This is a genomic window from Xanthomonas sp. NCPPB 4467 (assembly GCF_041475665.2).
GTDB lineage: Bacteria > Pseudomonadota > Gammaproteobacteria > Xanthomonadales > Xanthomonadaceae > Xanthomonas > Xanthomonas dyei.
In genome coordinates this window covers 4,471,712-4,527,707 of the sequence record NZ_CM191260.1, presented here as the reverse complement: position 1 = coordinate 4,527,707, position 55,996 = coordinate 4,471,712, and the positions used below count along the sequence as shown (strand labels likewise).

50 protein-coding genes, 2 other RNA genes and 3 pseudogenes (1 of these 55 only partly in view) are annotated in these 55,996 nt (G+C 64.6%); 29 read left to right on the top strand and 26 right to left on the bottom strand.

What is annotated here, in order from left to right:
- Positions 1–133 precede the first annotated feature (133 nt).
- Both ACCQ06_RS19715 and ACCQ06_RS19710 read right to left on the bottom strand, forming a co-directional pair.
- Positions 134–277, bottom strand: a complete 144-nt coding sequence (locus ACCQ06_RS19715; protein ID WP_372365911.1) for a hypothetical protein — start codon at positions 275–277, stop codon at positions 134–136.
- An 87-nt stretch (positions 278–364) separates the two neighbouring features.
- Complete coding sequence (locus ACCQ06_RS19710) at positions 365–766, bottom strand: Rid family hydrolase (RefSeq protein ID WP_228325557.1); 402 nt, start codon at positions 764–766, stop codon at positions 365–367.
- 124 nt (positions 767–890) lie between these two features.
- Between ACCQ06_RS19710 and ACCQ06_RS19705 the strand changes: the two genes are divergently transcribed.
- The 5 genes from ACCQ06_RS19705 (at position 891) to ACCQ06_RS19685 (ending at position 7,018) form a co-directional block, all read left to right on the top strand.
- Positions 891–1,820 carry a LysR family transcriptional regulator gene (locus ACCQ06_RS19705; RefSeq protein ID WP_316688813.1) on the top strand — a complete coding sequence of 310 codons (930 nt, stop codon included), beginning with the start codon at positions 891–893 and terminating at the stop codon, positions 1,818–1,820.
- Between the two features lie 286 nt (positions 1,821–2,106).
- Positions 2,107–2,847, top strand: a complete 741-nt coding sequence (locus tag ACCQ06_RS19700; protein ID WP_316688812.1) for an ABC transporter ATP-binding protein — start codon at positions 2,107–2,109, stop codon at positions 2,845–2,847.
- A 10-nt stretch (positions 2,848–2,857) separates the two neighbouring features.
- On the top strand, positions 2,858–4,294 hold the full coding sequence (locus tag ACCQ06_RS19695; RefSeq protein WP_316688811.1) for an ABC transporter permease: 1,437 nt from the start codon (positions 2,858–2,860) through the stop codon (positions 4,292–4,294).
- Positions 4,294–5,571, top strand: coding sequence for a DUF3526 domain-containing protein (locus ACCQ06_RS19690; RefSeq protein ID WP_316688809.1), 1,278 nt, complete (start codon positions 4,294–4,296; stop codon positions 5,569–5,571). The genes ACCQ06_RS19695 and ACCQ06_RS19690 overlap by 1 nt, the downstream gene beginning before the upstream one ends.
- Before the next feature lie 520 nt (positions 5,572–6,091).
- Positions 6,092–7,018 (top strand): trypsin-like serine peptidase, encoded by a 927-nt coding sequence (locus ACCQ06_RS19685; protein WP_316688807.1) that lies wholly within the window; start codon positions 6,092–6,094, stop codon positions 7,016–7,018.
- A 476-nt stretch (positions 7,019–7,494) separates the two neighbouring features.
- Here the strand turns inward: ACCQ06_RS19685 and ACCQ06_RS19680 are convergent, their stop codons facing one another.
- From ACCQ06_RS19680 to ACCQ06_RS19665, 4 genes are read right to left on the bottom strand one after another with little or no spacing between them, the layout of a single operon-like run.
- Entirely contained in the window at positions 7,495–8,151 is a 657-nt protein-coding gene (locus ACCQ06_RS19680; protein WP_316688806.1) for a DUF2894 domain-containing protein, read from the bottom strand.
- Positions 8,148–8,813, bottom strand: a complete 666-nt coding sequence (locus tag ACCQ06_RS19675; RefSeq protein WP_316688805.1) for an OmpA family protein — start codon at positions 8,811–8,813, stop codon at positions 8,148–8,150. Before ACCQ06_RS19675 ends, ACCQ06_RS19680 begins: the two co-directional genes overlap by 4 nt.
- Complete coding sequence (locus ACCQ06_RS19670; RefSeq protein WP_316688804.1) at positions 8,810–11,467, bottom strand: DUF802 domain-containing protein; 2,658 nt, start codon at positions 11,465–11,467, stop codon at positions 8,810–8,812. The genes ACCQ06_RS19675 and ACCQ06_RS19670 overlap by 4 nt, the downstream gene beginning before the upstream one ends.
- Before the next feature lie 10 nt (positions 11,468–11,477).
- Positions 11,478–12,215 carry a DUF3348 domain-containing protein gene (locus ACCQ06_RS19665; protein WP_316688803.1) on the bottom strand — a complete coding sequence of 246 codons (738 nt, stop codon included), beginning with the start codon at positions 12,213–12,215 and terminating at the stop codon, positions 11,478–11,480.
- A 440-nt stretch (positions 12,216–12,655) separates the two neighbouring features.
- On the opposite strand from ACCQ06_RS19665, the gene paoC reads away from it, so the two are divergent.
- Positions 12,656–14,869, top strand: a complete 2,214-nt coding sequence (gene paoC / locus ACCQ06_RS19660) for an aldehyde oxidoreductase molybdenum-binding subunit PaoC (protein WP_316688802.1) — start codon at positions 12,656–12,658, stop codon at positions 14,867–14,869.
- Between the two features lie 101 nt (positions 14,870–14,970).
- On the opposite strand, the gene ACCQ06_RS19655 is transcribed toward paoC, so the two are convergent.
- Positions 14,971–15,046, bottom strand: a non-coding RNA gene (locus tag ACCQ06_RS19655) — sX9 sRNA.
- Positions 15,047–15,240: 194 nt separating this feature from the next.
- Between ACCQ06_RS19655 and ACCQ06_RS19650 the strand changes: the two genes are divergently transcribed.
- From ACCQ06_RS19650 to ACCQ06_RS19640, 3 genes are all read left to right on the top strand, one after another.
- Positions 15,241–15,318, top strand: a non-coding RNA gene (locus tag ACCQ06_RS19650) — sX9 sRNA.
- A gap of 322 nt (positions 15,319–15,640) precedes the next feature.
- On the top strand, positions 15,641–15,853 hold the full coding sequence (locus ACCQ06_RS19645; protein WP_104617446.1) for a hypothetical protein: 213 nt from the start codon (positions 15,641–15,643) through the stop codon (positions 15,851–15,853).
- Between the two features lie 315 nt (positions 15,854–16,168).
- Positions 16,169–16,486: a hypothetical protein gene (locus tag ACCQ06_RS19640; protein ID WP_228323381.1), complete on the top strand. Its 318-nt coding sequence runs from the start codon at positions 16,169–16,171 to the stop codon at positions 16,484–16,486.
- 256 nt (positions 16,487–16,742) lie between these two features.
- Here ACCQ06_RS19640 and ACCQ06_RS19635 read toward each other — a convergent pair whose 3' ends face one another.
- Together ACCQ06_RS19635 and ACCQ06_RS19630 are read right to left on the bottom strand one after the other, a co-directional pair.
- Positions 16,743–16,958, bottom strand: a complete 216-nt coding sequence (locus ACCQ06_RS19635) for a hypothetical protein (protein ID WP_104617445.1) — start codon at positions 16,956–16,958, stop codon at positions 16,743–16,745.
- Between the two features lie 9 nt (positions 16,959–16,967).
- On the bottom strand, positions 16,968–17,219 hold the full coding sequence (locus ACCQ06_RS19630; RefSeq protein ID WP_046965021.1) for a YkgJ family cysteine cluster protein: 252 nt from the start codon (positions 17,217–17,219) through the stop codon (positions 16,968–16,970).
- Positions 17,220–17,695: 476 nt separating this feature from the next.
- Here ACCQ06_RS19630 and ACCQ06_RS19625 point away from each other — a divergent pair, with 476 nt between their 5' ends.
- Positions 17,696–17,863 carry a hypothetical protein gene (locus tag ACCQ06_RS19625; protein ID WP_316688800.1) on the top strand — a complete coding sequence of 56 codons (168 nt, stop codon included), beginning with the start codon at positions 17,696–17,698 and terminating at the stop codon, positions 17,861–17,863.
- A gap of 116 nt (positions 17,864–17,979) precedes the next feature.
- Here ACCQ06_RS19625 and ACCQ06_RS19620 read toward each other — a convergent pair whose 3' ends face one another.
- Together ACCQ06_RS19620 and ACCQ06_RS19615 are read right to left on the bottom strand one after the other, a co-directional pair.
- Positions 17,980–19,095 (bottom strand): zinc-dependent alcohol dehydrogenase, encoded by a 1,116-nt coding sequence (locus ACCQ06_RS19620; protein ID WP_316688799.1) that lies wholly within the window; start codon positions 19,093–19,095, stop codon positions 17,980–17,982.
- 18 nt (positions 19,096–19,113) lie between these two features.
- Positions 19,114–20,328: an IS4 family transposase gene (locus ACCQ06_RS19615; RefSeq protein WP_316688798.1), complete on the bottom strand. Its 1,215-nt coding sequence runs from the start codon at positions 20,326–20,328 to the stop codon at positions 19,114–19,116.
- A 430-nt stretch (positions 20,329–20,758) separates the two neighbouring features.
- Here ACCQ06_RS19615 and ACCQ06_RS19610 point away from each other — a divergent pair, with 430 nt between their 5' ends.
- A complete protein-coding gene (locus ACCQ06_RS19610; RefSeq protein ID WP_316688797.1) occupies positions 20,759–21,391 on the top strand; it encodes a DUF4142 domain-containing protein in 633 nt (210 codons plus the stop codon).
- Between the two features lie 519 nt (positions 21,392–21,910).
- Here ACCQ06_RS19610 and ACCQ06_RS19605 read toward each other — a convergent pair.
- On the bottom strand, positions 21,911–22,777 hold the full coding sequence (locus ACCQ06_RS19605; protein ID WP_316688795.1) for an SDR family oxidoreductase: 867 nt from the start codon (positions 22,775–22,777) through the stop codon (positions 21,911–21,913).
- A gap of 249 nt (positions 22,778–23,026) precedes the next feature.
- On the opposite strand from ACCQ06_RS19605, the gene ACCQ06_RS19600 reads away from it, so the two are divergent.
- Both ACCQ06_RS19600 and ACCQ06_RS19595 read left to right on the top strand, forming a co-directional pair.
- A complete protein-coding gene (locus ACCQ06_RS19600; RefSeq protein WP_316688794.1) occupies positions 23,027–23,668 on the top strand; it encodes a DUF6766 family protein in 642 nt (213 codons plus the stop codon).
- Between the two features lie 136 nt (positions 23,669–23,804).
- On the top strand, positions 23,805–23,990 hold the full coding sequence (locus ACCQ06_RS19595; protein ID WP_170068556.1) for a hypothetical protein: 186 nt from the start codon (positions 23,805–23,807) through the stop codon (positions 23,988–23,990).
- A 108-nt stretch (positions 23,991–24,098) separates the two neighbouring features.
- Here ACCQ06_RS19595 and cydB read toward each other — a convergent pair whose 3' ends face one another.
- The 4 genes from cydB to ACCQ06_RS19575 form a co-directional block, all read right to left on the bottom strand.
- Positions 24,099–25,115, bottom strand: a complete 1,017-nt coding sequence (cydB, locus tag ACCQ06_RS19590; RefSeq protein ID WP_316688792.1) for a cytochrome d ubiquinol oxidase subunit II — start codon at positions 25,113–25,115, stop codon at positions 24,099–24,101.
- On the bottom strand, positions 25,106–26,515 hold the full coding sequence (locus tag ACCQ06_RS19585) for a cytochrome ubiquinol oxidase subunit I (protein ID WP_316688790.1): 1,410 nt from the start codon (positions 26,513–26,515) through the stop codon (positions 25,106–25,108). Before ACCQ06_RS19585 ends, cydB begins: the two co-directional genes overlap by 10 nt.
- Before the next feature lie 32 nt (positions 26,516–26,547).
- Positions 26,548–26,673 (bottom strand): hypothetical protein, encoded by a 126-nt coding sequence (locus tag ACCQ06_RS19580; protein ID WP_316688789.1) that lies wholly within the window; start codon positions 26,671–26,673, stop codon positions 26,548–26,550.
- Between the two features lie 124 nt (positions 26,674–26,797).
- The gene (locus ACCQ06_RS19575) at positions 26,798–27,079 is read right to left on the bottom strand and encodes a hypothetical protein (protein WP_316688787.1); all 282 of its coding nucleotides are present in this window, start codon (positions 27,077–27,079) and stop codon (positions 26,798–26,800) included.
- Positions 27,080–27,618: 539 nt separating this feature from the next.
- On the opposite strand from ACCQ06_RS19575, the gene ACCQ06_RS19570 reads away from it, so the two are divergent.
- Both ACCQ06_RS19570 and ACCQ06_RS19565 read left to right on the top strand, forming a co-directional pair.
- Positions 27,619–28,899, top strand: a complete 1,281-nt coding sequence (locus tag ACCQ06_RS19570) for a sigma-54-dependent transcriptional regulator (protein ID WP_228323629.1) — start codon at positions 27,619–27,621, stop codon at positions 28,897–28,899.
- Positions 28,900–28,967: 68 nt separating this feature from the next.
- Positions 28,968–29,150 carry a hypothetical protein gene (locus tag ACCQ06_RS19565; RefSeq protein WP_316692698.1) on the top strand — a complete coding sequence of 61 codons (183 nt, stop codon included), beginning with the start codon at positions 28,968–28,970 and terminating at the stop codon, positions 29,148–29,150.
- On the opposite strand, the pseudogene ACCQ06_RS19560 reads toward ACCQ06_RS19565, so the two are convergent.
- Positions 29,151–29,521: pseudogene (locus ACCQ06_RS19560) on the bottom strand (response regulator).
- Positions 29,522–29,693: 172 nt separating this feature from the next.
- Complete coding sequence (locus ACCQ06_RS19555) at positions 29,694–30,200, bottom strand: YciE/YciF ferroxidase family protein (protein WP_228323628.1); 507 nt, start codon at positions 30,198–30,200, stop codon at positions 29,694–29,696.
- Between the two features lie 504 nt (positions 30,201–30,704).
- Between ACCQ06_RS19555 and ACCQ06_RS19550 the strand changes: the two are divergent.
- Positions 30,705–30,893, top strand: a pseudogene (locus ACCQ06_RS19550) (hypothetical protein); the annotation flags it as partial.
- 49 nt (positions 30,894–30,942) lie between these two features.
- Here ACCQ06_RS19550 and ACCQ06_RS19545 read toward each other — a convergent pair.
- On the bottom strand, positions 30,943–32,151 hold the full coding sequence (locus tag ACCQ06_RS19545; protein WP_316688786.1) for an NAD(P)/FAD-dependent oxidoreductase: 1,209 nt from the start codon (positions 32,149–32,151) through the stop codon (positions 30,943–30,945).
- 341 nt (positions 32,152–32,492) lie between these two features.
- Between ACCQ06_RS19545 and ACCQ06_RS19540 the strand changes: the two genes are divergently transcribed.
- The 4 genes from ACCQ06_RS19540 (at position 32,493) to ACCQ06_RS19525 (ending at position 36,769) form a co-directional block, all read left to right on the top strand.
- Positions 32,493–33,785, top strand: coding sequence for a sensor histidine kinase (locus ACCQ06_RS19540; RefSeq protein WP_228323626.1), 1,293 nt, complete (start codon positions 32,493–32,495; stop codon positions 33,783–33,785).
- Complete coding sequence (locus tag ACCQ06_RS19535) at positions 33,782–34,558, top strand: LytR/AlgR family response regulator transcription factor (RefSeq protein WP_316688785.1); 777 nt, start codon at positions 33,782–33,784, stop codon at positions 34,556–34,558. Before ACCQ06_RS19540 ends, ACCQ06_RS19535 begins: the two co-directional genes overlap by 4 nt.
- Before the next feature lie 47 nt (positions 34,559–34,605).
- The gene (locus tag ACCQ06_RS19530) at positions 34,606–34,989 is read left to right on the top strand and encodes a hypothetical protein (protein ID WP_104615011.1); all 384 of its coding nucleotides are present in this window, start codon (positions 34,606–34,608) and stop codon (positions 34,987–34,989) included.
- A 184-nt stretch (positions 34,990–35,173) separates the two neighbouring features.
- Positions 35,174–36,769, top strand: a complete 1,596-nt coding sequence (locus ACCQ06_RS19525; RefSeq protein WP_104615012.1) for an APC family permease — start codon at positions 35,174–35,176, stop codon at positions 36,767–36,769.
- A gap of 231 nt (positions 36,770–37,000) precedes the next feature.
- Here the strand turns inward: ACCQ06_RS19525 and ACCQ06_RS19520 are convergent.
- Positions 37,001–37,688: pseudogene (locus ACCQ06_RS19520) on the bottom strand (hypothetical protein).
- Positions 37,689–38,210: 522 nt separating this feature from the next.
- On the opposite strand from ACCQ06_RS19520, the gene ACCQ06_RS19515 reads away from it, so the two are divergent.
- On the top strand, positions 38,211–39,131 hold the full coding sequence (locus ACCQ06_RS19515; protein WP_316688784.1) for an oxygenase MpaB family protein: 921 nt from the start codon (positions 38,211–38,213) through the stop codon (positions 39,129–39,131).
- A gap of 313 nt (positions 39,132–39,444) precedes the next feature.
- On the opposite strand, the gene ACCQ06_RS19510 is transcribed toward ACCQ06_RS19515, so the two are convergent.
- From ACCQ06_RS19510 to ACCQ06_RS19490, 5 genes are all read right to left on the bottom strand, one after another.
- Positions 39,445–41,514, bottom strand: coding sequence for a M13 family metallopeptidase (locus ACCQ06_RS19510; RefSeq protein WP_316692696.1), 2,070 nt, complete (start codon positions 41,512–41,514; stop codon positions 39,445–39,447).
- A 149-nt stretch (positions 41,515–41,663) separates the two neighbouring features.
- Positions 41,664–42,359: a glycosyltransferase gene (locus ACCQ06_RS19505; protein ID WP_316688783.1), complete on the bottom strand. Its 696-nt coding sequence runs from the start codon at positions 42,357–42,359 to the stop codon at positions 41,664–41,666.
- A gap of 223 nt (positions 42,360–42,582) precedes the next feature.
- Positions 42,583–43,578 (bottom strand): aldo/keto reductase, encoded by a 996-nt coding sequence (locus ACCQ06_RS19500; protein ID WP_316688782.1) that lies wholly within the window; start codon positions 43,576–43,578, stop codon positions 42,583–42,585.
- A gap of 645 nt (positions 43,579–44,223) precedes the next feature.
- Positions 44,224–44,793 carry a flavodoxin family protein gene (locus tag ACCQ06_RS19495; RefSeq protein ID WP_228323619.1) on the bottom strand — a complete coding sequence of 190 codons (570 nt, stop codon included), beginning with the start codon at positions 44,791–44,793 and terminating at the stop codon, positions 44,224–44,226.
- 328 nt (positions 44,794–45,121) lie between these two features.
- Positions 45,122–46,018, bottom strand: coding sequence for a LysR family transcriptional regulator (locus ACCQ06_RS19490; protein ID WP_228323618.1), 897 nt, complete (start codon positions 46,016–46,018; stop codon positions 45,122–45,124).
- A 106-nt stretch (positions 46,019–46,124) separates the two neighbouring features.
- Here ACCQ06_RS19490 and ACCQ06_RS19485 point away from each other — a divergent pair, with 106 nt between their 5' ends.
- The 4 genes from ACCQ06_RS19485 (at position 46,125) to ACCQ06_RS19470 (ending at position 50,616) form a co-directional block, all read left to right on the top strand.
- Positions 46,125–46,535: a DoxX family protein gene (locus ACCQ06_RS19485; RefSeq protein WP_228323617.1), complete on the top strand. Its 411-nt coding sequence runs from the start codon at positions 46,125–46,127 to the stop codon at positions 46,533–46,535.
- Between the two features lie 40 nt (positions 46,536–46,575).
- A complete protein-coding gene (locus tag ACCQ06_RS19480) occupies positions 46,576–47,382 on the top strand; it encodes a DODA-type extradiol aromatic ring-opening family dioxygenase (RefSeq protein ID WP_316688781.1) in 807 nt (268 codons plus the stop codon).
- 222 nt (positions 47,383–47,604) lie between these two features.
- Positions 47,605–48,849: a putative DNA modification/repair radical SAM protein gene (locus ACCQ06_RS19475; RefSeq protein WP_228323616.1), complete on the top strand. Its 1,245-nt coding sequence runs from the start codon at positions 47,605–47,607 to the stop codon at positions 48,847–48,849.
- A 327-nt stretch (positions 48,850–49,176) separates the two neighbouring features.
- Positions 49,177–50,616 carry a UdgX family uracil-DNA binding protein gene (locus ACCQ06_RS19470; protein ID WP_316692694.1) on the top strand — a complete coding sequence of 480 codons (1,440 nt, stop codon included), beginning with the start codon at positions 49,177–49,179 and terminating at the stop codon, positions 50,614–50,616.
- Between the two features lie 300 nt (positions 50,617–50,916).
- Here ACCQ06_RS19470 and ACCQ06_RS19465 read toward each other — a convergent pair whose 3' ends face one another.
- The gene (locus ACCQ06_RS19465; protein WP_170068558.1) at positions 50,917–51,474 is read right to left on the bottom strand and encodes a fasciclin domain-containing protein; all 558 of its coding nucleotides are present in this window, start codon (positions 51,472–51,474) and stop codon (positions 50,917–50,919) included.
- A gap of 395 nt (positions 51,475–51,869) precedes the next feature.
- Here ACCQ06_RS19465 and ACCQ06_RS19460 point away from each other — a divergent pair, with 395 nt between their 5' ends.
- The 4 genes from ACCQ06_RS19460 to ACCQ06_RS19445 all read left to right on the top strand — a co-directional run.
- Positions 51,870–52,523 carry a hypothetical protein gene (locus ACCQ06_RS19460; RefSeq protein WP_228323614.1) on the top strand — a complete coding sequence of 218 codons (654 nt, stop codon included), beginning with the start codon at positions 51,870–51,872 and terminating at the stop codon, positions 52,521–52,523.
- Between the two features lie 470 nt (positions 52,524–52,993).
- Positions 52,994–54,631 (top strand): Na+/H+ antiporter, encoded by a 1,638-nt coding sequence (locus tag ACCQ06_RS19455; protein ID WP_104615024.1) that lies wholly within the window; start codon positions 52,994–52,996, stop codon positions 54,629–54,631.
- 371 nt (positions 54,632–55,002) lie between these two features.
- Entirely contained in the window at positions 55,003–55,947 is a 945-nt protein-coding gene (locus ACCQ06_RS19450; protein ID WP_104615025.1) for an ABC transporter ATP-binding protein, read from the top strand.
- Positions 55,944–55,996: the start of an ABC transporter permease gene (locus tag ACCQ06_RS19445; protein ID WP_316688780.1), read on the top strand. The gene runs 709 nt beyond the window's last position; only the first 53 of its 762 coding nucleotides appear in the window; it begins with the start codon at positions 55,944–55,946; its stop codon lies beyond the right edge, outside the window. The genes ACCQ06_RS19450 and ACCQ06_RS19445 overlap by 4 nt, the downstream gene beginning before the upstream one ends.

Here is a 55,996-nt window from a genome sequence, read left to right as displayed (position 1 = left end):
GCGCGTCGCCTGACAAAGGCGCCGCATCACCACATCGTCGCGCCGGCAGACACAAAAAACCCCCTTCCGCAGTCCGTGCGAAAGAGGGGCATTTGCGCGTGTCGTGAGACGCGCCGTTGTAGCAGTCCACGCGTTATGCGACGTTTCTTTTCAGGTGCTGTCCGCTTGCAGGCTCCAGCTGGAACAGCGACACCAACTGCGTCAACGTGCCGGACTGCGTTTCCATCGCGCGTGCTGCGGCCATGGCTTTTTCCACCAATCGATCAGCGGCACTCATCGGTTTTCGCTAGCGCCGCTGCAGCCATCAACCGAGCGCGATTGCTGCAGATCCGGCCGCAGCGTGGGGCGGCAAGTGTTGCGGCGATCACTGACCGGCGCTGGGCAACTTGACCACCACCTTGATCTCGAAGCGGAAGCCGGCCAGCCAGGTCACACCGACGGCAGTGACGGCGGGGTAGGGCGCCGGGCCCCAGTAGCTGGCCCAGCGGTCCCACGCCGCATCGAACACGACCTCGGGGTTCACCATGAACCAGGTGACATCGACCACGTCCTGCGATGTGCAGCCAGCGGCACTGAGGATGGCATCGAGATTGGTGAACGCACGCGCGATCTCTGCGTCCAGCTCCGGCTCAGGCGAGCCGTCTTCGCGGCTGCCGACCTGGCCGGCGACGAACATCAACCCATCGGCGCGCACCGCCGGCGAATACCGATGGCGCTCGTACAGCGCGTGGCGGCCCTGCGGAAAAACAACGTCACGTGTGCCCATGAGACTCTCCTTGGAAGTTCGACAGAACGGACACCCACCCTAAGCGCCCGGCCATGCGCGATAAATCCGCAGGCGCGACCAACACTATTTGTAGAATCCAAACAATCTTGGTGGAGGAGTGGCGATGGACCGGTTCGATGCGATGCAGGCGTTTGCGCGTGTGGTTGAGACCGGCAGCTTCACCAAGGCCGCCGACACGCTGGAGATGAGCCGTGCCAGCGTGACGCACCTGGTGCAGCAGCTCGAAGCGCGGTTGCGGGTGACGCTGCTCAACCGCACCACCCGCCGTGTGCACGTGACCGCCGACGGCGCCGCCTATTACGAGCGTGTGGTGCGCCTGTTGGCCGACATGGACGATGCCGAAACCAGCTTGTCCGATGCATCGACGCTACCGCGCGGACGCTTGCGTGTGGATGTGCCCAGCCCGTTTGCGCGCTTGATCCTGATGCCGGCGGTGCCGGCGTTTCATGCGCGCTATCCGGATATCCAGCTGGACATGGGCGTGAGCGACCGGCGCGTGGATCTGATCGGCGAGAACGTGGATTGCGTGGTGCGCGGCGGCACCATCGCCGATCAATCGTTGATCGCACGCCGGGTCGGCGACCTGAAGACCGGTGTGTATGCGGCGCCGAGTTACCTGCAACGGCTGGGCATGCCTGCGCATCCTTCCGAGCTGGAAAACACCCGCCACCGCTGCGTCGGTTTCATGCGTTGGGGCACCACCACCACCGTGCCCTACGCGATCCAACGTGGCGACGAAGCGGTGACCGTGCACGGCCGGCATGTCGTTGCCGCCGACGACGGCAATGCCTATCTCGCCGCCGGGCTGGCCGGCATGGGTGTGTTGTGGCTGCCGGTGTACATGGCCGCCGCACACGTGGCCAGCGGCGAGCTGGTACCGGTGTTCGAAGACTGGCAGCTGGAGCCGATGCCCTTGTCGATCGCGTTTGCGCCCAATCGCCACGTCAGCGCCAAACTGCGGGTCTTCATCGATTGGGTGATCGAGCTGATGGCTGCGCATGTGCATGTGGTGAGCCCTGCGCTGCGTCGATGACTGGGCGATGCGTTCGGGTTTCGTAGGGGCGCTAGCGCGTTGATTGTGCGGATGCTGTCTTGAGCGCGACGGCGCAGCGCGTGCGAACCGGCGTGCAGTGCGGCGCCGTGGTTGCAGCAGAGTTGACCGGCACGGTGGCGTGTCACCCGCTGCCGTGGCCGCCGGCAGCGTCAAATCAGCGTCACCCATGCGGTCGACGCCTCCCGACCATCAAGTCGAGCGAGCCGAAGGATTTAGGCAATACAAGCAATGTGATAACGTATCATTCTGTTCGCCCATCGACGCCATGCCCTCGCTCCTACAGCCAAACGCCGCGATTTCCATCCACGATCTGCACGTTGCCTATGCCGGGCGCGCGGTGGTGAAAGGGCTGAATCTGCACATTGCGCCCGGCAGCGTGTACGCGCTGCTCGGTGGCAATGGCGCCGGCAAATCCTCCACGCTGTCGGCGCTGCTGGGCTACGTCAAACCCGTCTCCGGCAGCGTGCGGGTAGACGGCATCGACCCGGTCGCCGCGCCCGGCAAGGCACGCGCGCGGCTGGCGTATCTGCCGGAAAACGTCGCGCTCTACGAGCATCTGAGCGCGCTGGAAAATGCCGACTACTTGCTTGCGCTCGCCGGGCAGCGCTGCAGCCAGGCCGCCATCGGCCAGGCGTTCGCGGCCGCAGGCTTGCAGCGCGAAGCCTGGAGCCAGCGCCTGGCTGGGTTTTCCAAGGGCATGCGCCAGAAGGTGGCCATTGCCGTGGCCACGCTGCGGCAGGTGCCGGTGCTGTTGCTGGATGAGCCCACCTCCGGTCTGGACCCGCGCGCCATTGCCGACTTCAACCATCTGGTCAGCGGCGTGCGCGAGCGCGGCGGCGCGGTGCTGATGGTCACGCACGATCTGCTGGGTGCGGTGGACGTGGCCGACCGGATTGGATTTCTCGAAGACGGGCGCATCGTCGAAGACATCGGCGCCGCCGAAAGCGGCTTCGATGTACGCACCTTGCACGCACGTTTTGCACGGCCGCCCGAGCGCGCTGCATGAGCGTGCGTGCATGAGCCCTGTGTGGTTGGTTGCGCGCGAAGAGCTGCGTTTCATGGCCCGCAATCGCTCCGCCGCCATCGGCGTGGTATTGCTGATGCTGCTGACCCTGGTGGCGGCTTTGACCGCCGCGCATCACCAGCGTGAGGTCACCGAATTCCGTGCGCGTCAGCAACAGGCCGCGCAGCAGGCCTTCGACGCGCAACCGGACCGTCACCCGCATCGGGTGGTGCATTACGGTCATTTCATCTATCGCCCGTTGCCGGCCCTGGCCGCGTTCGATTCGGGCGTGGATGCCTTCACCGGCAACAGCATGTTTTTGGAAGGCCATCGTCAGAACACCGCCAACTTTGGCGATGTGCGTCAGAGCTCGCTGCTGGTGCGCTTCGGTCAACTGACACCGGCCTTCGTGCTGCAGGTGCTGGCACCGTTGATGCTGGTGTTTCTGGGGTATGGCGCGGTGGCCCGCGAACAGGAGACCGGCACGCTGCGCGTGTTGCTGCTGCAGGGCGCCACGCGCCGACAACTGCTCGGCGGCAAATATCTCGCGCTGGCCGCCGTGGCCGGCGTCTGTCTGTTGCCGGCCTTGGTCGGCCTGATACCGATCGCGTTGCTGCCGGGCCAAGCGGTGCTGGTCGCGCTGCTGGTGCTGGCCTATGGCGTGTATTTGCTGGCGTGGTGTGGCCTGGTGTTGGCGGTGTCGATGCTGTGCCGGCGCGGCCGCGATGCGCTGCTGGTGTCGCTGGCGTTGTGGGTGTGGCTGGCCCTGCTGGTGCCGCGCGTGGCGCCGGATGTGGCCAGTGCAGCGTACCGGCTGCCCACGCGGTTGGAGACCGATGTGGCGATCCAGCGCGACCTGCGCACGCTCGGCGACAGCCACAACCCGGACGACCCGCACTTTGCACAGTTCAAACAACAGGTGCTGGCGCATTACGGCGTGCAACGGGTGGAAGACCTGCCGGTCAACTACAAAGGGTTGCTGGCACTGGAAGGCGAGCGGCTCACCGCCAGCCTGTTCGAGCGCTACGCGGCGCGCGATGCACGCATCCAGCAACAGCAGAATCTGCTGGTGCGCACGTTTGCCTTGCTGAGCCCGACGGTGGCGTTGCGCGAGGTTTCGGTGAGCCTGGCGGAAACCGATCTGCGCGCGCACGACCGCTTTCTCGCACAGGCCGAGCGTTACCGTTACACGCTGGTGCAACAGCTCAATCAGCTGCAGGCCGATGCGGTGAGCATGGCCGACGACACCGCGCAGGATGCCGGTGCCGATCAACGCAAGCGCATTGCGTCGGCGCATTGGCAGCGCATTCCGGTGTTTACCTTTACCCCGGCGTCCAATGCCGACGTCGTACGCGCGGCAGCTGCGCCGCTGGGTCTGATCGCGGCCTGGATGCTGGCCGCCTTGTGCATATTGCTGGCTGCTGGGCGGCGCGTGGGAGTGGCACGCTGATGGTGCTGTGGAAATACGAAGCGCTGTTGTTGCTACGCGCACGCGCGGCCGTGGCCGGGTTGCTGCTGCTCGCCCTGCTGACGGTGTGCAGCCTGCTCTCCGGGCAGCACGTCATCGATGCGCAACGCGCCAACATCGCACGCATCGCACCGCTGCAACGGGAAGACAGCGCGGCAGTGGAAGCATATGTCGCGCGCTCCAACGATGCCGGCAGCGCGGCGTACTACAGTTTCCACCCGACCTGGGACACGCCATCGCCATTGGCCTTCGCCGCAGTGGGCATGCGCGATGTGTCGCCGTACATCTTGCGGATACGCGCGCTGGGTCTGGAAGCGCAGATCTACGATGGCGACAGCTATAACCCCGAGCTGGCGCTGGCCGGGCGTTTCGACTACGCCTTTGTGCTGGTGTTTCTGCTGCCGCTGTTCGTGATCGCGTTGCTGTTCGATCTGCGCTCCGGCGAGCGCGAGGCCGGACGTGCGCGCATGTTGGCGGCATTGCCAGGCGCGGGCACCGCCTTGCTGATGCGCCGCGTGGTGGTACGCGCGGTGGCGGTGCTGGCGTGTTTGTGCGTGCCGTTCGCGATCGCTGCAAACCTCAATGCGGTGCCGTTGCTGCAGCAACTGGCAGTGCTGGCGCTGACCTGCGCCTATCTGCTGTTCTGGGTGGTGCTGGCGGTGGTGGTAGGTCGTATCCCTTGGCGGCCGGCCGCGCATGCCACGGCGCTGGCCACCTGTTGGGTGGTGCTGGCGCTGGTGGCGCCGGCCTTGGCGCATGTGGTGATCAATCAGGCAGTGCCGGTCGATCAAGGCACCGAAATTGCGCGGCTGCAACGCGAGGCGGTGAACCACGCCTGGGATATTCCGCGTCAGGCCACCATGCAACGGTTCTACGCGAGCAATCCCCAATGGGCGGATTCGCCGCCGTTGACCGATGCGTTTCACTACAAGTGGTATTTCGCCTTCCACGAAAACGGCGATCAGCAGGTCGCCCCGCAGGTCGCCGCCTATCGTCAGGGCTTGCTGCGCCGCGAAGCGCTCGCGCGGCGCGTGGCCAGTGTGTTACCGCCGGTGGCAGTGCAGGCTGCGCTCACGCGCTTGGCCCACACCGATCTGCAGGCGCAGCTGGCCTATCAGGATCGCATTCGCGCCTATCACCAGGCATTGCGTACGTTCTATTACAGGTATCTGTTCCGCGACCGGCCGTTTACCCGCGACGACTTTCCGCGTGCGCCGCGTTTCGATGCTGCCGCCAAGCCGGCACCGCAGGACAGCTAAGCGCGGCTAACGAAATAATTGCGCTGCGCGCCAGGCGTGCGCGGTCGATGCTCGGTGCGGCTTGCATCACTCGTACTCTCTGGTTCTGGGAGCGCCGTCCACACTGCGCCGAGGACGGCGCGTTACTTTTTTTGACGCCCTCAGTCTTAACGTAATGCTGAAAATTCCGCATTAGCTGCGAGCAGCCTGTCCCGCATGCGATTCCCAAGTTGCATGGTGTGCGGCATGCAGTCGGTCGGCTGCCGCGCTGTTGCCATCATTAGCAGCATGCACGATACGGCTATTGCTGAATATGGCGTCCGTTGCCGAGATTGTCTGCAAGTGGATCATTTTTAATTTAGAAGAATAAATTCTGCTGAAATCCAGGTATGACAAATAAATGGATAATCTAGGTGACTGCAAATCATTTATGTGACATAATTCCGATAATGGCTTCAAATATCATAAAGAATGCGCGCGCCGATGTGCTGCAATCGGCGTAAATTAAAATAAATAATATATTTAATAGGAGAGTAATTTGATGTTCACGAAGTTAATGGCGCCCGGTGCGTTTCTGCTGCTGGGTCCGCTGCTTGCACTGTTGTCTCCCGTAGCCAAGGCGGAGCAAGCGCATCGATTTGTTGATGTGCGGATCAGCGAGGACCAGCAAAAGACAGCCCTTGCCTACTGGACGCCGGCCCGTATGGCCAGCGCATTGGCCCAGACGGGCGATCAGGATCTTGCCATTCACACGCGTGACGGCATGCTGAAGCCAGACCGTGTCGATCCGGCCGGCGGGGTCGAGATGATGTCGACCGGGCGCCTGTTCTTTCTTGCCAATGGGCGCGATTCGTACTGCACCGCTAATGCCGTGCAATCGGCCACGAAAAGCGTCATTGCGACCGCAGCACATTGTGTGCAGAACCCGTCAAATCGTCCGAATGGTCCACGGATCGAACATCTGGTGTTCCTTGCGCATTATCGGAATGGCGAGTGGTCGGGGCGGTTTCCGGTGAGGAATGTCCACACGGTGACCGGATGGAGTGGCAATGGTGATGCGGGATTCGATTTTGCCTTCCTGAGCCTTGGACGCGATAACTATGGTTCGCGCATTGGCGATCTCGTTTTAGAGAGTCCGGTACGGTTTGCGGCGCCGCCAACGCTAGGAAATTTCTACGCCTACGGCTATCCCAACGCGATCGGTGGAGGTGCGCTTCCGCAGAAGTGTTCCGGGCTTGCCACCGAAAACCCGATCCTTCAGCCCGGCCCGGAACTCCGTGTCGTACGAGGCTGTCCGAATTTCTCGGGAGGTGCTTCCGGCGGCCCGGTCATGCAGACATTGCCGGATGGCACATATCAGACCGGTAACGTCAAGGGCTATAGCCCCGCCGCCGGCGGGACCGTGACGATGACCTACTGGGAGAATGCGGCGCACGGAGCCTGGGATCGCGCGCAGCAAGACCAGTAGCGCGGCACAGTTACGACCGTGCCGGGATCGGTCATCGCCGGGCGTAGGCGCGCACGTCCGAGACCGACTCGGCATTGTCATCGGTTGCCCTTCCGGCTTACGGAGGAACGGGTCTAGCGAGACTCTCGCTGCCGTATGCGTAGATCCACTGCGAGCGTGTGGCACTGTATGCATCTGCCGGTTACAGATCACCGGCATGGCGTTCAATCGGGCGGTGCCGACCAAAGGCGGTACCGAGATCGCAGCTCTGCGACGCAACGCCCTACAGCGCAAGCCGGATCAGGTGGGAGCCAGCATGCGTGAACGCATCGCTGTCTGGCTGGGCGCGTTGCTGGATCCTCCGCGTGGGCAGCGCAGGGCCAGCCTCTCAATTACAGCATCGATGCGGCCATACTCACGTAACTGCGCCTCATGACGCGTCTTATTGCGTGAACAGTACTGAGTGTGCGCGCAATGAAGGCACACAGCACCCGCAATTACCCAGTGCTGCGCCGCTTCGAGGTGCCGCTACGGCTGCGCTTCTTGCCGGCTGCCGGCGGTGCGGCCGTTTCGTCGGCCAGCACGCCGCCGTGTTGCATCTGCTCCAGCCACGACAACGCATCGACATAGCCGAGGAAGTGCTGCAGATAGCCGGGCGAGCGTTCGCGCATCAGGGTGATGCAGCGATGCACCAGCACGCTGGAATTGAGCGGACCGGCATCCTTAGGGGCGTCCTGCAGCGATTGACGCACCTGGCTGGCGGTACGCACGGTGGTCCAGGTGCGGCGGAAATCGTCCAGCGCCGGCAGCTCCGGAAACAGCTGCGCATCGGCGGCCGCAGTCTTTCTGCTGTCCACTTCCATCAACGCGGCGTGGCCTGCCAGCTGGTCGATCAACACGCCGAGCGGGCTACGCTGCGTTGGCTGCGACGCAACGCAGGCCTTTGCGCCGCGCGCAGTTTTCTTGACGGTGGCCGCATACGCATCGACCAGGCCGGCAAGCGTTTGTTCCAGTACCGCACGCACTGCATCGGCCTGCGTTTCGGCACGCGTCGCCAGGGTCTGCATCAGATGGAAACGCACCGGGTCCAGCCGGTCGGCGCCCTGGCTGCGCCAACGCTCCAGGCGCGCGCGTGCGGATGCCGGTGTGCTCATCGCGTGGCGGCGGCCTGCGTTGGCGCGGCGCGCTGCGCACCGGATGGGCGCGCGATCGGGGCGATCTCCACACGGCGATTCTTGGCGCGGCGCGCTTCGTCGGCGTTGGAGTCCACCGGTTGCTGCGCGCCGAACGCCGCAGCGAACACCGATGCGGCCGGCACGCCTTCGGCGATCAGTGCACGGGTCACGGTCAGCGCGCGCTGCGCGGACAATTCCCAGTTGTCGGCATAGCGACGGTTGCCGCCCAGCACCGGGCGGTCGTCGGTAAAGCCGCTGACCATCAGCAGTTCCTCGCGCGTGCTCAGATACTGCGCCAATGGCGCCGCGAGCGACTTCAATACCTCGCGGCCTTCGGGCTGCAGTTGATCGGAGTTGAACGCAAACAGCACGTTGCCGCGAATGCCGATGCGGCCATCGACCAGTGTGACGCGGCCGGCAGCCAGCGGCGCGGCCAGCGCCTGTTCCAGGGTCTTGCGGCGTTGCGCTTCGGCCTGGCGCTGTTTGACCTCGTGATCGAGACGGCTGGACAACTGCAGCTGCACGCCTATCACGCCGACCAGGATCAGCACGAACGCGCCCAGCAACACCGACATCAGGTCGCCGAATGCGGCCCAGATCGGGGTGCCCGATTCGCCGTCGCTTTCAATCTCGTCGCTCATGCCTGCTCCGTTGCGCCGGCATCGCTGCGGCGGCCCTCGAGCTGGCGCAGTTCTTCGATGATCTGCTTCTGCGACAGCATGCTGAGGTCCACCACTTCACGCGCCTGCGCCACGTAATACGCCAGCTGGTCGTCGCTGCGCGCCAGCGACGCATCCAGTGCGGTGGCCACGTGTTGCAGGCGTTCGTTGAGCTCGCCGGTGGAGCTGCTGAACAACTGCACCGCCATGCCGAAGGCTTCGCCCAGGCTGGCCACTTCCACCGCGCTGCCGCTGACGTGCGCGGCCACTGCGCCGAGCTTGCCGGTTTCGCTGCCGATCTGTTCGGTGAGTTGGCTGCCCACGCGCTGCAGCAGGTCCGCCGAGGTGGTGACCAGCGCATCGACGGCGTCGCGTTGTTCGGTGGAGGCGTGATTGACCGCGTTGAGCAAGGTGTCCAGCGTGGCCAGCAGGCGGCTGCGTTCTTCCAGCATGGCGGTGTCGCGCACCATGCTTTCCGACAGGTTCTGGCGCAGCTCGGCCACCACATCGGCCGCGGCCTTGGGCGCTTCGGAGGCGATCTGCATCAGGCGCGAGACCTCGGCAATCGTGGCGCTGGTCTGCGCCTGCGCCTGCGTGGACAGTTCGCTGGCGGTACTGGCCAGGGTGTCGCAGATGGCCTGCTGTTGCTGGGTGACGCGCTCGCCGGTCTGTTCCCACTGCGTGGCCAAGGTGGCGCTCATCGCGGTGAAGCGCTCGCTCCACAGGGTAAGACGCTGCGCATCGCGCGCCTCCAGCGCGGCCTGCAACTCGGTGTGCGAGTGCTGCAAGGTGCCGACCAGGCCCGCGGCATGCGTGTCGAAGCTGGCGGTTGCGGCGGCCAGCGCGTTCTGGTACTGGGCGGCCAATGCGGCGCTGGCGTGTTGCTGCTGTGCCAGCGCATCGCTCCAGGCCGTGGCGGTCTCGCTGCTGGACTGCTCCATGCGCCTGGACACCGCATCCACCAGCGCGTTGGAGCGCGCATCGAAGGTGCTGGTGAACTGCGTCAATGCGTTCTGCAAATCGTGCGTGAGCATGTGGTTGGCGCGCTGCTGTTCGGCCACTGCGGCTGTCCAGCTGGCTGCCGTGGCGGCAGTGCTGGTCTCAAAGCCGCTGGTCAAGCCATCCAGCTGCTGTTGCACGGCCTGCTGCACGCCGTGCTGCAAGGTGGTGGTCTGCTCGGCCAGCTGTTCCAGCGTTGCCTGCAACTGCGTGCCGAGCGCTTGGGTGGTGCGTTGTTGTTCGGCAAGCACCGCTGCCCAGGTGTCGGCGTTGGCGGCGGTGCTGCGTGCGAAGCCGTCATCCAGTGCGCGTAACTGCTGCTGCACGGCGGCGCCGACGCTGTCCTGCAGGGCGCTGCTGCGTTGCTCGACCTGCGCCAGCATGGCCTGCATCTGCTCGATGAGCGCCTGCTGCGCGCGCGCCTGCGCAGCCAGCGCCGCCTGCCAGTGCTCGGCCGCAGTGCGTGCGCTGTCCTTGAAGCCGGCGTCGAGGCCATGCAGTTGCTGCTGCACCGCTGTGCTCACGCCCTCCTGCAATGCAGTGGTGTGCTGGGCGATCTGCGTAAGCGTGGTCTGCAGCTGCGTGTTGAGCGCCAGCTGTGCGTGTTCCTGTGCGGCAAGCGCGGTGGTCCACTGTTGCGCGGCGCTGCTGGCACTGCGATCGAACCCGCTGCTGATGCCGTCCAGCTGCTGCTGCACGGCCTGGGTGAGCTGCGCGTGCAGCGCGGCGGTGTCGCGTGCGATGCTGGCCATGGTGGTCTCCATCGCCGGCTGCAACGCCGCGCCAACCGCGCGCGCGCTGTCTGCGACGCCGGCCTGCAGCGATTGCGCCATCGCCGTGGCCAGCCGCGTGTAGGCCGCTTCGGTTCTGGCGTGGAACTCGGCCTGCTGTGCGGCCAGACGTTCGTTGGCGGCGATGCTCTGCTGCTCGATGCTGCCCATCAATGCCTGCAGGCGATCGATCAATGCCGGCATCAATGCGCTTTGTTGCTGCTGCAGCTTGAATGCTTCGCCGCGCTGGTGCGCATCAGAGTGCGGGTGCAATTCGGATGCGATTTTCAGATCCAGCCGCTGCACGGCCTGCAGCCGCTCGCGGCGGCACAGCGCCGACAACAGGCCCAGCATGGCCGAGGTGGCAACGCCGGCGATGGAGGTGCCGAAGGCGAATGCCAGCCCTTCCACCGGTGCCGCCAGCGACCCGCGAATGGCCTGCAGGTCGGTGGCGCTTTGCAGCGCAAAGCCGGTGCCTTTGAGCGTGGCCATCATGCCGAGCAGGGTGCCAAGCATGCCCAGCAACACCAGCAGGCCGACCAGATACGGCGTCAGCGTCGGCGCCGGCAACGCCACACGCGCACCCTGGATGCGCAGACGCACTGCATTGCGCAGGCTCGGGTGCAGCTGCTCCAGCCACGCGTCCAGCGCCGATGGTGCAGCGGTGAGCCCGGTCACTGCAGTGTCCAGCGTGGCGCTGGCCTGACGATAGCGATACAGCTCCAACGCACCGGCGAGGTAACACGCGCCGATCACCGCTGCGACGCAGGCGCCCAGCGGGTTGTTGCCCAGATAGCCGAACCCGACCCAGCAAACCGCCAACAGGCCGACGAGAAACACACACACGTGTACAAGAGTTTTGAACATGACGTCCCAGTTAGCGGGTACGAAGCGCTGCAAGCAGGCCTTCGATCGGGTGAAAACGAACATCCAGTTCGGCGAGCAACACGCTCTGCATGTCTTTACGAAATACATCCAGCCAGCCATCGGACACCGCGCGTGGCGCGGTCTCCTGATCGGTTGGCGCGCGGTGCGCGTACGCGGCCTCGCGCAGGCGGTCGAAATGCGTGCCCAGCAGGCCCGGCACGGTGTTCAACAAGGTCTGCTCGCGCGGGCTCAAGGTCAGCTCCATCACCGCATCCACTTCGGCCAGCCGTGCCATGTCGCTGGACACCAGCGCCAGCAGGTCGCGCAGCCGCCCACGCAAATCGCCGGTGGCGGTGCGCATGGCGCGTTGCATCGCCAGGTAGTGCTGCCGGAACGGCGCGTAGTCGGGCACTGGCGGCTGTGCATCACTGTCCGTCGCAGCGCGCGCCTCGCTACGCAGCCGCGCAACCAGGGCATCCAGATCGGCCACGCTGCTGATCGCAAGGCCAGCGCGCACGCGCGCACAAGCGTCGGCATCGAGCGGACGCGGTTCTGGCAGGTCGTCGGTCTCGGGCAACTTGCCATCCAGCGCCTTGGACACGGCCACGGCGCGTGTCCAGTCGATCCACTGGCTCAGCCGGTCGGCCAGCGCATGGTTGGACTGGGCGATGCGGACATCGCTGAGGCGTGCGAGCAGGCGAATGAACGCCGGGCCCGAGAGGGGCGCCCGTGGAGCAGCTTTCGCCATTGTTCCGGTCAAAGACCGCGCATTCTACACGGGAATGCCAGCGGGTCGGCCGGCGACACCGGGCGTGCGCTGCGGTGGCTGGTGACGTTCATGGTTGGGCAGAACTGCGGTCAGGGTGGTATTCGGGAGTCGGGCTGTGGCGGCAGGTGACTTGCCGGAGCGTCGTCAGCGCAGACGGCCGCTGCAATCGGTCGAGCCGGCAGCATCAGGTGAGATGGTTGTGGCGCCTGCGCTTGCGCCGATTCATGAACAATATTCATGACCGCATGCCGCCTACATGGCATCGCGCGGCGCGCGGGTTTGCTACAACCACAGCAGAGCAGCCGGCGCCCGCCATGCAAGGCTGCCATCGCGCCCGGGCTTTAGCCATCGCCAGATCTGACGCCATCGCAGACCTGCCGCTGCGGCGCAGGCCGCCCGCACCCCTCAGGAGCATCCGCATGAAGTTCGACACTCCCGCAGGACCCAACCCCAGCGACCAACTCAAGGTGCTTGGCCAGCCGGTCGACCGCGTGGACGGGCCGCTCAAGGTGACCGGGCAGGCTCGCTACGCCTATGAATGGCATGACCAGCCCGGGCAGATGGCCTACGGCTATATCGTCGGCGCGGCAATCGGCAAGGGCCGTATCACCGAGATGGACACCGCCGTCGCACAGGCGGCGGCCGGGGTGATCGCCGTGCTTACCTACCAGAACGTGCCCACGTTGGGCACCGGCGAGTTCTACGTGCAGCGGTTTCTGGCCGCGCCGCAGGTGGACCACTACCATCAGGCGGTGGCCGTGGTGGTGGCCGAGACCTTCGAGCAGGCCCGTGCGGGTGCGGCGCTGGTGCGGGTGCGTTACGCGCGCGAGCGCGGGCAATACGACCTGGCCGCCCAGCAGGCCAGCGCCCCGGTGGCGCCGCAGGCCCCGTTCGGCGGGCCGCCACAGACCGCACAAGGCGATTTCGCCGCCGCCTATGCCGCCGCGCCGTTCACCGTGGATGCCACCTACCGCACCCCCGACCAGGCGCACGCGATGATGGAACCGCACGCCACCATCGCGCGCTGGGAGGGCGAGCAGCTGATCTGCCACACCGCCATCCAGCAGATGAACTGGGGCACGCGCGATCTGGGCAGGGCACTGGGTGTGCCGAAGGAGCGCATCCGGTTGCTGTCGCCGTTCATTGGCGGCGGCTTTGGCGGCAAGGGCACCGCGCAGGCGGATCTGGTGCTGGCCGCGCTGGCCGCGCGTATCACCGCGCGGCCGGTCAAGCTGGCCCTGCAGCGCCCGCTGATGTTCAACAGCACCATTCACCGGCCTGCCACCATCCAGCGCCTGCGCCTGGGCGCCACTGCGGACGGGCGGCTGACCGCCATTGGCCATGAGAGTTGGTCGGGCAATCTGCGCGGCGGTCGCAGCGAGCCGACCACCTTGTCCACCCGTGCGCTGTATGCCGGTGCCAACCGGATGACTGCGGTACGGTTGGCGGTGCTGGATCTGGCCGAAGGCAACGCCATGCGCGCGCCCGGCGAGGCGCCGGGGATGATGGCGCTGGAAGTGGCGATGGACGAGCTGGCCGAGCGCGTGGGCATGGATCCGGTGCAGCTGCGCATCGTCAACGACACCCAGGTGGACCCGGAACAGCCGCAGCGCCCGTTCTCCACGCGGCCGTTCGTGGCCTGCCTGCGCAACGGCGCGCAACGCTTCGGCTGGTCGCAGCGCAATCCCACCCCCGCCAGCATGCGCGATGGCCGGTGGCTGATCGGCATGGGCATGGCCAGCGCCATTCGCGGCGCGCCGATCTCCAAGGCCGGCGCGCGTGCGCGGCTGGACCGCAGCGGCACGCTGACCATCGAAACCGACATGACCGATATCGGCACCGGCAGTTACACCATCGTGGCGCAGACCGCGGCCGAACTGCTCGGCGTGCCGCTGCAGCAGGTGGTGGTGCGGCTGGGCGATTCCAGCTTTCCGGAAACGCCCGGCTCGGGCGGGCAGCAGGGCGCTGCCTCGGTCACTGCCGGCGTCTATGCCGCCTGCATGCAGCTGCGAGAGGCAGTGGCGCAGCGCCTCGGCATTGCCGCAGACCAGGCCCGCTTTGCCGATGGCATGGTGCATGTGGGCAGCCGCGCCATCCCGCTGGCGCAAGCGGTCGAGCACGGCGAGCTGGTGGCCGAGGACGCCATGGACTACGGCACGCTCAAACAGCAGTACGCTCAGCAGACCTTCGGCGCGCACTTTGCGCAGGTGGCGGTGGATGCCGACACCGGCGAAATTCGCGTGCGCCGGCTGCTGGCGGTCTGCGCGGCCGGGCGCATCCTCAATCCCAAGACCGCGCGCAGCCAGGTGATCGGCGGCATGGTGATGGGCGTGGGCGCGGCGTTGATGGAAGAGCTGGCGGTGGATACGCGGCTGGGCCTGTTCGTCAATCACGACCTGGCCGGCTACGAGGTGCCGGTGCATGCGGATATCCCGCATCTGGAGGCGCATTTCATCGACGAGGTGGACCCCACCATGTCGCCGTTGAAGGCCAAGGGCGTGGGCGAGTTGGGCTTGACCGGCGTGGCGCCGGCGCTGGCCAATGCGATCTACAACGCCACCGGCATCCGCTTGCGCGACTATCCGATCACCCTGGACAAGCTGTTAGCGCAACTGCCGCGCAGGGCGGGGTAAGTGCAGAAGGAAAAAAGCGGTGTGGCGCCGACCGATGTCTGTAGCGGGGTCAGTGCCGTCAGCAAGCACTCGCGTGTTGGGCTGGCGATGGAGCTAAGAGCGGCTAACAAACCGTAGCGAGCAGTCGTCAGGTGGGTGTGGACGGCGCGGAGGAACCGGAGTGTACGGGTGGTACATGCCGATTCCGAGCACCGGCCGCACCCGCCTGGCGGCTGCACAGTCGTTTTGTTAGCGGCTCTAAGGCAGCAGGCCGTGGTCGATGCATGCATGCGGTAGCAGCTGTGCATGCGATTGGGGGCACCTGACACTACGCGCAGCTAACAAAACGACGGTGCTCATCGCCAGACATGCGCGGCCCGTGCTCGGTGCGCATGTACCCCTCCGTACACTGCGGTTCTGAGCGCGCCATCCGCACCCACCTGACGACTGCTCGCGACGTGGTGTTAGTCGCTCTGATTGGAAGTTTTCTGCATTGATACCGATGCAGGTCGGGCAGCGCCAGATCACCTGTCATGTGCGTCTCTGACGACTGTGTGCCGGTGATCGCGTGCTGACGAGCACGACCGTGCAGTTGAGCTATGTAGTGACCTAGGCAGCATAAAAACCGTGCCGTTGGGCGAGCCCGGGCGCGATGGACACATCGTTCCAGCTGCGTTTTCGGCCATCTCTCTAACCAATTCAGGTTGGCGGGCGCCGTCGCCGAATCGCCTGCGTTTTGTAAGGTGAACGGGTATAAGCTGCCGGCCGGGGAAATCCCCAACGAGGAATGCAATGGACCACTCCGACATGCAAGTGTCCGATCTGCTGGTCTTGGAGCTGCAAGGGTTCCACGACGCCTATGGCAGTGGACCGGACTTTTGGGACGCCTACCAGCGCATCATGGGCGTCGCGGCGCAGGCCGGCGGCAACATGATCAATCTGGCCAACGAAATGGCCTCACTGGCGCAACGGTTCGGCGCTATCGATCGCGCGCAGCTGCTGTAACTGCCTCCCGCGGTCCGGTGCTGGCGTGCGGCTGCCGCCACCGCGCGGTGCGCTCTGCGCCACCGTCGCATGCGTGACGGCCCGCGCGCTCACCCAATCTTTCTGTCGTTTTCACGCACGCCTGCTGCGCGCATTTTTACGGTTGGCGCATCGATGGCACTGCGTGATCTTCGCCGATCACGCAGTGTCGGTCGGGGCGCTATCGCAATGCGCTGGGCAGTGGAGATGCGACGCGCCTGCGTTGCCCGCCAATGCAGCGGCGCCCCCAACCCGTGCCGGATGCGGTGATCCGGCACCTCGTTGAGGAGCTAAGGTGTGAGCGAAACAGTCGAAGGCGTGCGTGTGCATCTGGTCGGCGGCCCGCACGATGGGCAGATGCGATGTGGCGCGTCATTGCCGGGCGTGATGCTGCCGGCGGGGTATCGCATGACGCCCTGGCCGGGCGGCCAACCCGGCATTCATTGGCAGCGTGAACTCAATCTGGCGTGCGTGCATGAGTCGCTGGCGGCCGATGCGCTGTGTGCAGCGCTGGGTGGGCAATGGCGCAGCTATCTGACGGCCCGTCGGCAGCAAGCGGCTGCAGGCAAGGGCGGTGACGTACACAACGGATGCGAAGAAACGGCGCTTGCGTGATGCGGTGGATCTGGCCGAACGCGCAGCTGTTCTGCGTGAGTGGATCAATGCGGCAACCTGCCGGTAAGTCGCAATGCACCTCGGGGTGACGTTGGATCGATCACGTGGCAGGCAAAAGGGAACTGCGCAAGAGGCGGTCGATTCACGACCCCAGCATGCGCGGTGCTGCAGCGCTTGACGCTATGCGCAACGCATTTGCCGCACTCAAAACGAACGCAAGCGCAGGCTAAGGCGCAGCCCGCCTGCCAGCGAAGGCTTACTCGACGGCGTCGGGCGCCTTGGCGGGTGTGACCACGGCGGTCTCGGGCGCGCCGCGCTTCTTGTCGCGACGCAGCGGCGTGTCGCCCAGGCGCTCGATCGCGCCACCGGATTGCTGAAACGCTTCCAGGTCGGCGGCCAGACGTTGTTCGGACAAGCGCGGCTTGCCTGGTTGATTGCTGACGGTCATCGACTGGCGGCGGGAGTTATTCATCGCGAATCCTCATGCGTTGTAGAGCGTCAAGGGGATGCCCCGCCGGCGTTGATCGTCGTAGGTGGCACGCACGTCGCGGCAATACGGTCCGGACATGACGAAACGCCGACAGATCGCCGGGCGCGTTTCATAGATCGAGCAGCACATACGCGCCGAATCGAGGGCCACGCACCAGCCTTCCTCGTCGCGCGCCATCACGTGCCAGCCTTGCGGTGTCACGCTGGTCAGATGCTGAGGGATGCGGTCGGATGGATCGACCATGACGGTGAGCCGGCAACAGACGGCGTCGCAGCGTTCGCAGAGAGTCTTGATGGAAAAGGCCAGATTGAAGTGAAGGCGACACCGGTCTCCGGCCGCAACTCCACCATACACCCTGCGCGCGCCCGGATGTGAACCGGCACCCGCAGGCCCTGTCCTGAACGCATGTCGCGGGAATTGCAGGCTGTGCGATGGCGTTGCTGGAGTTGCCCGCTGACGGCAACACCCCTGCCGGCGCTGCAGCGACGCGCCGACGCACCGAGATCGCGCGGCCTTGTGGCGCCAGGATGCGTCGCGTGCTCGATGCAGGTGGCTCGCGGTACCGGCCTTGGATTGCCGCGCTCGCTGAGCAACTGGCCCCAAGAATGCCGGTGCGCCGCGTTGCCTTTGTCACGCCGGTGCGAAGACGGTTTTCACCCATGCTATCGATGGCGCGCCGTCGCGTGGGGGTGTCCGTAGCACGCATCGGGAGCACCGCTATGAATACATCCAAGCCGCATCCATCTGCGCACGATCATTCCGCAGGTCACGACCAGAAACACCGCGACAAGCAGAAGCAGGACGCGCTGCAGGACGAGGCAGTGGAAGAAACCTTCCCGGCCAGCGACCCGGTGTCGCCGTTTGTGCCGGCCAAGCCGCTGGACTGAGCGCGGCGATCACGATGAGTCAGCCGCCGAGCGGTGAGGCAAGTGTGTGGTGATCACAATCAACAAGGCCCGGTCAGTGACTGGGCCTTGTTGGTTCACGTGCTGGGATGCGACGCTTACGGTGTCAGGACCACCTTGCGGCAGTCGTCCTGCTTCTTGTCGAACAACGCATAGCCCTGCGCCGCATCGGCCAGCGACATGCGGTGCGAAATGATGGCATTGGGCTTGAGCTCACCGTTGCCGATACGCTCCAACAAAGACGGCATGTGTTTTTGTACATGCGTCTGGCCCATCTTGAAGCTCAGCCCCTTGTCGAAGGCATCGCCGAGCATGAAGGCATGGATGAAGCCGGCATACACACCGGGCACGCTGACGACGCCGCAGCGCCGCGTGGCCGCGATGCATTGGCGGATCGCCACACCGCTGCTGCCTTCCAGCTTGAGGTTGGTGAGCGCGGTTTCGATCGCACTGCCTTCGGCCTCGAAGCCCACCGCCTCGATGCTGGCATCCACGCCGCGACCGTCGGTCTGCGACACGATCACATCGGCCGGGTCGTCGATCTCATCGAAGTTGATTGGAATCACGTCGTAGGCCTTCGACGCGAAGTCCAGGCGGTACGCATGCCGGTCGACCATGAAGATGCGCTCTGCGCCCAGCATGCGGCAGCACGCCGCAGCCATCAGGCCCACCGGGCCGGCGCCGAAGATCGCCACCGTGGATCCCTGCTTGACGCCGGCATCGACAACAGCCTGATACCCGGTGGGCAGGATGTCGGACAGGAACAGCACTTGTTCATCGTGCAGCGCATCCGGCACCACCAGCGGCCCGACGTTGGCCTTGGGCACGCGCACAAATTCGGCTTGCCCGCCGGACAGCCCGCCGTAGAGATGGCTGAAACCAAACAGGGCCGCAGGCGGGCGCATGTCCTTGTGATTGAGCGCAGCGCCCTTGCCGGTGTTGGTGGTTTCGCAGGCAGAAAACTCTTGCAGCATGCAGTGGAAGCAACGCCCGCATGCGACTACGAACGGAATCACCACGCGATCGCCCGGTTTCACCGCCGTCACGTCCGGTCCGACCTCTTCAACGATACCCATGAACTCATGGCCGAGAATATCGCCAGGGCGCAGGTCAGGAATCTTGCCGCGGTACAGATGCAGATCCGAGCCGCAAATTGCGGTGGCGGTGACGCGCAAGATCACATCATCGCGTTCGACCAGAACCGGGTCCGGCACTTAGGTATCCCCACGTTTTTAAGGTACCAGGGTCATCTGCTCGCGCACTGCGTCGGGCAGTGAGCGCAAGCGTTCTAGCCAGCGTGAGACAGGTTCCATGGGCCAACGTCGGATCAACGCCTCGCGGCCGACACGCAGTGTCGAGTAGAGCTTGCGCTGACTGTTGCGGGGCGACAGCCAGTGCGCGATGCCGGTGGCTTCGCAGCCCAGTCCTGCCAGCCAGCTGGCGAAGGTGGCCAGCGTATTGAGCAACAACAGGATCTGCAAGCGCTCACCGCGACGGGTCAGGCTGTCTTCCATCGCCTGACCGTAGCGATGCGACTTCAGATCCCGAAATGCCAGCTCGATCTGCATCCTTCGTGCGTACAGGTTGACCAACTGCTTTGCGCTGGGCGCTTGCAGTTGTGGGGAGGCGACGATCAGCCACGGCTCGCGCTCACGCGCTGCTGCTTTCAAACTTGATGATGCGCGCGAGACCTTGGCAGGTGAGCGTCGATTGCGTTGCTGACGTCCCTGCGGTGTCTTGGCATAGAGCACCAGACGGCAATCGAGTGGATCGCTGCGATTGGCCTGCATCGGTGGCAATGCGTGTGCACGGTTGGACGCCAGCCCATGCAAGCGTCGGCTATCGATCCATTGCGCTGCATCATCGGGCACGTCTTGCGGCTTGACCTGCGTGCGTCCGCGCAGACGCCCGACCCAATCCCAGCCCATCGCCGAGACCGCGCGAAACCACGGCGTGCGGAATCCGGCATCCGTGACCAGGATTGGACGCACATCGTCTGGAATCAGTTCCTTGAGGTGTTGCAGAAAACGCTTCTCCGCACCAGGCGAGCCTTGCTGTTTCCCAGCAACCACCATGTCCAGCAACGTGAGCGTGCGCCCACCGATCGGCACGGCTGCGCGCAGCAGACACCATGACTTGTCCGGCTTTAGATCGCTCCAGTCGATGACGATCACCGGCTGCGCGCCGCGCAGCAGCCAATGCGCCATGTCCCGCTCGATCACGGATCGTTCGCCCTGCAACGTGCGATTGCGCAGCAGGCGGTCGCATGCCTTGAGGGGCGCACGTACCCGCCTCGCGCCTGGCCATGCGCGTGCAATGTCGATCAAGGTCAGCCGGCCTCCGTGCAACAGCGCCTCAACCGCGCCAAGCAAGGCGCGTCGACGTAATGCATACATGCCAGAGAGTGAGTGAGACAGGCACTTCTGCAATACTTCGCTGGCGCGCATGGTCGGCACTCTTCTCTGGCTTAGTCACCTTGAAGCGTGCACCATGCGCGCACCTTCTTCCACATCCTGATCCAGCAAGTACTTGATCTCGCAGGAAGAAATGTGGGGAAACCTCAGGGTCCGGCACGGTTTCGACCCGCACATCGCGTGAGCCGTGGTAGTTGAGGGCAAGCATGTGGATCTCCTGAAGGCCGGCGGGGTGCGGCAATGCAGTGCAGTGTTTGCATTGGGCTGTTAAGCCGGTCAGCACATTGCGTGCGCACGGTGTGCACGTGCTTGCTCGACGACATCGCGTTGATGCGCATGTCACGTCTGGATAACCCGCGCGCTCGCAGGCTGATTTCACGCGCAGCACTGCGTTGCAACGCAACTGCGGTTATGCAAGCCCGACAATCAATGATCGCCACGTGCGATCACTCAGGAGATAGGCATGGGACTTTTCAAGATGGTGACGGCCGGCGCCGTGGGTTATGTGGCATATAAGGCTTGGCAGCGTCATCAGGGTCTGGCAGCGGACACGCAAGTCGAGCAGGGCGTACGGGAGGATCGCCAAACCGCGCAATCTGCCATCGGGACCACGCCGCCGCATGGCGACCCACTGCGCGCCAATGTGGGTGATGCACGCGACCGCAAGCAGGCGCTGGGCGCGCTGGCCATCTTCAACGAGCAAGAGCGCACGCTAGCGCAGCTGGCCGTGGTCAAGGGCGTCGAGGGCGAGTTGCTGGATTTCGCACGCAAGATGGATGAAGCGCATAGCGCTGCACTGACCGACCTCAGCCGTTTCGCACCAGACCGCAGCGGTCCGCTCGGGCAAGCCGCATCTGCGCGTTCCAAGAGCGCACGCGACCAGCTACAAGCGTTGCACGGGCAGGCATTCGAAACGCAGTATCTGCAAACTGCCGTGCGCAGCCATGAGCAGGCGCTGGAGTTGCTGGACAAACAATTGAGCAGCGAGCCGGGCTCCAGCGATCTGGGCAAGGAACTGCAGTGCATGCGCGAAACCATCGCCGAGCATCTGGAGCATGCCAAGGCCCTCAGCGCGAAGCAGACCCAGCCCCACTAAGCTCAGTTAACAGTGCTCAGATCAGCTGATAAACGGCTGCGCCGACAGGTGGACGTGATCGTTGCTCGAGCAGGCTGCACCACTCGTACAACCGATTCTGAGAGTGGCTTGCACGCCCATCTGACGGAAGTCGGTGACACTCTACTAGCCGCCCTAGAGCCAGTAACATCGTGATGTTCGACCAGCGGCTAAGGCGGGTGCTTTGAACACTGGGTAACGTGTCTGTTGGGCGCGAACATTGAACTCCAAGTTGATCATCGCGCAACGTAGAAAAGACAGGCAGTCAAAGCTGCCTGTCTTTTTGACTGAAGCATGGTGCGCGACTGCGCACTGTAGTCACCTGGCGCGACTGGACGCAGTGCGGTCTTGCGTTAGATTGAATCGGCAAGCCGAAGAATGTGCTTCTGATGCTGTCGTGCAGGTGGCGGCATGATTCGAAGCCAGCAGCAACCCTATCTCGGCCAAATAAACCCGCCTCCCCCTCACGGGTGACGCGGGCGCGATCACACTACACGCGCGTCAAAGCGTTACAGCGCCGCCGGAGATCGTCAGCAGCGTGCCCGAGGTATAGCTGGCCGTATCGGCTGCGAGCATGACGTAGGCCGAGGCCAATTCCACCGGCTGCCCAGGACGTCCCATCGGTGTCTGCGCTCCGAAATTCTCCACCGATTCTTCGTCCATGCCGGAGGGAATGAATGGCGTCCAGATCGGGCCGGGCAGCACTGCGTTGACGCGAATCTTCTTTTCGGCAAGCACGCCCGCCAACCCAATGGTGAGATTGGCCAGCGCACCCTTGGTGGCCGCGTAAGGCCGGATGTTGGGGGTCGGCTTCTTCGATTGCACTGAGGCGGTGTTGATGATGGAGCCCCCATCTTTCATCAGTGGGGCCGACAGCCGCACCAGATTGAAGACGGCATGGACGTTGGTGTCGAAGGTCTTGCGCCACTCATCCAATGTGATGTCTTCGAAGCGTTCGAAATACTGCTGATAGCCGGCGTTGTTGACCAGGATATCCAGACCGCCGAACGTGCTGTTGACCTTGTCGATCAATGCGGCTGCCTGGCTAGGATCGCTGATATCGCACCCCACCAACAATGCCTTGACGCCGGCTTTCTCGATCAGTGCTCCGATCTTGGCGGCATCTTCCTGCTCATCAGGCAGAAACGCGATGGCCACATCGGCGCCTTCACGTGCATAGGCGATCGCAACGGCCGCACCGATGCCGCTGTCGCCACCGGTGATCAATGCACGCTTGCCCTTCAATTGCCCATGGCCGACGTAACTGTCTTCGCCGTGGTCCGGGCGTGGGTCCATCTTTTCGGTACGGCCCGGGAAGCTTTGCTGCTGGGGCTTGAATGGCGGGCGCGGGTAATTGGGTACGGGCATGATCGTCTCCTGACATTGGGTTCGCTGGCGTGCAGCGCGCGAGTGCTGCGGTGAAAGCCAGTGTGAGCATGCAAACGTAAACATCCGGGCTAGGCGATGTCGGCAGCGGGTGTGCTGGCGACCCACGCGTGGGTGGTGCAGCTGTCTGTTCGGTTACGGAGTTGCATTGATCGGCGTGCGCGTCGCTGCGAACTTCATGTGTTCTTGCTCACTGCATTCGATACTGAGCGCATTGTCAGGAGACCTCCCATGTTTTTGCGCCGTAACGGGCTGTCGTTGTGTCTGCTTGCGCTGACCTTGTTTTTCATCGGCTGCCAGATCTATGCCGGGCTCCACGCCTACAACACGGAGCTACGCGAGCATGGATTGCCGACGCTGCAGCTGGCTGCCTATTTGCACAGCCCGCACTTCATGTCTGCATTGTTCGAGAATTGGGAAAGCGAATTTTTGCAGATGGGCATGTACGTGTTGCTGACGGTCAAGTTGCGTCAGGTGGGGTCTGCGGAATCGCGCCCGCTCGACCCCGATGAAGAGCCAACGTCGATCACGCCAGGCCCTGCGCCGTGGCCGGTACGTGCCGGTGGACTGTGGCTGCGCCTGTACCAGCATTCGCTGGCGATCGCGTTTGGCATCCTGTTCCTGATGAGTTTTGTGTTGCATCTGATCGGCAGCTGGCGGCTGGAGCTGCTGGAACGTGCACAGAAGGGCATGCCACCGATCAGTATGCTCGACCATTTCACCGATGCCGGATTCTGGTTCGAGTCGATGCAAAACTGGCAAAGCGAATTCCTGGCGGTGTTTTCACTGGTGGTCTTGACGATCTGGCTGCGCCAGAAGGACTCGCCGCAATCCAAACCGGTCGAGGCGCCACATTCGCAAACCGGCGGATGATGGCGGTGGCAAGCCCGCTGCGCAGACACTAGGCGGACCCGCGAGAGAGCACTTCACGCCATCACACAGCGTCGTTCACCGCACTGCAATGTGCCTCTGTCTAGCGTGACATCACACCGCGACGCAGGAGATGCAGATGGGGACCGAACCGAAAAAACCATGGGGTCCTGACGCCGATCAGAGCAAGCCATTTACGCCGCAGGAAAGACGCAACGAAGATGCGCACTGGAAGGTGCACGACATGCCCGACCAGGACCGTGACGTGAACAAGGCCGACCCGGAGCACGATTACGAACGACCGGATGGATCGGAAAAGCGCTGAGATCCTCTGGTAATTCGATAGCATAACGCCCGCAAATGCTGGCGTTGTGCTATCTGCCACGTTGCGATGTCATGCCGGCACTCCACGCTGCGTAGCGCTGGAGCGGGCTCAATGGTGATAGCCCACATCGGCGGCGATCTTGCCGCGGAACACGCGATACGACCACACCGTATACCCCAGCACCAACGGCAACAGCACGACCAGGCCAACCAGCGGAAAGATCTGCGAGGATGGTGGCGCGGCGGCCTGCCAGATGGTGTAGCTCGGCGGCACCAGATACGGCCACATACCCAGCACCAGCCCGATAAAGCCCAGCACGAAGATCGCCAGCGTCAGCAGAAATGGCGTGGCATCGCTACGTGAGCTGTCGCTGCTACGCCACAACGCCAGTGCCACTGCCGCGGTCACCACCGGAATGGGCGACAACCACCAGAAGTTGCCATCCGCGAACCAGCGCGCCATCACGTGCGAGCTCAGGAACGGCAGCCACGCGCTGACCAGCACAAGGAAGGTCACCACCACACCGACCAGCGGCTTGGTCAGCTGACGCGCCAGGGTGTGCGTACGCCCCTCGGTCTTGAGGATCAACCAGGTGCTGCCGAGCAACGCATAGCCGAACACCAACGCTGCGCCGGTGAGCATGGTGAACGGGCTGAACCAGCCGAACACTCCGCCGATGTAGCGCCCATTCTCCAACGCCATGCCTTCCACCAGCGCGCCCAAGATGATGCCCTGCGCGAATGCGGTAAGGATCGAGCCGGCGATGAACGACAGCGTCCACAGTGGCCGCGAGCGTTGCGCCTTGAAGCGGAACTCGAAGGCCACACCGCGGAACACCAACGCCATCACCATCAACAGCACCGGCAGATACAGTCCCGACAGGATCACCGCGTACGCAGTCGGAAACGCTGCGAACAACCCTGCGCCGCCGAGCACCAGCCAGGTTTCGTTGCCGTCCCAGATCGGCGCTGCGGTGTTCATCATCAGGTCCACTTCCTGCTCGTCGCGTGCGAACGGCGCCAGCATGCCCAACCCCAAGACAAAGCCATCCAGCACCACGTACATCAGCACGCCAAAGCCGATGACGCCAAACCACGCCACCGGCAACCAGTAGCTCAGTTCCATGGTGTGGTCTCCTGTTCCAACGCGGTGTCCGCGGCCGACAACGGGCGTGCAGGGGTGTGTTCGCCGCCGGCCACATCCGGACCATCGCAACTGGGGTGCGGGCCGGCGCGAACCAGTTTGGTCAGATAGAAAATGCCAAAACCAAACACGAACGCGTAGCCCAGCACGTACACCAGTAACGACACGGCGACGGTCACGGCCGATTGCGGGCCCATCGCGTCGGCGGTGCGCAGCAACCCATACACCACCCACGGCTGTCGCCCGATCTCGGTCACGAACCAACCGGCGACCAACGCGATAAAGCCGGCCGGCAGCATCACGTTCCAGGCCAGGATCAGCACTTTTGCATGCAGCCGGCCGCGCCACCATGCAATGGCAGAGACCCAGGACAGCAACAGCATCGCCATGCCCAGACCGACCATGATGCGGAACGCAAAGAACACCGGTACCACTGGCGGCCGCTGATCGCGCGGCACCGAGGTCAATGGGGTGATGTCGCCATCGGTGCTGTGGGTCAGGATCAGGCTGCCCAGGCGCGGGATCGCCACTTCATAGTCGTTGCGCTCGGCCTCGGCATTGGGCAGCGCAAACAGCACCAGCGGCACGCCGGCGCCGGCTTGTTCGCTATGCCAATGCGCTTCCATCGCCGCCACCTTGAGCGGCTGGTGTTCCAGCGTGTTGAGGCCATGCTGGTCGCCAACCATGACTTGGATTGGCAGCACGATGGCCGCAAAGGCTACCGACAGCCGCAACATGCGTGCAGCGTCGGGTAGATGCACGCCCTTGCGCAGGTAGTACGCTGCCACGCCGCCCACCACGAAGCAGGTGGTGATGAACGAGCCCAGCGCCATATGCGCAAGCCGATACGGAAACGAGGGATTGAAGATGATCTGCGTCCAGCGCACCGGATGCACGATGCCGTTGACCATCGCATAGCCCTGCGGTGTGTGCAGCCAGCTGTTGGACGACAGGATCCAGAAAGTGGACACCAGCGTACCGATCGCCACCATGCAAGTGGCAAAGAAGTGCAGCTTCTCCGATACGCGGCCCCAGCCGAACAACATCACGCCAAGGAAGCTCGCTTCCAGAAAAAACGCGGTGAGCACCTCGTAACTCAGCAGCGGCCCGATCACGCCGCCGGCAATGCGGCTGAGCTCTGGCCAGTTGGCGCCGAACTGGAACGCCATCACGATACCGCTGACCACGCCCATGCCGAAGGACACGGCGAAGATGCGCAACCAGAAAAAATACAGCCGCTTCCATCCCTCGTTGTGCGTGCGCAGCCAACGCCATTCCAGAAAGCCCAGCAGATTCGCCAGGCCAATGGTGAAGGCAGGGAACAGCACATGGAACGAAATGACGAAGGCGAACTGGATGCGGGACAACAGCAGCGCTTCCACAGGAATCTCCCTGGTGCCGAGCGAGGATGCGTCTACGACGGCACTGGCGTGGTGATGGCAATGACGGGCGTCACGGTGATCGTATGGTCGAGGCTGATGTGCGGGTAGGTGGCGATGAAATGCGCGGCTCTGAAGCTTAACGCTTCACGATCGTTCAAGCTGCAGGCGTGGCCGCATGCGGCAGCAGGGTGGGGTGGCTGGACCGCAGTGCCACTGCGGTCGGGTTGTGCTGTTGCGTTCGGCATCCGTGCCCGCGTCTGCAGACCTGTGTCGGTGCGCTGGCTACGCGCTGCGCAAATGCCGCAGGCAGCGCGGCGCCAGCCAGTCGGCAAGGGCTGCATTGGTCGAACCTGGCGTCAAGCACAGGGCCTCGCGCACGGCCTTGACCGCTTGCGATTCGGTCAGGTCCGGCTGCGTGTTGTACGCCTCGCAGACGGCGCGCACGGTGCCTTCCGGGATGCCAGCGAAGGGGTGATAGCCGAGCTGGCCGCGTCGGTGCTGGTCCCGCCAATACGTCAATTCACTTTGCACATCGGCGTGGCGATGTACCGAAACTGCTTGCATGAGACACCTCGCGCGGCTAAGTCGGGACGCAATGGTTGCGCGTCGAAAGTACGTTGCTGTGAGGATGGCCTACACGCCTTCTCCACACGGCACGCGCCGGCAATGGATCACGCCTAAGGCCACTACTTTGACTGGTCGACTGGTCTGACAGCACTCGGCATCTGCTCACGTCGGTGCCGGCTAAACTTCCGGTTGCGATGGATGCAACAGCACAAGCGAACTGATCCATTGCGTTGAGCCCGACGGTGCGCCTCAAGAATGCGCGGCAACAGTGCCGGCAAACCTTGCACTGTTTGGCGTTTCGGCATGCCCGACGCGGCGACCGACCCCGACCATGACGCTTGGCACTGGCAAATTGCTGCCCAGCCGTGCGTACTGCGCGCATGACACGGCGAGCTCGACTTGGGGGAAGAGCGCCGTTCGATCACGATGGTCGTGACTGCAGCGAGCAATCTCGTGGTGATGCGCAGGCGTATTTTTCGCGCCGCTGTCACAATTCTCAACTGAACATGTAGTAGTCATTGCGGACAAAAGCGCTCATGGACCGTCTTTCCTGCGCCATCATCGACGACGACGTGGAGTTCTGCGATCAGGTGGTGGAGTTAGCCACCGATAGCGGCTTCCGTGCCAAGGGCATCCACACGCTTGGCGAAGCCAGCCGTTGGCTGGACAGCAATTTCCCCGATCTATTGGTCGTGGATGTTGGCCTGCCCGACGGCAGCGGTTTCGATCTCATCGAGCGGTTGGACCCGGACCACACCCCGAAGATCGTGGTGGTATCGGGCGATTACGCCTATGAAACCCAAGGCCGCGCGCAGCAGTTCGGCGTCAGCGAGTTCCTGACCAAGCCCTTTGCGCCGGAGCGGCTGGAACGCGTGCTGGGCGGCCTGCGCGACGCGCAGCAAGGCAATCTGGGCATCATCGGCAACAGCGACAGCATCGTGCTGTTGCGCAAGGACATCGTGCGCGTGGCGCCGACCGATTTGAATGTGCTGGTGACCGGCGAGACCGGCACCGGCAAGGATCTGGTCGCCCGTGCCATCCACCGGGTGTCCGGCCGTCGCGGTCGCTTCGTGCCGGTCAACTGCGGCGCGATTCCGGAAGAGTTGCTGGCCAGCCAGCTGTTCGGCCACGAGCGCGGCAGCTTCACCGGTGCCGATCGCCGGCATGCCGGATTTCTGGAACAGGCCGACGACGGTACGCTGTTTCTGGATGAGATCGGCGAGATGCCCAAGCGGCTGCAGGTCTATCTGCTGCGGGCGATCGAGTCGCGCAGTTTCATGCGCGTTGGCGGCAATGAAGAGATTCCGCTCAATGCCCGCGTTGTCGCGGCCACCCACCAGCATGTGCAGCGCGAGCACGCCGTGCTGCGCGAGGACTTGTTCTACCGCCTCAACGAGTACCCGATCCAGGTGCCGGCGCTGCGCGAACGCCGCGGCGATGCGCGCGTGCTGGGGCTGCGCGTGATCGACGAACTCAACGTCAAATACGGCAAGCGCAAGCTGCCGACCAAGTCGCTGCTGCGCTATCTGGCGTATCACACCTGGCCGGGCAATGTGCGCGAGCTGCGCTCGTTCATCCACTATCTGTATCTGCGCACAGACGGCGATTTGCTGACGGCGCCGGATGTGGAGCAGACCGTGCCGCAGGCCGACGAAGACGGCTTGCTGATTCCGGCCGGCTGGACCATGCGTCAGGCCGAAGACGCCATGATCGAATCGGCCCTGGCACGGACGCGCTTCAACAAGAAGGCGGCGGCACGCGAGTTGGGGATCAGCGTGCGCACGCTGCACAACCGACTGAGCGACAAGGACGCGTAGTGAGCGATGCTGCATCGCACGGCCGGCAGCGCGAGCTGCTGCATCAGCTGCGTAACCGTCTCAATGTGATGGGCTTTGCGCTGTATGCCCTGCGTGGCGATACCTCCAAGCCAATGGAGACGCTACGCACTGCACATCAGTCCGCCATCCTGTTGCTCAATGAATTGGGCGAACAGGAGCGCGCCGAGCAGCGCGCTGATGGCCCGCATGTAGAGGTACCACCGCCAGCGTCGTCAAACGACGACATCTGATCAGTGATGCTCGGCCGCTTGGGTCTGCTTGCTGAGCAGCGTGGTGATGGCTCGCGGGTTGTACGGCGTCATGCAGTACGACAGGTGCGCGACGCGCGGCGGCAGTATGTAGCGGTGGTAGCCGGAACAGAACGAGAGCGGCACCCCACGCGCCAATAGCGCATCGGCAACCGGAAAAACCGTGTATAGCCACAGACGTCGACGTGCAGCAGCGCACTATCTATGGCCTGTCCGGAGTTTGGCAGCGGTAGCGCGTCCGTTATCTTGCCAACCGGCGCCATTGCGCGCGTACCTGCTTTGATGAGCGAATCGTCGAGCGCCTCGGCCAACAGATAATCGTCTTCGTTCACCGGGATGCGTCGGCCAGTCAGCGGTGCGCCGTAGCTCCTATCGATCACCGCTGCAATGATCTGCCGTGATCTGCGACGATTGGATGACGCTCCACCGACCAACCATATTGGCTACCGGTGGAGCGTTGGTTTTGAGAATAGGCCCGCAACACTGCGGGCAACGGGGCGGCGGTGTGCCGCCCCGCGTGATGGATCAGGCCGCCTTGCTGGTCCTGGCGGCTTTCTGGTTGCCGCCTTGTTCGGCAAGCAGGGTCAGCTTTTCATCGGTGGCCTTTTCTTCTTCCAGCGTTGCCAGCAGCAGCGGCAGCGCATCGGTGTAGCCGAGTTGCTTGGCCATCGCCGCAATGGTGCCGTACGAAGCGATTTCGTAATGCTCCACCTTCTGTGCGCCACCGATCAGTGCGGCATCGCGGACCGGGCCGGCTTCGATTTCTTCGATCACTTCGCGGCTTTCTTCGACCAGGCCTTCCATCGCCGCGCACTTGATGCGCTTGAGCTTGATGCCCAGCACGTCGACCACCTGGTCGATGCGTTCGATTTGTCCCTGGGTTTCTTCCAGATGGGTTTCGAATGCGCTTTTCAATTTCGGTTCGGTCGCTGCACGTGCGAGGCGCGGCAGCGATTTGGTCAGCTGTTTTTCGGCGCTGTAGATGTCCGACAGCTCATGGATGAAAAGTTCTTCGACAGTCTTGATCGCCATGGGTGGCTCCTGGTGTGGGTCAGAGGTTTGAAGCGTGGCATTCACCGCTGGGTGGTCACGCGTTCTTGTTGTTTGCGTCCGATAAAAAACGCGAGTGCGATTGATTCCTGGTGCGCCCCGCCATGTGTCATGTCGAGCTGGCTCCAAGCCGTACCGCGTGATCGCTACGCTAGCCCTGCGAGTGTTAGCGCCATCGGTGGAAACGGTGATCCCGGTGCGATGACGACCTGTGCCATACCGGAATGTGTGCACGCATCGCTCACACAGGCGTGAGTTAACCCACAGCCGCGCTGTGGCAGATGTTTCGCTTCATGGTGCGCGAATCGCCGTCGCTGATCGGGCTGTGCGGATGCGCAGCAGCATTAGGACGGATGCTCTCTTGCTGAGTTATGGACAGGCCGTGCGCGGAAATTACACAGGTAAAGACACGCCTGTCGGCATCATGTGTCCTGCGGCGCAGACCGATGCACTACAACGAATGCACACGCCCGCACGCGATGTCCTATGACCCCGCTGGATAAACCATTACGTCGCGAGCTGCAGATCGGCGACCAGGCGTATACGTTGGTGATCGACCCCGACGGTTTGAAGCTGGTCGAAAAAGGCAAACGCAAGGGCGTACGCTTGCGGTGGGACGCGCTGGTTAACGGCGATGCCGCATTGGCCATCGCCTTGAATGCGTCACTCAGCGATGGGTGCGGCGCTCAAGGCGCAGTGCATAGCGCCGGGATGGCCGCGTACCTCAGCTTGTCGGAAATAACTGCGCCAGCGTGCGCACTGCCGCTTCCGACGCCGCACGGTCCGGGGCGGCATCGGCATTGTTGAAGTCGTTGCTGCCCTGGGCCTGCACCAGCAGCCCATCGCGACGCGGCACCACGTTGAGATTGTGGCCGCGCCAGACCAGCCCGTAGGTGACCTCCGGTTGCGGGATCAGGCGTGCGGTCTGCCCACGCACCGGAATCACACTGTCGTCGCCCAGCAGTGCACGCGCGCCGTAGCCGGTGGCGTTGACCACGATTTTTTCGCGCAGGTCGGCAAACTGACGCGGATCGTCGAAGCTGCGCGTGTAAAGCTCGCCGCCCGCCTGCAGAAAATCCTGCAGCAACAGCCGCGCATATGCGCTGATGTTGAAAGTCAGCTGGCTGTAGCGCCGCACGAACGGCACCGGGAACGGGTGGCTGCCGGCACTCAGTGCGTGCGAGCGCGGGCCAAGGTCGTGCAGCAGCGTGCGCTCCAGTGGCGGGTAGTCTGGTTCGTGCGCCTCGGCCGAGGTGACCGGTTGATCGAACGGCACATCCGACAAGGCATAGCCATCGCGCCATTCGATCGGCTCGCCGGGTAAGCCGAGCAGCGTCTGATACCGGCGAAAGGAGATCCGCGCCATCTCTTCCCAGCGCGTCTTGAAATCCGCTGTGGCGTGCTCGCTGGTGCAGACGCGCGAATCCGGCGACCACACGCCGGTGGCATAGAACGAGCGCACGTCCGGCAGCCGCTCGCGGGCATAAATGCGCACGCGCAGGCCGGCGCGTTGCGCTGCCACCGCCGTGGTCAGCCCAATCGCGCCACAGCCGATCACTGCCAGCGCGCGCACGTTTGCATCGGCTGCGCGCACCAGTCGCAACGTGTGTTCGGCTGCGCCCCACGACAACGACCAACCGCTGCCGCCGTGCCCGTAGTTATGCACCACCGTCTTACGCCCGATGCGTTCTGCCTCGATGCGGGGGCCTTGCGCACGGAACGGCCGGGTGCAGCCGTCGATGGCGATGATGCGATCGACCGATGCGCGGATCGGCGCCAGTGCAGGCGGGTTAGCGAACGACATCGCCGGCCCGTCGGATGCCGGCAACGGAGCGGACGGCGCAATGGCGGCCCTGCCGTTGGCAGCCCAACTGCCGGTCGAAGCGGCCGCAAGCGCAAGGCCTGCGCTGTGCAGAAAATGACGGCGGTGCATGCGACTCCTGCGAGATGAGTTGGAGATTTGCCGGCCCACTGCGATGTCTGCCGTGCCGACGTTCCGCAGCCACACGGCGGTGTCGCCCGATGGCACTAGATAGCTGCTTGGCACGACAGCGTGCTCGGCCGCATAGCGCACAGTAACCACGCAAGCGGCCTGTTGCTTGCCCATGGCGAGCATACCGCGCAGGCCCCCGTGCCGCCGACCGGCCAGGTCGGGTTTCATCCTGCGATCCCGGCAGTTGAGGTGGCGCTGGGGGCCATTCGTCGCCCGGGGCTTTCGCAGTGGCACGCGGCGGCTATGCTCGCTCCCGTCCCATCTTTCGACGAGTCCCTCCCGTGTCTGCCAGCGTCTTTCTGATCGTGCGTATCGTGTTTGCCTGGGCCGCCGCATTGGTGGTGGCCGGCATCATGTGGGCGCAGCTGTTCGGCGCTACCGGCGCGCTCTTCAGCCTGATCTGCATCGTGCTGCTGGCGCTGGCATTGATGAGTGCGATCACGCATGTGCGGCGCGTACGCTTGATCGCCGGTCGACTGGACCACGCCACCTTGTCCACCCGCCAGCGGCGGCAGATCGAGGTGCCGCTGGAGGTGCAGGCCAGCTTTTCGATGGTGGAAGAAGCGGTGCGCGCGTTGCCGCGCGTGCAGGACATCGAAAGCGCGCCCGGCAGCCTGCTGATCCGCGCCAAGATCCGCCGCATCGATCCGTATGCAGGCCGCAAGCCGTCGCGCTGGAATCTGTTTGCGCGCTTTGCCATCACCCACAACCAGGTACTGGTGACCATTGCGCCGGGGCAGGGCACCAGCAGCGTCACCGTGTTGTGCGAGCCCGATGCCGGCGCCTGGGTGGATCTGTTCGCGGTGGACGAGGGCAGCAATTACGAGAATGCCGAGGCGATCAATCGCGCGGTGGTGCGCCGGGTCGGCGAGCAACGTCGCGACGAGCAGGCCGCTGCCGAGCAATCGGTGATGGAAAAGGAACTGGCCGTGGCGCGCTTGAACCTGCTGCATGCGCAGGTGGAACCGCACTTTCTCTACAACACGCTGGCCAGCGCCCAGGTCCTTGCGCGCACCGATCCGCCGCGCGCCGACATCATGATCGGCCACTTGATCCAGTACCTGCGCCGCTCGCTGCCCAGCGCCGACGATGCCACTTCCACATTGGGCGAAGAGCTCGAACGCACCCAGGCCTACCTGGAGATCCTGCGCATCCGCATGGGCGCACGGCTGGCGCTGCAGGTGGAAGTGCCCTACGAGCTGCGCGGCCTGCCGTTGCCGTCAATGATGTTGCAGACGCTGGTGGAAAACGCCATCAAGCACGGTCTGGAGCCCAAGCCCGGCGGTGGCACCGTGTGGATCCTGGCGCGCCGCCTGGACGAGCACCAGGCCACGCTGACCGTGGCCGACGACGGCCAAGGCTTCAACACCCATAGCCACGGCACCGGCATCGGGCTGAAGAACCTGCGCGAGCGGCTGCAGTTGATCTACGCCGGCAAGGCGAGTTTTGCCATCGTGTCCAATTTCCCCAGCGGCGTGGCGGCCACGCTCACGCTGCCCTTGCCGGCGCAACCGGCCGCACCGCGCCCGCCGCCGTTGCCTGACACTGCCACGGCCGTGCAGGTGCAGGCATGAGCGCGCTACGTGCGGTGATTGCCGAAGACGAAGCGCTGCTGCGGCAGTCCTTGCTCGCGCTGCTGGCCGAGGTGTGCCCGCAACTGCAGGTGGTCGGCGAATGCGAAGACGGCGCCAGCGCGCTGGAGACCATCGCCACTCAGCAGCCGGATGTGGTGTTTCTGGACATCCGCATGCCCGGCCTCACCGGCATCGAGGTGGCACGCGCGATGCGCGAGGTGAGCCCGCGCACGCAGGTGGTGTTCGTCACCGCCTACGATCAATACGCCATCGATGCGTTCGAACACGGCGCGGTGGATTACCTGCTCAAGCCGATCAATCGCGACCGCCTGCAGGCCACCTGGCAACGCGTGCAGCAACGCGCCGCCGCCGGTCAGCCGGACAACGGCTTGCTGGAAGCGCTCTTGCAGCAGCTGGCCGCGCGTCCGTCAGCGCCCGGCGTCGCGCCGCCACTGGCTTGGCTCACCGCCACCAGCGGCCGCGAGACGCGTTTGATCGCACTGGACGAGGTGGCGTATTTCCAGGCCGATCAGAAATACACCACGGTGATGACGGCCGGAGCTGAGGCGCTGCTGCGCACCCCGCTGCGCGAGTTGCTCGATGTGCTCGACCCGCAGGTGTTCAAGCAGATCCACCGCTCCACCATCGTCAACATGAAGGCGGTGGCCTCGGTGGTGCGCGAGGACACCGGCAAGGGCCGGCTGGCGCTGCGCGGGCGCAGCGAAACGCTCACCGTCAGCCAGCCGTTCATGACCCTGTTCCGCGGCATGTAATCCCCTCATCTCCCCCCATACCGCATCGACACGAAAGGACTGCCTCCATGCGCCTGATCGCCTCCCTGGTGTATTGCCTGCTCGCCCTGGCCGGCTGCCACGAACGCAACGGCACCACCTCGATCACTCGCGCCACCAGCGATGGCCGCGACGTGCTTTTCAGCAAGACCCAGGTCACCGACGCCGAGACCAATGTGCACTGCCTGGCCAGCAGCAGCGGCCAGTGCCATTACCTGATCTATGAAGAGCAGTGTCCGGCTGCCACACCCACCGCCGCGTCTAGCGGCAGCACACCGGCGCCGGCGTGTGCGCGCAAGACGTTGGACAGCTTTGCGCTGCTGCCAGGCCAGGTGCGTGCGCTGCGCGGCCTTCCGGCCGCGGCGCACACCTGCGTGGGCCGCGATGCGCCCGCTGCGCAGTGCCACGGGTAGGCCGCAGCGTCTGTCGTCGCGTCGTCGCCTGATCGCTGCAACATCGGCGATCAGGGCTTAGGGGCGCGCGGTGTCGCCCGGCATTCTCGTAGCGTGCCTGAATACGCACTGACGGCAAGCGGTCGCATCTGCGATCATTACCGGCTTGTTGCCGGGTCACGGCGCCATCACTGCCAGGCTTTTCATGTCCGAACATTCGTTGCGCCGCGACGTCGGCCCTTTTGCGCTCATGCTCACCGGGCTGGGCTCGATCATTGGTTCCGGCTGGCTGTTCGGCGCCTGGCGCGCGGCCGGGCTGGCCGGTCCGGGCGCTGTCTGGGCCTGGATCCTGGGCGCGGCGATCATCACCACCATCGCGTTGTCCTACGCCGAACTGGGCGCGATGTTCCCCGAATCCGGCGGCATGGTGCGTTACAGCCATTATTCGCACGGCTCGCTGGTGGGCTTCATCGCCGGCTGGGCGAACTGGATCGCAATCGTCTCGGTCATCCCGGTCGAAGCCGAAGCCTCGGTGCAATACATGGCCTCCTGGCCGTGGGCCTGGGCGCAGGGTCTGTATGTGCAGGCACCTGGCGGGGCTGGCGAGTTGTCGGTGCCCGGGCTGCTGATTTCGGCGGTGCTGGTGCTGGTGTATTTCTTCCTCAATTTCTGGAGCGTCAAGCTGTTTGCGCGCTCCAACACCTTGATCACCGTGTTCAAGCTGGTGGTGCCGGCGGCGACCGGCGTGGCCTTGATCGCCAGCGGCTTCCACAGCGAAAACTTCAGCGTCGGCATCCATGGCGATGCCCATGTGCTCGACCTGGCGGCGGTGCTCACCGCGGTGGCCACCGCCGGCATCGTCTTCAGCTTCAACGGCTTCCAGAGCCCGGTGAACCTGGCCGGCGAAGCGCGCAACCCGGGGCGCAGCATTCCGTTCGCGGTGCTCGGTTCGATCGCGCTGGCCACGGTGGTCTACGTGATCCTGCAGGTGGCCTATATCGGCGCGGTGCCGCCCGATCTGCTGGCCAAGGCCGGCTGGCACGGCATCGATTTCCGCTCGCCATTCGCCGAGCTGGCCATCATCGTCAACCTGCATTGGCTGGCGATGCTGCTGTACATCGATGCGTTCGTCAGCCCCAGCGGCACCGGCATCACCTATACCGCCACCACCGCGCGCATGGTTTACGGCATGGAAAAGAACGGCACCATGCCGGCCGCGCTGGGCAAGCTGCACCCGGTGTGGGGCGTGCCGCGCATGGCGATGTTCTTCAACCTGGCGGTGTCGTTCGTGTTCCTGTTCTTCTTCCGCGGCTGGGGCACGCTGGCGGCGGTGATCTCGGTGGCGACGATCATTTCCTATCTCACCGGACCGATCAGTGCGATGGCGCTGCGTCGCCACGCGCCGGAGTTGCATCGCCCGCTACGCATCGCCGCTTTGCCGGTGCTTGCTGGCGTCGCGTTCGTGATGGCGACCGAACTGCTGTACTGGGCGCGCTGGCCGCTGACCGGCGAGATCATCCTGCTGATGGTCGTGGCGCTGCCGGTGTACTGCTATTACCAGGCCAAGCAGGGCTGGCCGGATCTGCGCCGCAACCTCAAGGGCGCGGCCTGGATGATCTGCTACCTGCCGATCATTGCGCTGCTGTCCTGGGCCGGCAGCAGCGATTTCGGCGGCCATGGCTACCTGAGCTACGGCACCGACCTGGCGGTGGTCGCTGCAGTTGGCGTGGTGTTCTACATCTGGGGCGTCCGCAGCGGCTGGCGCACCCCGTCGGTGGAGCAGGCGGTGGCGCGGGCTTGAGTGGGGTGCGCGGCCGTACCGATTGAGTGCGGCTCTGCGTCAGAGGCAGTGCTTGGCGGGGCTTGATCGCAGCGGTGTTTCCGCCTGCGATGGCCTTGCCGGCCGATCGCGCTGCCACGTTCGCCGCGATGCAATGAGAAAAAACGGCCGGTGCAGTGCGCACCGGCCGTTTTTGTCTGGAATCATTTTTCAGGTGCGTGCTGCAGCGACATCCATCGCTGCAGCGGTGTATCAGGCGTTGGCCACCAACCGTGGCGCGCCATCGAAACGGTCCAGATCGCGCAGCAATTCGGTGTAGCGACGCAGGCGGCCCATCTCACGCATGTTGACGATGTCCTCGTGGCGCAGCTCGCGCTTGGAGGTCACTTCCTGCTTGTAGCGCAGCACTTCCGGGTAGCGGCGCGTCATGTCCAGCGCGTCGGCGACGCACTCGACCGAGTCGGCATCCGGTGTCACCCGCGCGCGGCTATTGAACGCGCGCAACCAGCGCTCGAAACCGGCACTGTGGTCGAACAGGTCGGCGATGTACCACATGATGAACAGGATCGATGCCCACGAGGTAAAGATGATCACCACGCGGCTGAAGGTCAGGTGGTAGTCGTTCTGCCACAGCTGATGCGTGATCACGCCCAGCAGCACCAGCGAAATCGCCTGCCAGCCGATGATCGAGGCGATCACCCACTGTTTCTTGGCGACCTTGAGCAGATCGAGCTCTTCGTCGAGCTGCGCATCGGTCTTGTCGCGCCAATAGACGACCTGCTCATCGAAGGAGCGCCGATGGAGTGCGTTGTCCTGCAATAGCAGGCCTAAACCCTGGAACAAAGCGATCATGACAAGCTCCTGACGGATGGCTGGCGAACGACGTGCTGCACCGGCGCTGGCCGGTGCCCTGGAGCGACCGACGCGCCTTGCGATGCAGGGCCGATGTCGGACGGCCCTAGTTCTAGCACTTTCGCCGTGCATGGCAATGCCTGCGGCGAACCTGTGACCGCGCAAAGTTGCGCACCCGTGCACAAAACGCTGAATTCAGCTGGTTTGGCCGCGATAGCGCCAGATCGCGCGTGCCTTGCGTCGCCACTCTTGTTGCACTGCACACCTGGCAGTGCGGCAGTCGCGTGCCTGGCCGACGTGTGGGCGATGGATTGGACGGCACCTTAGTTGCCTGTAAGCGTCCACCAAAACGACGGCACCGCCGCCGGGCGGGCGCTGCGGGTGTACGGAGCCGGGACTGCCACGGGTGTGTTGGCTCCTTCCGCATCGCCTGCGTCTTTCTGGCGATTGCTCAGCACCCCGTTGGCGCTTCACAAACGCCTGTGCGTGCTCGCTGGCTCGCCTGCGAGGAACGGCGGCGCACGTCTGCGCCTGACCGGCGGATGAGGCGCCTGTGCCAGACCGGACGCGCGCTGACGTGATCGTGCAGACGCACCCGTATCATGGCGGCATGTCTGCCGTCCTGCGAACCCTGACTGCCCCCGCCGCCGAACAGATCCGCCGCTGGGTGCTGGGCGCGTTTCCGCGTGGACAGAGCACCATCGAATACGATCAGCCGCTGGGCGACCCCGGCATCTTCGGGCCCGATAGCGTCACCTGGCGCGTGCACTCCGAATTTCCCGGCATGTTGTCCGGCGGGTTGTGCGCATTGATGCTGCAACTGTTGCACCCGCGCGCGCTGGCCGGGGTCTACGACCACTCCAACTTCCGCGCCGACCTGGTCGGCCGGCTGCGACGCACCACCAACTTCGTCGCCGGCACGACCTACGCGCCGCAGGCCGAAGCCGAGCAGCTGATCGCGCGCGTGCGCGGTATCCATTCGCATATCCGCGGCCACACTGCCGATGGCGTGCCGTACGAAGCCAACGATCCGGCGCTGCTGACCTGGGTGCATGTCACCGAAGCCTATGGGTTTCTGCAAGGCTGCCGACGCTATTGCCGCGATGTGCCGGGCGCAATCGCCGACCGCTATTACGACGAAGCGCGCCGCGTGGCCGAAGCCCTGGGCGCCACCGACGTGCCCGCCAGCGAGGCCGAGGTAGATGCGTATTTTGCGTCGGTGCGCGGCGAGCTGCGCATGGATGCACGTTCGCGCGAGGTGCTCGACATCCTCACCAGCATCCAGCTGCCGGTGCCTGCGGCAGGCCTGTCGCGCGGTGTGTTCCTCGGCGCCGGCACTGCGTTGTTGCCGGGCTGGGCCAGCGACATGCTGGGCCGCACCACCACCCAACGCGCACAGGCTCGTGCATCCGCCCGCCTGCTGCGCAGCTTGTCGCCGCTGTTCCGCACCGCGTTGCGCGATGGCTTATCGGCCCGCGCCTGCAGGCGCATGCAGTTGGAACCGGCGACGTTGCTGCAGTGGCCTGAGTAGCGGTTTGGCAGGTGGGAGTTGTGTGTGGCTTGCGTGCTGGTTTAGTGCTGCATGGTGCTGCGGGTGCGGTTACATCGCCGCGACTACCGACCCTCACCCCAACCCCTCTCCCCCGAGAGATGCGTTTGGGTGAGGAATGGCGCGCGTGGAGCGACAACGCCAGGCATGTCGGGCCGACATCAGGCCGACACTGCAACCTACTGCACAGTCGGCGTTGCGGGCGACGGCAGAGTGAGCAGCATGACCGTCCGATGACGGCAGGCACGCTGACAGTCGCGTTTACATCGCCGCCTCACACGACCAACGCCAGCACTTACCAGATCTTGACCCGCTGTTCCGGCGCCAGATACAGCTGCTGATCCTGCTTGACATCGAAGGCCGGGTACCATGCATCCAGATTGCGCACGGTCTGCGCGCGAAAACGCCCGGGCGCATGCACATCGGTGAGCACGGCGTTGCGTAGCGCGGCGTCGCGGTACTTGCCACGCCAGGCTTGCGCAAACCCCAGGAAAAAGCGCTGATCGGGGCTGAAGCCATCGATGGTCTGCGGCTGCTTGCCCTGTAGCGACAACTGGTAGGCGTCGTACGCGGTGGCCAGGCCGGCGACGTCGGCGATGTTTTCGCCCAGCGTCAGCTTGCCGTTGACCGCCAGATCGTCGAACGGCTTGTAGGCGCCGAACTGTGCGGCAAGCGCATTGCCGGCGGTCTCGAATTTCTTCAGATCCTGCGGCGTCCACCAGTTGTGCAGCTCGCCGTGTTCGTCGAATAGTGCGCCCATGTTGTCGAAGCTATGGCTGATTTCGTGCCCGATCACCGCGCCGATCGCGCCGTAGTTCACCGCATCGTCGGCGGCGGGGTCGAAGAACGGCGGTTGCAGAATCGCGGCCGGGAAGAGCAGGCGGTTTTCCAGCGGCACATTCAGTGCGTTGACCTCCTGCGGCAGCAGGTACCACTCGCGATGATCGACCGCCTTGCCCAGCTTGGCGATGTTGCGGCGGTACTCGAACAGACCGGCGCGTTCCACGTTGCCCAGCGCATCGTCGCGACGCACATCGAGCGCGCTGTAGTCGCGCCAGCTGTCCGGGTAGCCCACCGCCACCGTCAATCCGGCGATCTTGGCCTTTGCATGTTGCTTGGTCTCCGGCGTCATCCATTCCAGCGCGTCGATGCGCTTGCCGAACGCGGCGATCAGATTCTTGACCATCTCTTCGGCGCGGGTCTTGGTTTGCGCGCTGACGTACTTCTGCACGTAGCGCTTGCCGACCGCTTCGCCCAATGCGGCGTTGGTGGCATCGATCCCGCGCTTCCAGCGCTGGCGCTGCTGCGGTGTGCCTTCCAGGGTGGTGCCGTAGAACGCAAACCGCTCATCGGCAAATGCCTTGGACAGATACGGCGATGCACGATCCAGCGCGCGAAAACGCAAATAGTCCTTCCAGGTGTGCAACGGCTCGGACCGCACCAGCGCCGATAACCCGCGCACGGCCTGCGGCTGCCACACGATAAAGTCCTGTTGCGCCTTCAGGCCGGCGGCATCGAAGAACAGCGCCCAGTCCAGCCCCGGCGCATGACGCGCGAAATCGGCTTGTTTCCAGGCATTTGCGCCCGCCTGCACATTGTTGGTCTGCTCGGGTGTGGCGTGCACGCGGGCGATTGCGACTTCCAGGGCCAGGATGCGCTCGGCCCTGGCCGGTGCATCGTCGATGCCGGCCAGTTCCAGCACCCTGACGATGTGGGCGCGGTAGGCGTCGCGCAGCTGCGCCATGCGCCCGCCGTCCAGATAGAAGCTGCGCTCGGGCATGCCCAGGCCGCCTTGCACCAGGTACGGCGCGTAGCGGCCGGGGTTGTGCAGATCCTGCGACACCCATAGGCCGAACAGACGGTCGGTGTAAAAGTTCGTCGAGTTGAGCAGGTCCACATCGGCGCGCAGTTGCCCGCCCAGGGTGCGTGCCAGCGCCTGCTTGTCTTCCAGCTGCGCGATGGCATCCAGCTCCGGTTGCACCGGTCGCACGCCCTTGGCCTCGATGCTGGCTTCGTCCATGTAGGCGGCGTAATAGTCGCCGATCTGCTTGTCTTCGCCGGTGACGCGGTCGTTGGCGGCGGCGCCTTCGATGATGTCGCGGCTGTGGCGCTCGGTGTCGATGGCGATGCCGACGAAGCTGTTGAAGCTGGAGCGGTCGTCGGGAATCTGCGTGGTCTTGACCCAGTTACCGCTGGCGTAACTGAAGAAGTCGTCGCCTGGTGCCACGCTGCGATCCATGCCCGCCATATCGAAGCCGAAATCACCGAGCTTGGGCGTGCTGGGAGCGGGCGTGGTGCGGGTGTCGGCCGCTGGAGCCATGCCATCGCGGTGACAGGCTGCGGTGGTCAATGCCGCAGCAGCCATGGCAGCGATCAGGACAGGGCGGTGCAAAGAAGCCATGCGGCGCAACTCGGAGACAAGAACAAGGATCGCAGTGTAAGTGGCATGTGCTGCCACGTCCCGATCTGAGGGCAGGTGGCGCGGCATCCTGACGTGCCGCGGACACGCTCGGTTCAGCGCCGTCGCTGATACCAGAAGCCCAGCGCGTCGCGGGTCTGCAGCATGCGGCGGCCGCGCCACACAAATCGCAGCAGCAGGCCCAGGTGCTCGCGCTTGGAAAAACTGCGCAGCTTGCGGTCGGAGGTGTGGACGGTCTGGCGAAGGATCACAAAGCGCCCGCACCGCGCCAGTGCGCGGCTCAACGCCACATCTTCGCCGGCGTAGTACCGCGTATCGAAGCCGCCGGCGCTGACGAAGGCCACGCGCGTGCAGAACAGAAAGCACCCGGGCGCGATGCCGGCAACGCGGAAAAACCAGCCGAACGCCGCTTGCGCGACGCGTTCGAACCAGGCCCGCTTGCCCTGCAGATGCACCTGCGCACCGCCACCCACCGCGCCAGCATCCAGCGCAGCCAATGCGGCGCCGACCACCTGCGGGTTGATCAAGGTGTCGGCATCCAGAAACAGCAGGCGCTCGCGTTGTGCGGCCTGCGCGCCCGCGTTGCGGGTGGCGGCGATATGCCGCAGCTCGACCTCCAGCACCTGCGCACCGTTATCGCGCGCAATGCGTGCGGTGTCGTCCTCGCAGGCATCGGCCACCACGATCGCTTCGTAGTCCAGCTGCATCGCCTGTGCGCAGGCATGCAGGCACTGCAGCGTTTCGCCGATCAGTGCAGCCTCGTTGTGCGCGGGAATCACGAAAGACAACATTGGGCGCGGTGTGTGCGATGGTGCGCCCAGTGTGCAAGCAGGTGCGATGCGATGGCGTGAGTGCGTGCGATCGGCATAGCCATACCGTGCTCAGCCGGACGTGGCCGCCGGGGGCGGTGCGCGCATGTCTGCCGCCCGTATTTGTGCGTGCAGGCACTGTATGCAGAGGCTTTCAGTTGCCAGCGCGTGGCCGCAGCGATCGCTGTGGCCACGCGGTCATGGCTCAGCGGTTGAGCGCGCCCATCATGGCTTCGGGGTAACGCGTGCCGGCCGCGGCCTGCGCCGGGAAGATCGCATCGATGCGCGCCAGCTCGTCAGGCATCAGTGCCACCTCCAGCGCGGCGATGTTCTCGTCCAGATAGGCCACACGCTTGGTGCCGGGGATCGGGATCAGGTCCTGGCCCTGCGCCAGCACCCAGGCCAACGCCAGTTGCCCGGGCGTGATGCCCTTGTCGGCGGCGATCGCCTTGACTTGCTCGACCAGCTGCAGGTTACGGGTGAAGTTGTCGCCATGAAAACGCGGCGAATGCCGGCGGTAATCGTCCGCGTCGAAGTCGTCGGGCGATGAGAACGCGCCGGTGAAAAAACCGCGGCCCAGCGGCGAGTACGGCACGAAGCCGATGCCGAGCTCGCGCACGGTGGCGAACACACCGTTGTCTTCCGGCTCGCGCGACCATAGCGAATATTCGGTCTGCACTGCGGTGATCGGGTGTACGGCGTGTGCGCGGCGGATGGTGGCTGCGGCCGCTTCCGACAGCCCGAGAAAGCGCACCTTGCCCTGTTCGACCAGACGCGCCATCGCACCGACGGTGTCTTCGATCGGCACGTTGGGATCCACGCGGTGCTGGTAATACAGATCGATGTGCTCCACGCCAAGACGGCGCAGGCTGGCCTCGCAGGCGGACTGCACGTAGGCCGGGCTGCCGTCGATGCCGCGCACCGACGGGTCGTTGGGGTCGAGCTTGATGCCGAATTTAGTGGCCAGAAACACCTCGTGCCGGCGGGATGCGATCGCCTTGCCCACCAGCACTTCATTGGTGTGCGGCCCATACATGTCGGCGGTGTCGAGCAGGCTGATGCCGCGGTCGAGTGCGCGATGGATCACCGCGATCGAGGTGGCCTCATCGCTGCGATCGCCATAGAACGCGCTCATGCCCATGCAGCCAAGGCCGAGTGCGGAAACGGTGGGGCCGGATCGGCCAAGTGTGCGGGTTTGCATGCTGGGGGAAGCTCCGTGCAGCGAGGTAGGCGGGGAGAGTGGCGCGGCGCACGTTAGCGCGATGTGGCCCACGCGCGAATGCTCGAGGCCGGTGAGGAGGGGGACGATGCCTGTTACTTGGGAATTGCAGCGCTGCACCGCGGTTCCCACGGATTTAACAGCTGCTGCGCTGAGCAAGGGGCCAGTTGTTGATGGCACTGAGTTACACGGCAGCGTCGTGTAGTGAGCAGCGTTCGCTGCGGCATTCGATGACCTGTGGCGACACACAACGCCTGCGTCTGGTTGCGCTTGCCGTATCGCCCATCGCGCGACGCGTTACAGACCCTGCAATCGGCACCCTTGACTGGTGCCGTCTTGCCTGATGCCGAAGACTGCGCGTGCGATGTTGCCGCACTCGTCACGCTGTCGCCGATACACGGCGTTATTGCGCATTGCCCTGCGATCTGGTCATCACTGAGTGCAGTGCGCGCAGCCCCAGCGATCCTCCAGCGTGGTCACGCAACGCAGTCAATGCCAACGACATCGGCCAACCTGCACGCCTGCTCTCGGCGCCACGGCGGCAACCGCACCGTCAAACAAACCAATGTCCGCGCGTATCGAGCCGCCTCAAGCCGGCCCAACCGCGCGGGCGCTGCGATGCTGGCCTCAGCCCCTGAGCTTGTTGGCGAACTCGGCCACGCGCTTGCCAAGCAGTTTTGCGGTTTCCAGATCGCCGCTGCGCGGGGCTTCGTCGGGCGAGGCGTCCGAGGGCGAGATCGCCAGCGCACCGCCCCAACCGGCGGTCCAGTTGATGTCCTGCGGCCCGTGCGCCTTGGTGTTGGACGGCGGCAGACCGGTGCCGACCCAGACCTGCCCGTGCTGCTGCGACAAGGTCCAGAAATACTGGATGGTGGCGTATTTATCGCCGTTCACCGAGGCCGAGTTGGTGAAGCCGGCGGCCACCTTGTCCTTCCACGCCTGCGCAAACCACGGCTTGGAGCTGGCATCGGCGAATTTCTTGAACTGCCAGGCCGGCCCGCCCATGTAGGTGGGGCTGCCGTAGATGATCGCGTCGGCTGCGCCGATCGCCTCCCAGGCCTCGTCGGGCAGGTTGCCGTCCTGGTCGATGCGGTACAGCGTGGCCTCGCCGACACTGGCGGCCCCTGCATGCACGGCTTCGGCCTGCTTGACGGTGTGGCCGTAGCCGCTGAAATACACGATGGCAATCTTGCTCATGGACGCTCCTGTTGGACGAGGGAGGCCGATTGTGTGCACACCGGCCGCGACAGATGAATGACCACGTGCGGGACGAACTGTTGCCGGGGCCGCTTGGGGCGGCCAATACAAGCACTGCACGGCCACCAGGCGGCGCAGCCGGCGCTCGGTGCGGAGAGGCTATTCATGCATGCCGGTATGCGCGCGCCGTCACGCCAGCTGACGATCGCTGACGCGTGTTGCCCGCCGCTTCGGCCAGCAGCCGGCGCCAGGTGTGGCGTGTGCCAGGCTCCGGCTGCGTGCGTCGCCACACCAACCGACGAGTGCTGGTGAGTGTTGCCGACCGCGGTCAGCCGGCCGCCGGCTCGGCCAGGCACTCGAGCAGGTAGTCGATAAAACTGCGCACCTTCGGCGCCAGATGGCTGCGGCTGGCGTAGACCGCAAAGATGCCGATCTCGCCAAGTTCGTAAGCGGGCAGGAGGCGCACCAGGCGGCCGCTGGCGATATGCGCATCGGCCAGGAAGTCCGGCTGCATCACGATGCCCTGGCCGGCCAGCGCTGCCGCATTGAGCACATGGCCGTTGTTGGCGCGCAGCCCGCCGTGGATGCGCACAGTGACATCGCCATCCGGGCCATGGAAACGCAGCTCGTCGCCGCTGGGCGAGTATTGGTACAGCAGGCATTCGTGGCCGGCCAGGTCGGACGGGTGCTTCGGTGTGCCGGCGCGCGCCAGATAGGCCGGCGCTGCGCAGGTCAGCAGTCGCACCTTGCCCAGCTGCCGCGCGATCAGCATCGGCGCCGGTTGACGGGTGATGCGGATGGCGACATCGAAGCCTTCTTCGACCATGTCGACCAGGCGGTCGGACAGCGACAGGTCCAGTTCCACCTGCGGGTAGCGTGCGCGAAAGCCGGGCAGCAGCGCGCCCAAACGCTCGATCCCGTAACTCACTGGCGCATTGACCCGCAGCACCCCGGATGGCTCCAGCGCTTGCGCCCCAATGGTGGCTTCCAGGTCGTCCAGGTCGGCCAGCAACTGCAGGCACCGCTGGTAATACGCCGTGCCCGCGCTGGTCAGGCTGACCCGCCGCGTGGTGCGGTTGAGCAGGCGCGTGCCCAGGCGTTGCTCGAGCGCGGCGACCTGGCGAGTGACGTTGGCGGTGGAGCGGTCCAACGCATCGGCCGCGGCGCTGAAGCCGCTGCGTTCGGCCACCGCGGTAAACACGCGCATCGCATCGAGGGTATCCATGGGTACTCCGATTATTTCTTTAGCTGCAATAAATTATCCGAATGGAACGTATTTATCAGATTTCGGTAGCTAATAGGCTGTGCCGGTCTTCAGTGGAATGCCCATCATGTCCAGTTACCTCGCCATGCCTCGCACGGCCGCCTACGGCGCGGCGCTGCTGCGCATCAGTCTGGGCGCCCCGTTCCTGGTGCATGGCCTGACCAAGCTATTGGTGTTCACCCCGGCCGGCACCGTGCGCGACTTCCAGTCGTTGGGCCTGCCCGCCGCGCTGGCCTACCTCAGCATGGCGCTGGAACTCGGCCTGGGCCTGTCGTTGCTGTTGGGCCTTTACGCGCGTTGGGTGGCGCTGCTGGGCATTCCGCTGCTGCTGGGCGCCATCGTCAGCGTGCATGGCGCCAACGGGTTCGGTTTCTCCAACCCCGGCGGCGGTTGGGAGTACCCGGCGCTGTGGGCGGTGTTGCTGGTCGTCCAAGCGCTGCTGGGCGATGGCGCATTTGCGCTGAAGCCGGCGCGCTGATGCCTGTCATTTCGACGCCTGTCATTTCAAGGAGCCACGCATGAGCCGCATGCCATCGCTGTATATCTCGCACGGATCGCCGATGACGGCGTTGCAGCCGGGCCAGGTCGGGCTGCGCCTGGAAGAACTGCGCCAGCAATTGCCGCAGCCGCGCGCGATCTTCATCGCCACCGCGCACTGGTTAGGCCGCCGCCCGCTGGTCAGCGGCGCCGCGCGGCCGCCGACGATTCACGACTTCGGCGGTTTTCCTGCGCCGTTATACGAGTTGGAGTATCCCGCCCCCGGCGAGCCTGCGCTGGCGCAGCAGCTCACCCGCCGGCTGGAACAGGCCGGCCTGCATCCGCAGCTCGACCCGCAACGCGGCTTCGATCACGGCGTGTGGGTGCCGCTGCGTTTGCTGTACCCGGCGGCAGACATCCCTGTGGTGTCGGTGTCGATCCAGCCCGAGCTTGGCCCTGCCCACCAGTTTGCGGTGGGACGCGCGCTGGCGCCGTTGCGCGACGACGGCGTGCTGGTGATCGGCTCGGGCAGCATCACCCATAACCTGCACGATTTCCGCCACGGGTATAGCGTGGAACGCGAGGCGCCGTATGTGCGGCCCTTCATCGTATGGACCGAGCGCAAGCTGCTGCAAAACGACATCCCCGCGCTGCTCGACTATCGCCGCCAGGCGCCGTACGCCGAGCGCGCGCATCCCAGCGACGAGCACCTGCTGCCGCTCTATGTCGCGATGGGTGCGGCCGGCAGCGACCAGCTCGGTGCGCAGCGGATCGATGCCGGGATCGATCAGGGCGTTCTGGCGATGGATCTGTATCGCTTCGACGGCGATGCGGCGATTGCCGCTTGATCGGGTTGTGGACGCGAGTGTCGCCTTCGTGGCGGCACTGTGGCGATGACGGCAGCGCTCGAGATGACGGCGGTTACTGCGTCATTACGGTGAGGCCGCAATAAGGCATCACGCTTCACAACAGCGCTGACGGCATCATCGCCGCCGCAGCGCTCTGAAGCATTCACGATCTGCTGCGGCACAGTCTCATAGGCTGAGACGCCCTCGCTGCATGCTGCCCGCGTGAAACTCCTCGACAAGCTCGCCGTCCTTGCCGACGCCGCCAAATACGATGCCTCGTGCGCCTCCAGCGGCGCGAACAAGCGCAATTCGCTGGGCACGGGCGGCATCGGCAGCACCGAGGGCATGGGCATCTGCCACTCGTACACGCCCGATGGCCGCTGCGTGTCGCTGCTGAAGATCCTGCTGACCAACTTCTGCATCTTCGACTGCGCGTACTGCGTCAATCGCGTGTCCAGCAATGTGCGCCGCGCACGCTTCACGCCGGAGGAAGTGGTCACGCTGACGCTGGATTTCTACAAGCGCAATTACATCGAAGGCCTGTTTCTGTCCAGCGGCATCATCCGCAACTCCGACTACACCATGGAGCAGCTGGTGGAAGTGGCGCGGCAGCTGCGCGAGGTGCATCGTTTTGCCGGCTACATCCATCTCAAGACCATTCCCGACGCCGCGCCCGAGCTGCTGGCTGCGGCCGGCCGCTATGCGGACCGTCTGAGCATCAATGTGGAGTTGCCGACCGAGCAGGGCCTGACCTTGCTTGCGCCGGAAAAAAGCGTTGGCGGCATTCGCTCGGCGATGGGCGAGCTGCGTTGGCGCATCGAAGAAAACCAGCTGGAGCGCAAGTCCGAAAAGGTGCGCCGGGCCAAGCCGCCGCGCTTTGCGCCGGCAGGCCAGAGTACGCAGATGATCGTTGGCGCCGACGATGCCAACGACCGCGCCATTTTGGATGCCAGCCACAATCTCTACGGCAATTACCGCATGCGGCGGGTGTATTACTCGGCCTTCAGCCCGATCCCGGATGCATCGTCCAAGCTGCCGTTGCAGGCGCCGCCGTTGCAGCGCGAGCACCGGCTGTATCAGGCCGACTGGTTGCTGCGGTTCTACGAATTTTCGGTGGAGGAAATCGCGCCTGCACAATCCAGCGGCATGCTGGACCTGGATGTGGACCCCAAGCTGGCCTGGGCGCTGCGCAATCCGGAGCGGTTTCCGGTGGATCTGAATGTGGCGCCGCGTGAGATGTTGTTGCGGGTGCCAGGGTTGGGTACCCGCAATGTGGAGCGGCTGCTGTTGTCGCGCCGGCATGCACGGTTGCGGGTGGGCGACCTGGCGCGGCTGCGGGTGCCGATGAAGAAGCTGCTGCCGTTTGTGAGTGTGCTGGACCATCATCCGCGCCAGCGCCTGGACGATCCGGCGCGGTTGCGCGCGCAGTTGGCGCCTGCGCCGCGGCAGGCAAGTTTGTTCGATTGATGCGCCTGCCTTCTCCCATCGGGAGAAGGTGCCTGAAGGGCGGATGAGGGGGCGCCCGCAGGTATGACCTGGACGTTCCTGATTGCTGCCACGAATCCCCAACCTCGGTCGCCGAATCCCTGCTCCACGAGTTTGGGCGCCTTGCGGCGCGGGCGACTTTTGTGTTGGCAAACGTCACCAACACCGCCATCGCCTGATGCGATCCTGCGCGGGAGCGACGAAGCGATACCAACTGCAAAAAAAGCAGCAATACAGATGCAAGACACAACCAGAGTGCCGGCGACGAAGCGACAGCCGGATCGGAAATCTTGAGGTCAGGTGGACATGATGTTCAGCGCTGAGGTCGAACCACCGTGGAGTTTCGAGGCGTGGCGTACGCTTGCGCGGGCAGCGTGGTGCGCGCAGGTGCAGCCGGACGATGTGGCATGGAACGGTGGGGCACAGGGCGGGTTGTTGATGGGGCAGGGGTTGCTGGAGTTGCCGGCGACCGTGCCGCCGCCGCGGGTGTCGGCGGAGTTCATGCAGCTGGCTGCATCGGTGCTGTGCCATCGCGATCCACAGCGGCACGCGGTGCTGTACCGGTTGTTGTGGCGAATCGCCTCCGGCGAAAAGGCGCTGCTGGAGCGCGCCACCGATGTGGATGTACACCGCCTTCGGCAATGGCAAAAGGCGGTGCAGCGCGACACCCACAAGATGAAGGCATTCGTGCGCTTTCGGCGGTTGCCTGGAGAAGAGGAAGATTTCGTGGCCTGGTTCGAACCCGAGCACTGCATCGTGGATCGGGTGGCGCCGTTCTTCGCGCGGCGGTTTGCCGGCATGCAGTGGGCGATCCTCACGCCGTACCGCAGCGTGCGCTGGGATGGCGAGGCGTTGACGTTCGGCGATGCGGCGGTACGGTCGCAGGTGCCGGCCGACGACGCGCAGGAAACCCTGTGGCGCACGTACTACGCGCACATCTTCAATCCTGCGCGGCTCAACCCCACCATGATGCGGCAGGAAATGCCGCAGAAATACTGGAAAAACCTGCCCGAAGCGGCGCTGCTGCCGGAGTTGATCCGCGAGGCCGGTGTGCGGGTGCGCGAGATGGCCGAGCGTGCGCCCGAGCCGGTGCGGCGGCGCGTACCGGTGGCGCCCGCGTCCGCCGTGGAAGTTGCAACGCAAAGTCTGGCGCAGCTACGCACGGCCGCACGCGACTGTCGCCGCTGCGAGCTGTGGCAACCGGCGACGCAGACGGTGTTCGGCGAAGGGCCGGACAATGCATCGGTGATGGTCATCGGCGAACAACCCGGCGACGAAGAGGACCTGAGCGGGCGTCCGTTCGTGGGCCCGGCCGGGCGTCTGTTCACCATGGCGCTCGGCGAGCTGGGTGTGGACCGTCAGGTGTTGTACGTGACCAATGCGGTCAAGCATTTCCGTTTCGAGCAACGCGGCAAGCGGCGCCTGCATCGCAATCCGGAGCGTGCGCATGTGCAGGCATGTAGTGGCTGGCTGCATGCCGAGCGTGCGCAACTGCGGCCCGCGCACATCGTCTGTCTGGGGGCGACCGCCGCGCAAGCGGTGCTGGGGCCGGGCTTTCGCTTACTGCAGCAGCGTGGGCAGTGGCAACGCCTGGACGACGGCACGCCGGTATTGGCGACCGTGCACCCGTCCTGGGTGCTGCGACAAGGCTCCGAGGAGGCGCGCGAAGAAGGCTATCGCGGCTTTGTGGAGGACCTGCGGCAGTTGTTGGCGCCGCCGGGTGCGGCAAGCGATCTTTCCAAGGCATAAAAAAAGCGCGTGCAAATGCACGCGCATGGTGTCGGAGAACAAGACACCAAGTGAGGTCGCCGGCATGCCGGCGACCTCGTTACCGCCGCTTCGCGGTTGGGTCGCGCGTCTTGCAACTGCACGCGCATGAATCGGCGCATCGATGGGCCAGTGGACACGACCAACTCGTGCCCACAACGATCGCCCACCGACGCCATGCAATCACGCATCAGCGAATGCGTTGCTAAGTGCCCACCGACAAACATGCGAGCCGTTTGCATCGGTGGGAGATAGGAGCATGCGCCAGCGATCTGCCTGCAGTTACGGCATCAGCACCTTGTCGATCACATGGATCACGCCGTTGCTCTGATTGACGTCGGCAATGGTGACGGTAGCGGTGTTGCCCTTGACGTCGGTGAGGGTGACCTTCTTGCCATTGAGCTTTGCGGTCAGCGGCTCGCCCTGCACGGTGGTCAGCGTGGCGCTACCGCCGCCGGCCTTGATCTTGGCGATCAACGATGCGGCGTCCACCTTGCCCGGTACCACGTGGTAGGTCAGCACCTTGGTCAGCGTCGGCTTGGATTCGGGCTTCAGCAGCGTGTCCACCGTGCCGGCCGGCAATGCGGCAAACGCAGCATTGGTCGGGGCGAAAACGGTGAACGGACCCGGGCCCTTCAGGGTGTCGACCAGGCCAGCGGCTTTGACGGCGGCCACCAGCGTGGTGTGGTCCTTGGAGTTGACCGCGTTGTCGACGATGTCCTTGGTCGCCAGCATCGGCGCGCCACCCACCATCGGATTGGACGCAGCGTAAGCGGGAGCCATCGCGCTGGTGAGGGCAATAGCGGTGGCAATGGCAAGCGACTGGAATGAGGTCTTCATGAGGCATCGATCCTTTGGGTGAGCGATTACCTGGATGGCAATCGTGGATCTTGATACGCGGCCAGATGCGGCGCGGATGCATCACGCGTTTTTTACATAAAGATGCTGCGCTGCAACGTCGTCGCACTGCGCCATAGGAGCCGCGATCGGGTGGCCCTTGGTTGAGTCCGTTCGATCAGCGCTTGCCGCACCTGCCGACCGACGGCTGGAAAACTCCATTGCGAAACCGCAGTGCAGGCGCGCGCGATCAGGGTGTGGCCAACTCCATCGGCGCCGCCGCTATCGCACACCTCCCTAATGCTGCACGAATGTTCGCGATTGGCAAAGGCGACGCCGCTCAGTGCGATTAGTCTTGATGCCCTTGCGTGATAATCATTTCTAAGGCGCTGTAGACCATGAAGTCCAAAAAAAGCGAATTCAATCGACTGGCGCTGCCGACAGTGTTGGTGGCAGGCGCGCTGGCGTTATTCGGCACTGCACACGCATCGGCCGTCAGGCCAACGCCAACGCCAACGCATGCGCCATCAGCGACCGCGGCTGCCCCTGCCAGTGGCAGTTATCGACCAGGGCAGAAATGGATTGTGCCGGGGGAGTGGGAATTCACGGTTGATTCTGCGCGCGTGGCCAAGGTCAAAATCCCCAACTATGGCGGCGGCTCGTGGGTTCCCACGCAAGTGATCCTGCTGACCTATCGCTACAAGAACATCGGATTCGACGACAGCGCCAACTACAAGGACGGCGGGCCGTCGACGCTGGCGTTTTCGAAAGCGCATATCGACGTGTCCGATGCCAACGATGCGGACAACGGCGGCGCAGGCAATTACCCCGTGCACATCAAGCTTGCCGGAGATGCTGACGGTCAGACGCCCGGGAAGGAAATGGTGGGTGCGCAGTGGCCGTACGCCTTCAAGAAGAAGGTCAAGGCGGTCAAGGTGACGGTGAGTCACTACGACTCGAAGCTGAAACTGCATGAAGCGACCTTCCTGGTCCCGGTCGAGGGCGCTCGGCAATCGACGCGGCACGCGAACAGGCACGTTCGCCACAGCTGATCCGCGTTCGGCCAATCTGCGCGCGCATGCCGTCGGCATGCGCCGCATCGTGAACGATCACGTTGCCGGCTGCGTTCGACGGCACTGCGTTGCAGGCGAGCGAACCACTGTTGGCCTTGGCGATGGATCCATCGCCTGCGCGCTGCCCGCAACGCGCATCCGCATTGCGGGCCTGTTGCAGGGCCACCCTGGCGCTGCGCTTCATCGTGCTGCAGGCCATCTGTGTTGACGAATCACCGCCGCACCGTTGTGTCGCCTGTCCTTCCGGCAGCCACGGTGCCTGATCGATAGACACCGGCCACAGCGCTGCAGCACCACACCCTGGTGGCGGTCACCGCCACGGACCACGCCCAGGCCCAGGCGGTGCGGTGGTTTCATCGTCGGTTGCAAACCGGTATGTTCCCGTAGGTGCGTTGTTGTGCGTCGCGAGACGATGCCGCACGTGCGGCCGTCTCTTCTTCCGGGTTTTTATGCATTCGATCGATGTCGTCCTCGCCATGTTGCTGGCGGTCGCGGCCAGCGGTTATCTGATCCGCATCCTGCCGTTCTCGCTGCCGTTGCCGCTGGTCCAGATCGCGCTCGGCGCGGTGGTCTCCGGCGTGTTCGATGCGGGGCATGAGCTGGAACCGGAGTTGTTCTTCCTGTTGTTCCTGCCGCCGCTGCTGTTCCTGGACGGATGGCGTATTCCCAAACAGGGCCTGTTCCGCGACAAGGCGGCCATCCTGGAACTGGCACTGGGCCTGGTGGTGTTCACCGTGGTCGGGGCCGGGTTGCTGATTCATTGGCTGATCCCGGCGATGCCGTTGGCCGTGGCGTTTGCACTGGCGGCGATCATCTCGCCAACCGACCCGGTGGCGGTGTCCTCGATCGCCTCCAAGGTGTCGATTCCCAAGCGGCTGATGCACATCCTGGAAGGCGAGTCGCTGCTCAACGATGCCTCCGGTCTGGTGTGCTTTCAGTTCGCGGTGGCCGCGGTGCTGACCGGCACCTTTTCGATCGCCAGCGCGTCGCTGACCTTCCTGTGGGTGGCGTTGGCCGGGCTGGCCCTGGGCGTGGCCACCACCTTCGGACTGAGCCGGATCCAGGCCTGGATCTGGCGCCACTTCGGCGAAGAACCCGGTTCGGCGATCCTGGTCAACCTGCTCACCCCGTTTGCCGCGTATCTGCTGGCCGAAGCCTTCCACGCCTCGGGCATCCTGGCCGCCGTGGCTGCCGGGGTGACCATGAGCTACGTGGAAATGGCAGGTAATGCGCCGGGCAATATGCGCCTGCAACGCTCGGCGGTGTGGGACACGGTGCAGTTCACCTTCAACGGCATCATCTTCGTGCTGCTGGGCGAGCAGTTGCCGGGCATCCTGGACGGCGCGGTGCGTAGTGTGCAGGAAGCCGGTCACCTCAACCCATGGTGGCTGGCGGTGTACGTGGCCACCATCAGCGCCAGCCTGATGGCGCTGAGGTTCGTGTGGGTCTTCCTGTCGCTGCGCTGGAACCTGTTCAAGGCGCAGCGACGCGGCGAGGCGCACGTGAGCCCGCCATGGCGGATCGTGGTGGCGGTGTCGCTGGCCGGTGTGCGCGGTGCGATCACCCTGGCCGGCGTGCTCACGCTGCCGTTGATGCTGGAGGACGGCTCGCCGTTCCCCGCCCGCCAGCTGGCGATCTTTCTGGCCGCCTCGGTGATCCTGGTGTCGTTGCTGGTGGCAAGCGTTGCATTGCCGCGGCTGCTGCGCGGGCTGGAATTGCCGGAAGAAGAAGACGAGCAGCTCAAGGAAGATCTTGCAGTGAAGGCCGCCTCGCAGGCGGCACTGGAGGCGGTGGAAAAGCTGCGCCAGCGGCTGGTGCACGACAGTACGCATGCCGAGCGCTACAACGCGGCCGCCAACCAGGTCAGCCAGCGTTATCAACGCAAGCTCGGCGCGGTGGACATGGCCGAGACCGATCCGGAAGAAGCCGGTGCCTACGAGCAGGCCCTACGCCAGTTCCGTCACGCTGCCCTGGTGGCCGAGCGCAACGAGTTATTCAAGCTTGCCCGCCGCCGCGAGATTTCCGACGATCTGTCGCGCAGGCTGGTGCGTAATCTGGATTTGATCGAGTCGCGCAAGCGCGCTTGAGGGTAGGGATTGGGGCGTCGTGAGTGGGGATTCGCAACAGCCGGGCAACGGCACGCCCGTCGTAGGAGCGCAACTGGGCGCGACGGGGCCGTACGTGCGGTGCGCGCTCATGCGCGCAGGAATCGGGAATCGGGAATCGGGAATCGCAAGAGCCAGGCCGGTAGCCACGGTCTTTTGTAGGAGCGCACCTGGGCGTGACGGGCCGTGCGTGTAATGCGCGTGCTCACGCGCTGGTGAGGCGGGAGTCCTACGAGCAACAGCAGCCGCAACCGCCATCACGGCGACTCGGGAGACACCATCCCATCTGCCCCCCTCCCATCGTCACGGCGCAGCGCCTACCCTGTGGCGCTTATCGTCCCCGTGCAGAACCCATGACGCCCATCGTTTCCATCCAGGGATTGAGCAAGACCTACGCCGGCGGTTTTCAGGCCCTCAAACAGGTGGATCTGGACATCCAGCGCGGCGAAATCTTCGCGCTGCTCGGGCCCAACGGCGCGGGCAAGACCACCTTGATCAGCATCATCTGCGGACTGATCAACCCCAGCACCGGTACCGTGCTGGCCGATGGTCACGATATCGTGCGCGACTACCGCGCCGCACGCGCGAGCATCGGGCTGGTGCCGCAGGAATTGGCCACCGACGCGTTCGAAACGGTGTGGGCCACGGTGCGTTTCAGCCGCGGCCTGTTCGGCAAACCGGCCAACCCGCAGTACCTGGAAGCGGTGCTGCGCGAGCTCTCGCTGTGGGACAAGCGCAACAACAAGATTTCCACGCTATCGGGCGGCATGAAACGGCGTGTGCTGATCGCCAAGGCGCTGGCGCACGAGCCGCGCATCCTGTTCCTGGACGAGCCCACTGCCGGTGTGGACGTGGAGCTGCGTCACGACATGTGGCAGATGGTGCGGCGCCTGCGCGAGCAGGGCACTACCATCATCCTGACCACCCACTACATCGAGGAAGCCGAAGATATGGCCGACCGCGTCGGCGTCATCAATCGCGGCGAGCTGGTGCTGGTGGAAGACAAACACACGCTGATGCACAAGCTGGGCAAGAAACAGCTCACGCTCAGCCTGCAATCGCCATTGCACACGCTGCCCACCGCGTTGGCAGATTTGCCGCTGGAATTGTCGGCCGATGGCAATAGCCTGATCTACACCTTCGACACCCAGGCCGAGCAGACCGGGATCGGTGCGTTGTTGCGCCGGCTCAACGAGCACGGCATCGACTTCAAGGACCTGCATTCCAGCGAAAGCTCGCTGGAAGAGATCTTCGTCAACCTGGTGCACGGCGCACGCGCTGCGGAGGCACACGCATGAACCGGCATGCGATTGCAGCGATCTATCGTTTCGAAATGGCGCGCGCTTT

Bases quoted from the DNA above. Each gene is read 5' to 3' on its own strand.
- ACCQ06_RS19575 (WP_316688787.1), bottom strand. From the start codon at position 27,079: ATGCAAGCAGTTTCGGTACATCGCCACGCCGATGTGCAAAGTGAATTG.
- ACCQ06_RS19695 (WP_316688811.1), top strand. From the start codon at position 2,858: ATGAGCCCTGTGTGGTTGGTTGCGCGCGAAGAGCTGCGTTTCATGGCC.
- ACCQ06_RS19705 (WP_316688813.1), top strand. From the start codon at position 891: ATGGACCGGTTCGATGCGATGCAGGCGTTTGCGCGTGTGGTTGAGACC.
- cydB (WP_316688792.1), bottom strand. From the start codon at position 25,115: ATGGAACTGAGCTACTGGTTGCCGGTGGCGTGGTTTGGCGTCATCGGC.
- ACCQ06_RS19610 (WP_316688797.1), top strand. From the start codon at position 20,759: ATGGGACTTTTCAAGATGGTGACGGCCGGCGCCGTGGGTTATGTGGCA.
- ACCQ06_RS19470 (WP_316692694.1), top strand. From the start codon at position 49,177: ATGTTCAGCGCTGAGGTCGAACCACCGTGGAGTTTCGAGGCGTGGCGT.
- ACCQ06_RS19480 (WP_316688781.1), top strand. From the start codon at position 46,576: ATGAGCCGCATGCCATCGCTGTATATCTCGCACGGATCGCCGATGACG.
- ACCQ06_RS19505 (WP_316688783.1), bottom strand. From the start codon at position 42,359: ATGTTGTCTTTCGTGATTCCCGCGCACAACGAGGCTGCACTGATCGGC.
- ACCQ06_RS19495 (WP_228323619.1), bottom strand. From the start codon at position 44,793: ATGAGCAAGATTGCCATCGTGTATTTCAGCGGCTACGGCCACACCGTC.
- ACCQ06_RS19645 (WP_104617446.1), top strand. From the start codon at position 15,641: ATGGACCACTCCGACATGCAAGTGTCCGATCTGCTGGTCTTGGAGCTG.
- ACCQ06_RS19595 (WP_170068556.1), top strand. From the start codon at position 23,805: ATGGGGACCGAACCGAAAAAACCATGGGGTCCTGACGCCGATCAGAGC.
- ACCQ06_RS19565 (WP_316692698.1), top strand. From the start codon at position 28,968: ATGGGCTTTGCGCTGTATGCCCTGCGTGGCGATACCTCCAAGCCAATG.
- ACCQ06_RS19710 (WP_228325557.1), bottom strand. From the start codon at position 766: ATGGGCACACGTGACGTTGTTTTTCCGCAGGGCCGCCACGCGCTGTAC.
- ACCQ06_RS19490 (WP_228323618.1), bottom strand. From the start codon at position 46,018: ATGGATACCCTCGATGCGATGCGCGTGTTTACCGCGGTGGCCGAACGC.
- ACCQ06_RS19615 (WP_316688798.1), bottom strand. From the start codon at position 20,328: ATGCGCGCCAGCGAAGTATTGCAGAAGTGCCTGTCTCACTCACTCTCT.
- ACCQ06_RS19450 (WP_104615025.1), top strand. From the start codon at position 55,003: ATGACGCCCATCGTTTCCATCCAGGGATTGAGCAAGACCTACGCCGGC.
- ACCQ06_RS19570 (WP_228323629.1), top strand. From the start codon at position 27,619: ATGGACCGTCTTTCCTGCGCCATCATCGACGACGACGTGGAGTTCTGC.
- ACCQ06_RS19455 (WP_104615024.1), top strand. From the start codon at position 52,994: ATGCATTCGATCGATGTCGTCCTCGCCATGTTGCTGGCGGTCGCGGCC.
- ACCQ06_RS19635 (WP_104617445.1), bottom strand. From the start codon at position 16,958: ATGAATAACTCCCGCCGCCAGTCGATGACCGTCAGCAATCAACCAGGC.
- paoC (WP_316688802.1), top strand. From the start codon at position 12,656: ATGAAGTTCGACACTCCCGCAGGACCCAACCCCAGCGACCAACTCAAG.
- ACCQ06_RS19555 (WP_228323628.1), bottom strand. From the start codon at position 30,200: ATGGCGATCAAGACTGTCGAAGAACTTTTCATCCATGAGCTGTCGGAC.
- ACCQ06_RS19715 (WP_372365911.1), bottom strand. From the start codon at position 277: ATGAGTGCCGCTGATCGATTGGTGGAAAAAGCCATGGCCGCAGCACGC.
- ACCQ06_RS19460 (WP_228323614.1), top strand. From the start codon at position 51,870: ATGAAGTCCAAAAAAAGCGAATTCAATCGACTGGCGCTGCCGACAGTG.
- ACCQ06_RS19675 (WP_316688805.1), bottom strand. From the start codon at position 8,813: ATGAGCGACGAGATTGAAAGCGACGGCGAATCGGGCACCCCGATCTGG.
- ACCQ06_RS19545 (WP_316688786.1), bottom strand. From the start codon at position 32,151: ATGCACCGCCGTCATTTTCTGCACAGCGCAGGCCTTGCGCTTGCGGCC.
- ACCQ06_RS19605 (WP_316688795.1), bottom strand. From the start codon at position 22,777: ATGCCCGTACCCAATTACCCGCGCCCGCCATTCAAGCCCCAGCAGCAA.
- ACCQ06_RS19665 (WP_316688803.1), bottom strand. From the start codon at position 12,215: ATGGCGAAAGCTGCTCCACGGGCGCCCCTCTCGGGCCCGGCGTTCATT.
- ACCQ06_RS19525 (WP_104615012.1), top strand. From the start codon at position 35,174: ATGTCCGAACATTCGTTGCGCCGCGACGTCGGCCCTTTTGCGCTCATG.
- ACCQ06_RS19510 (WP_316692696.1), bottom strand. From the start codon at position 41,514: ATGGCTGCTGCGGCATTGACCACCGCAGCCTGTCACCGCGATGGCATG.
- ACCQ06_RS19700 (WP_316688812.1), top strand. From the start codon at position 2,107: ATGCCCTCGCTCCTACAGCCAAACGCCGCGATTTCCATCCACGATCTG.
- ACCQ06_RS19465 (WP_170068558.1), bottom strand. From the start codon at position 51,474: ATGAAGACCTCATTCCAGTCGCTTGCCATTGCCACCGCTATTGCCCTC.
- ACCQ06_RS19530 (WP_104615011.1), top strand. From the start codon at position 34,606: ATGCGCCTGATCGCCTCCCTGGTGTATTGCCTGCTCGCCCTGGCCGGC.
- ACCQ06_RS19690 (WP_316688809.1), top strand. From the start codon at position 4,294: ATGGTGCTGTGGAAATACGAAGCGCTGTTGTTGCTACGCGCACGCGCG.
- ACCQ06_RS19515 (WP_316688784.1), top strand. From the start codon at position 38,211: ATGTCTGCCGTCCTGCGAACCCTGACTGCCCCCGCCGCCGAACAGATC.
- ACCQ06_RS19630 (WP_046965021.1), bottom strand. From the start codon at position 17,219: ATGGTCGATCCATCCGACCGCATCCCTCAGCATCTGACCAGCGTGACA.
- ACCQ06_RS19500 (WP_316688782.1), bottom strand. From the start codon at position 43,578: ATGCAAACCCGCACACTTGGCCGATCCGGCCCCACCGTTTCCGCACTC.
- ACCQ06_RS19485 (WP_228323617.1), top strand. From the start codon at position 46,125: ATGTCCAGTTACCTCGCCATGCCTCGCACGGCCGCCTACGGCGCGGCG.
- ACCQ06_RS19680 (WP_316688806.1), bottom strand. From the start codon at position 8,151: ATGAGCACACCGGCATCCGCACGCGCGCGCCTGGAGCGTTGGCGCAGC.
- ACCQ06_RS19600 (WP_316688794.1), top strand. From the start codon at position 23,027: ATGTTTTTGCGCCGTAACGGGCTGTCGTTGTGTCTGCTTGCGCTGACC.
- ACCQ06_RS19535 (WP_316688785.1), top strand. From the start codon at position 33,782: ATGAGCGCGCTACGTGCGGTGATTGCCGAAGACGAAGCGCTGCTGCGG.
- ACCQ06_RS19685 (WP_316688807.1), top strand. From the start codon at position 6,092: ATGTTCACGAAGTTAATGGCGCCCGGTGCGTTTCTGCTGCTGGGTCCG.
- ACCQ06_RS19625 (WP_316688800.1), top strand. From the start codon at position 17,696: ATGAATACATCCAAGCCGCATCCATCTGCGCACGATCATTCCGCAGGT.
- ACCQ06_RS19670 (WP_316688804.1), bottom strand. From the start codon at position 11,467: ATGTTCAAAACTCTTGTACACGTGTGTGTGTTTCTCGTCGGCCTGTTG.